Here is a 57,671-nt window from a genome sequence, read left to right as displayed (position 1 = left end):
CTCATCCGGAGCATCCTCACCCCGACCCAGCCGACCGCGCCCGCCGTCGCGGCCCAGAACGGCACCGTCACGGGCCCGTACTCGGTCACCATCGAGCCCGCGGAGGACAGTACGGCGACGAGCGGCACCGCCCAGTGCGCGAACCCGGCCCGCCAGACCCCGATCAGCAGGACCGGCAGGCCGAAGATCGCGAAGAACAGCCACGGCATCTGGAAGCCGAAGACGACGCCGGGCAGGTCCAGCATCTCGCCGAGGATCCTCTCGCTCTCCGCGGGGGTGTGGTGCCGCCCGAGCCACCACTCCACCGGGTCGGTCATCAGCAGGGCCGACCCGTTGACGTAGCCGAGGATGGTCAGGGTGCCCGCGAGGTGCCCGAAGACCACGGCGCGGCGGCGCATCACGTGCAGCAGGCCGAAGACCGACAGGCCCGCCAGCAGGTAGGACCAGTGGTAGAGCACCGACTGCACCTGGGACAGCACGGGGTCGGCGCCGTAGCTGACCGCCTCGCGCTCGTCGCCCCAGGTTCCGGGGTCGACGAGGAGGGCGGCGAGCTGGAGCAGCGGGGCGGCGATCAGCAACACGCCGGAGGCGACGCGCCGGAAGTCGGCCGAGTCCTTTGAGTTTTTGAACATGATTCTCCCTGCCTGTGCGGGACTGTGACGGTCTGTCAGCCAGGAAGGTAGGGGTGGGGCCCCCGCGGGGTCGTCAACCGCGGGGTTGATCTGGGATCCCCCTGCTGGGGTAAGAAGGTCTCAACATGGGCCGATCAAGGATGTGAGTCGCTCGCCTCGAAGGCCCGGATCGCAGTTCGTGAACCCACGACCGGAAAGACGCGTGATGTTGCACGAGAAACTGAATTCGATCTACGACAGCGTCCTGCGCCGCAACCCGGGGGAGGCCGAGTTCCACCAGGCCGTCCGCGAGGTTCTGGAGAGCATCGGGCCGGTCCTCGGCAAGCACCCCGAGTACGCCGAATCCAAGATCATCGAGCGAATCTGCGAGCCGGAGCGGCAGATCATCTTCCGGGTGCCGTGGGAGGACGACCAGGGTGAGGTGCACATCAACCGCGGCTTCCGGGTCGAGTTCAACAGCGCCCTCGGGCCCTACAAGGGCGGACTGCGTTTTCATCCCTCGGTCTACCTGGGCATCGTCAAGTTCCTCGGCTTCGAGCAGATCTTCAAGAACGGCCTGACCGGCCTGCCGATCGGCGGGGGCAAGGGCGGTTCGGACTTCGACCCCAAGGGCCGCTCCCAGCGCGAGGTCATGCGCTTCTGCCAGAGCTTCATGACCGAGCTCTACCGGCACATCGGCGAGTACACCGACGTCCCCGCCGGGGACATCGGCGTCGGCCAGCGCGAGGTCGGCTACCTGTTCGGCCAGTACAAGCGCATCACCAACCGGTACGAGTCCGGGGTGATCACCGGCAAGGGGATCGGCTACGGCGGCGCCCAGGTCCGCACCGAGGCGACCGGGTACGGCTGCGCGTTCTTCGTCGACGAGATGCTGAAGGCGCGCGGCACCTCCTTCGAGGGCAAGCGCGTCGTCGTCTCCGGCTCGGGCAACGTCGCCGTCCACGCGATCGAGAAGATGCAGCAGCTCGGCGGCACCGTGGTCGCCTGTTCCGACTCCTCGGGGTACGTCGTCGACGAGAAGGGCATCGACCTTGACCTGCTCAAGCAGGTCAAGCAGATCGAGCGCCTGCGGATGGACGTCTACGCCGAGCGCCGCGGCGGCGTCGTGTCCTTCGTGCCGGGGCGGAGCATCTGGGAGGTGCCGTGCGAGGTGGCGATACCGTCGGCCACCCAGAACGAGATCACCGGCAGGGACGCCGAATCCCTGGTGCGCGGCGGGTGTGTCGCGGTCGGCGAGGGCGCCAACATGCCCACCACGCCGGAGGGCATCCGGATCTTCCAGGAGGCGGGTGTCGCCTTCGGCCCGGGCAAGGCCGCCAACGCGGGCGGCGTGGCCACCAGCGCGCTGGAGATGCAGCAGAACGCCAGCCGCGACTCCTGGACCTTCGAGTTCTCCGAGCACCGCCTTCAGGAGATCATGAAGGACATCCACGGCCGCTGCCTGCAGAGCGCCGCCGAGTACGGCATGCCGGGCAACTACGTGGCCGGGGCCAACATCGACGGCTTCAAGCGCGTCGCCGACGCGATGCTCGCCCTCGGCCTGATCTGAGGTTGAGGCGCCCGTACCCGGTCACCGTCGAGCCGGCGGAGGAGAGGACGGCGACGAGCGGTGCCGCCCGGAGCGCGAACCCGGCCCGCCGGACCCGATCAGCGGGACCGGCGGGCCGGAGATCGCGCAGAACAGCCACGGCGCCGGGAGAGCGAATCGACGCCGTGGCCCTTGTCAGGGGGTGGGCAGGCCGCTGTCCAGCCGGCACCCGTCGGTGGTCCGCGTGTTGTCACAACGGTTGAGCTGGAGACTGTCCGCCACGTAGGCGAAGGACTGGCCGTTCGGGCTCACCACCGACAGTTGCACGGTTGCCGCGCCGGCCGGTGCGATCGCCGAGACGTTGTGCTCCGCCCAATCGGAGGTCAGGGCGTGGAGCGAGCCGTCACCGTTCGAGATGAGCGCGTTCGACGCGTTGTACCAGGAGAGCCGCAGCTTGACGTCGCCGGAGGTGGCGGTCGTCAGCCGGACGAAGAACTTGTACCGTTGCCCCGGCGTCACCTGGGGCCTGCGAGTGACCGACAGGATCCCCTCGGCCCACGACTGGACGTTCACGGTCAGGGACCGCCGGCCGTCGTAGTAGCGGGCCGACACCTGGTTGTCCGTTCCGGGGGAAGTGACCTGCGGCCATCCGCCGCCGGAGAAGGTGAAGCCCGTGGGGTACCCATACGGCGCGTCCGCCTCGATCGTGCGTTCCTGCGCGGTCAGCAGGTCGTTGCTGTACCCCACGTCGCAGCAGACCGGCGGGGTGAGCATCGACCAGGTGGCGAGGTTGGCCTTGCGAGGATGCGGATAGGCGCTCGTGTAGAACACGGCCGTGGTCTCGCTCGGGTCGTAGTAGTTGTTGAACTCCTGGTCCACCTGCCAGGTGTGCCACTGGGTGGACATGACGTCGGCGTCCTCATGGAGGACCGTCTCGGTGACCTTGGCGTGGTCGACGTCGAACAGGTGGATGAACTCGTGCAGCATGGTCGCGCTGTCCCAGTCGTCGGTCGCCGCGACGCAGAGGAGTTCGCAGAAGGCCTGAGCCGTCCCGTCGAAGTCCTCGAACACCATGTAGGTACGGTTGGTGGGGTCGTAGCCCGCAGCCACCAGATCGTCCTCGACGACGTCCGCGGCGGTCTCGCCGCCGATCACCCCGTTCTCGATCTTCTCCGGCACCACGAGGGCGCGTGCGTAACCCGCGTAGCCGCCGGTGTCGTAGCCGGTCCGGCAGCTCAGATTGACGTGCTGGTCGTAGTTCGTGGACGTGTCCAGCGACCAGTCCACCCGGTCGACGATCTTGGCGATCTTCTCGACGAAGTCCTCGTAGTGGTTCCCGGACTCCTCGTGCCAGGCATAGATCACCTGGACCGCAGGGACACTCCCCGCGGCGTTCGCGGGGTCGGACAGTGTGGTGGCACAGCCTCGCTTGGGAATGCTTGCGTCCGCCGGTTGGACGTAGGGGACATCGGGTTCGGTGCCGATGGGATTGAAATCGGCGTGTGCCGTATCCGCCATCAGGACGACGAACACCACCGCGACCAGCGCGGACATGAATTGCTTGAATCGTGCTGACAAAGGATTTTCCTCCGATGGTTTACCGTGCCGCGACGCCGTGAACACCCATGGCGGGTTCCCGGGAATTCCGGTGCCACTTCGGGTGTGATCTCCGGCGGTACGCCGGTAAGAATGACTTGAGTGGCGACATCGGCTCTAAATGTGATTCTTCTCACTGGGCCGAGAAACTTCGCCTGGAATAAAGTTCGCGTGGGTTTGTGTTCCCCCGTGCTCGACCAGCCCCGTGAGCAGCGGTGATGACATGGTGAGCGAGGCTGAGAACCGCTGGTCCAGCCACCGAAATCCCGGCCCAGGTCAACGGGATTCGGGCAGGTCGGATCAGAAGTCGCTCGTACGACCGGTGGCTGGGCACCGCCGGTCCTTGCGAGCCTCGAATCTCATCCCGAAGAGACGTGTCCTGAATGTATGCGGGCGATGACCGCCTCACGTCTTTGCCTAGGAATCATCGGTCCAGGCAAACGTAAACAACATCTGTTTCGGTCCGGTGTCGTAACGAGTCCCCCTTTTGTTACTGATCACCGGCAAAGTGTAGGCATTTGAAGTTGAAGGGCGGATGTCGCGAAGGGGGGTTACCGCTGACGGCTGAGTGCCGTTTGCCGGACCGGAGGTATGAAATAGCCGAAAAATAGCCGTTTGATACGGCGAATGCAGAACAGGATCTCCGGAGGCCGTGACTCGCGAAGTCCTCCCTCAGCACTCACCCATCGCGGCACGCGTCTGCGACGGCGACATGGGCGGGACGGGCAGCGGATGGGCCGCGCCGGCGCGCAGGCCGTCGAGGGTGAGGGCCAGGTGCCGCCGCCAGACGCCGGGAGCGACGCGGAACGTCGCGCGCACGGTCGCCGCGACCCCCCAGATCACGAACGCCATGTCGTCGAGCGTGACGTCGTCCCGCAGGTCGCCGGACTCCTGGGCGCGCTCGACGATCCGCCGCATCAGCGCGTACCCCGCGCCGGTGTCGGCCGTGGCGCCGCGTACGGCGAGATCGTTGTAGCCGAGGTCGGCGGCCTGCAGCTCGCACACGCCGGTGACGAACGCGACGAACCCCTCCCAGGCGTCGTCCATCGCGAGTGAGCTCGTGGCCAGGCCGGCGACCGTCGCCACCCGGTCCTCGAACACCGCCGCCACCAGCTCGGCGCGCGTGGGGAAGCGGTTGTACAGCGTCCCGATGCTCACCCCCGCCGCCCGCGCGATCTCCTCGAGCGGCACGTCGAGCCCCCGGTCGGCGAAGAGCCGCCTGGCCGCCAGGAGGAGACGCTCGCGGTTGTGGAGGGCGTCCTTGCGCATACCGGGAATCCTCGCTTAAGTTGAGGCCAATCTCAACTTGAGGAAGGTCTCAACTTATGCGACGGACCATCGTGATCACCGGCGGCACGAGCGGCATCGGGAAGGAACTCGCCCGGCACCACGCGGAGCGGGGCGACCTGGTCGTCGCCGTGAGCAGTGGCGAGGCGGGCGGCCGGCGTCTGCGCGAGGACGTGCCCGCGGCGCGCTTCGTCCAGGCCGACCTCAGCTCCATCCGGCAGACCCGCGACCTGGTCGAGCGGCTCCGCGACGAGCACCCGGTGATCGACGCGCTGGTGCTCGGCGCCTTCAGGTACAACCTGGCGAGGGTCGAGACCGAGGAGGGGTTCGAGCACACCTTCGCCCTGTCCGTGCTCAGCCGCTGGCTGATGGCCGAGGGCCTGCGCGAATCCCTGGAGAGGGCGCCGGCGCCCGTGATCGTCAACCTGTGCGGCGTCGGGGGCATCCGCGCGGGACGGATCCACTGGGACGACCTGCAGTTCACCAGGGACTACCGGCCCTTCAAGGTGACGATGCAGGGCGCCAGGGCCGGGGAGCTGCTGGCCTCGGTCTACGCCGCCGAGCGGACGAGCTACGTGCTCTACAACCCGCTGTTCGTGGCGACCGGGCTGTTCGAACCCTTCCGGCAGCCGGTACGCGGTCTCATACGGGTGATGTCGGCCCTGTTCGCCCAGCCGGTGGCCAAGGCCGTGCCGCCGATCGCCGCGCTCATCGACCGGCCCCCGGCCGGGCCGCTCGCCGCCTACCGCAGGGGCAGGCCCATCGCGTTCACCGCCGACCGCGACCAGGCGCTGAGGTTCGAGAAGGCCGTACGCGCGATGGTGGCACCGTTCTCCGGATGATCGTCTCCGGACGCTCGGCGCTGTGCCGGGCGGCCGGGCGGGCGATCATGACGGGGCTCCCGATCGGCGGCGTCTCGGGCGGCCGGCCGGTCGCGGCAGGCCCCGCGCTCCGAGGCCTGCCGGTCGGACCTGCGCTCAGCCCGCGCCGGGGACGACGGCGGTCTTCTCCTTGAAGTCGTAGCCGTTCTTCACGGCGTTCTGCCGCAGGCCGTCGAAGGAGTTCTTGCCGGCCTCGAGGTCGGCCTCGGTGGCGGTGCCGTTCTTCAGCTTGTCGGTCAGGTTGCTGAAGCTGTCGGTGACCGTTTTGACGCTCTTGCACATTGTCGGGTTGGCCAGGGCGAAACGCCTGGCGACCTTCAGTTCGTGAACGGTGAAAAGCCCGGCCAGGGCGGCCTTCGCGAAGGTCCGCTTCCGCTTCTCCGCTCCGGCCTTGAACCCACCGCTCCGCAACGGTTTGTAGATGTAGCGATAGAAGGCTCCCAGCGCGAGACCCGCGTGCAGCGCGAAGCGGGTCTTGGCGAACCTCTTGGTGTTGGCGCCGACCGGGCACTCGTCCGCGGTGTACTCCTGGGCGGTGTCCGTCGCGGGGAGGTCCGCGGCGGGCGGAAGGGCCGCGGGCGGCGAGGTCGCGACCACGACGGCCTCGGGTCTCACCGCGGCCGGCCTGTCGCCGCCGCAGCCACCGATCAGTGTCACGGCCAGCAGTGCCGCTGCCGGGACGGCAACGGATCGGGCACTCCGTACAGGCATCTTCCCCCCTGGATGACGGTTACGGTGTCGCCTTTCGACCTCTTTGTACCCTTTGTGGTTACTCCAACACGTTCGGTGAAGGGGGCTTCCGTGGTCGGTCGACCGCCGCTCGTGCGGGGCGGTCAGGAGCAGGAAGGTAGGCGGCCGACCCCCGCCGGGTCGTCCGTCGCCGGGCTGATCCGAGGTCTCTTGCGAGGTAAGAGGTCCTGGCCACGGACCGGTTGGAGGTACGGGACACGCGCCTCGTGAGGTCTGGGCCGCGGCGAGAGCGGATTCGCGAGCCGGAGCGGGACGAGACGCGCCCGACGTGAGCGAGGAAACCCGGCGGAACAGAATCGGATGCCGTGGAAAGCGGTGGTCAACGGTGCGGACCTCGCGAAAGAAGTTTCCCTGGTACGTGTTCGCCGTGTTCTCGCGCGCACCGATTCACGCCGCTGTTCCGACGGGTTTCCCCTTCGAAGAACACGAATGCGGAATCGGTGAATCCCGGTTCCCTTGTCTGGCCGCGGACCGGGTCAGCCGCCCTCCTGGGAAAGGGTACGGCCGGATGCGCGGCGGAGCCGGCCGCCTTCTCGGGAAAGGGCACGGCTGGACGCGCTGCCGATCCGGCCGCCGGATGTTCGCCCGCTATCCGTTTCCAGGTCGAACCAGCCTTTCCTGGCCCGGTGGAGGAACGCGTCCCAGGCGTCGAAGCCGAGCAGGACGCCCGCCTGCCCGGGGGTGCTGATCCTGACCCCTTCGCGGGTGACGGCCACGATCACCCGCACGGAGGCGCCGCCTGGTCGATCGCGCACCACACGGTACGGCCGAGATCCCCCTGGTCCCGGACTCCCCAGCGCTTCCGGGAGATCTCACCGACGATGCCGAGGCCGCGCCCGTACTCCTCGTCGGCAGGCACGGCTCCGGGCGCCGGGGGCCTCCAGGAGTCGCCACCCGGGTCCAGAACCTCCAGGAAGAGAGAGTCCGCCCGCCGGGTGAGGGTGAGCGTTATCAGATTGTCGGGGTGTCTCCGCCTGGCGTGCACGACGGCGTTCGTCACCAACTCGGACGTCGCCAGCCGCGCATTCTCGTAGGCCGGATGATCGGCACCGATCCATTCCCGTACATACGCGCGCGCCTTCGCGGCGGACGCGGGATCGATTTCGAGGTACGCCTTCCCGAGAACCTCGGATTCGTCGTCCGGGTATTTCTGCCAGAAGCCACACACGGGATTCATCTTCACCTGCTCAGACAGCCGGGTTCCGAATACGTCTGTGCAGCATCGCATTAATGGGCTACAGTCGGTAGTCGAACGAATGCGGTTCGTATTCAACGGTTCGGCTGAAACCGTCGATGAAACCGAGGTGATGTCCCATGCCGCAGGCCAAGGTGCTCGATCCCAGCACCTCACCGGTCGCCTTCTTCGGCTTCGAGCTCCGCCGATACCGCCAGGAGGCCGGTCTGTCCCAGGAGAGGCTCGCCAAACTGATCGGATACTCACTGGGCACGGTCTCCATGGTCGAGACCGGCCGCCGGCCGCCGACGGAGGACTTCGTCAGGCGAGGCGACGAGGCCCTCGGCGCTGAGGGGGCGCTCATCCGGATCAAGGAGATGATCGACAACGTCGCGGCCCGGCTACCGGCCTGGTTCCGCCCCTGGGCCGAGATAGAACAGGCCGCGGAGACCCTGCGGACCTGGGAGCCGCTCATCGTCCCGGGTCTGCTCCAGACGGCAGACTACGCGCGAGTGCTCTTCGTCGGAGAGCCCAGGGCCACGGCGGAGAAGGCCGAGCTCGACGTGGCAGCCCGGCTGAAGCGGCAGCGCATCCTGGAGCGGGAGGACGCGCCCATGTTCTGGGTCGTCCTCGACGAGGGCGTGCTCACCCGCCGCATCGGCGACAAGGCGATCATGGCGGCGCAACTGGACCGTCTTCTTGAGGTCGCGTGCCTGCCGCACGTCATCATCCAGATCGTGCCCTTCGAAGCGGGCGGCACCGTCGGCCTGCTGGGGGGTTTCGTCATTGCACAGGTCCGAGGGCTCGCCAATACTGTCTACATGGAGTCGGCCGGCCAGGGCCAGGTCACCGATCGCCCCGTTGACGTGGCGGGCATCATCATGAAGTACGAGGCGATTCGCGCCGAGGCACTTCCACAGCGGGCGTCGCTGGCGCTGATCAGGGAGATGAGGGCTCGATGGACCACGAACTGAGTGAGGCCGTGTGGGTGAAGTCGTCGCTCTCCGGTGGCAACGGCGGTAACTGTGTGGAGGTCGCGAGGCTGTCCGGTGGTCGGGTCGGTGTGCGCGACAGCAAGGACCGGTCGGGTCCGGCGCTGGTGTTCACCCCGGGGGAGTGGGTGGCGTTCACCCGCTGGGTCCGCGCCGACGACACCGTCTAGTTCCACGACGATCCGCAGCATGAGCAGGCTCCGGCACCCAGGTGCGGGAGCCTGCTCGCTGTCCGCGACGCTCTCAGCACTTGTCCATCACGGCGCGCGCCTGGATCAGTGACATGGGCGAGGTCGCGTACGCGAGGGTGATGGTTCGCATGTCGCCGCCGGGCGGCAGGGGTCATTCGGTGAATTGGTCGAGCAGGCCGATGACGGTGTCGACGGCCTCGGTGTCCAGGTGTTCGGCGAGGAGGCGTCGGAACTCCGGTTCGCCGAGGTCCTCACGCTGCTGTCCGAGCCAGTGCAGGTCGATCCTGATTTCGGGTGTCTGGAGTTCGGCGTGGATGAGCAGGCTGCGCACGGTGAAGGCCACGGCCTCGGCGGCTCCGCCTGTCTTGGTGTACAGCCCACCGATCTGGCCATAGCTACGAGCCATGCCCGCCCGGTTGCCGAGTTCTTCGTTGATGGTCAAGGCTTGGCGGTAGTGCTCCAGCGCCCGCTCAAACTCCCCCCGTTCCTGAGCGATCATGCCGATTTGGTGGTAGCCAATGGCCATGCCCGCCCGGTTGCCGAGTTCCTCGTTGATGGTCAGAGCTTGGCGGTAGTACTCCAGCGCCCGCTCAAACTCCCCCCGCTCCTGAGCAATCCTGCCGAGCTGGTGGTAGCTGCCGGCCATGCCCGCCCGGTCGCCGAGCTCCTCTTCGATGGTCAGGGACTGGCAGTAATGCTCCAGCGCCCGCTCAAACTCCCCCCGCTCCTGAGCGATCCTGCCGAGCTGGTGATAGTTGCTGGCCATGTCCGCCCGGTTGCCGAGTTCCTCGTTGATGGTCAGAGCTTGGCGGTAGTACTCCAGCGCCCGCTCAAACTCCCCCCGCTCCTGAGCGATCATGCCGATTTGGTGGTAACCAGTGGCCATGTTCGCCCGGTTGCCGAGTTCCTCATTGATGGCCAAGGACTGGCGGTAGTAGTCCAGTGCCCGTTCAAGCTCTCCCCGCTCCTGGGCGATAATGCCGAGCTGGTGCAGGTAGGCGGCCTGGTCCCGGCTGCCGGTCGCGACCCACGACAACGACTCGCGGCACAGCTGCTCCTCCCAGCTCCACGCCCCCCAGGTGTGCAACCGCACGCACACCCAGGCCGTCGTGGCCACGGCGCCGTCCAGATCACCTGCGGCATGATGGTGGAAACGCGCCTCCAGCATGTCCTCCACGTCCTGTTGCGCACTCTGCGGCCGGCTCTGCACCCGCCACCGCCAGAACCGGGCCGCCGCCGCGTGCGCCTGCCGCACACCGTCCGCCGCCCCCACCCCCAGCCTCGCCAGCGTGCCCGCCGTCCACCGATGCACCACAAACAACCGCTCCCCGTCAAAGCCGCCGGAGCCGGCAAGATCCTCACCCGGTGCCAGCAGCCCCAACCCCGCCAGCACCCCCAGCGCCTTCTCCACGCCCTCAGGCTCGACCACCGGCACCGTCTGCGACCACGCCACGTCCTGCCGCGCCCGCTCCAGCTCCCCCTGCGACAACCCCAACTCCTCCAACTCCGCCTGCGGATTTTTGCCCCGCACCCGCCGCACCAGCTCCCCCAGCCGAAGCAGCCGCTCCCGCCGCTGCGGGTCCTCCGCAACCGGGGCCGAGACCGGCCAGGCCACCCCCACCCGGTCCACCGCCACCCGAAACACCGACGCCCCCACCAACACCTCACGCGAGAAATCGTCCAGCAACCCCACCAGCTCACCTAGCAACGTGTCATCCACCGCCAACGTCACCGCCTCCGCCAGCGCCGCGTCCAGACCACCCGCCCCGGCCACACGCAACCACGCCCCGGGATCGGGAACGTCCCCGCGATCCCGCAGGAGCCGTTCCAGACGGCGGGTGATGTCGGGGAAGCGGGCCTCGCCACCCCGGAGCAGGGCGTCCAGATACTCCAGGGTCCGAGGATGACCGCCCACGTCGGTCCAGGCCCGCTCTCGATCCGCTGCCGTCAGCGTGTCCAGGCCGGGCAGGCGCCACATCAGCTTGCGGGCCTCGGCCAGGGAGAGCGGGCCGAGGTGGTGGACATGGAGAAGGTCGTGGGCGTCGTCGGGCAGCGGGAAGGGATAGCGGCTGGTGACGAGGAGCTTCCCCGCCCGGAGCCAGGCGGCGAGGAAGCCGGGCAGGTCGGCGTCGACGAAGGAGAAGCCCGCCGTACGGTCGAGGTTGTCCTCGAAGTTGTCCAGCAGCAGGGTGATCGGGGGAAGATCGATCTTCCTGGTCACGGAGGCGGTCACCTCCGCGAGAGTCTGGGCCAGCGCGTCGAGCCGCACCTGCCAGGGGTATCTCAGCTCGCGCAAGGCCAGCGCCACATTACGTAGGTCCTCGCCCTCGGCGTCGATCCTGGCGGTGGCGGCCAGCAGCTTGTCGGCGACGGCCGTCAGGATCTGGTCGGGGCCGCCCCGTCCGACGTGGGAGACCACCAGACCGGCGTCGGTGCCGAGAGTGCCGATCAGCTCGGCGGCCAGGCTGCTCTTGCCGACCCCGCCGATGCCGTGCAGCAGCACTCCGGGACGGTCGCGTAGCGCGGCCCGCAGGGTTCGGAGTTCCGCGCGGCGGCCGACGAAGTCTCCGACGGCCCTGACGACCACGCCGGGGTCGAGGGAGACGGCCTTCGGCGGTCTCAGGTGCGTGTCCACGCCGTCGTTCACGTCGTAGAGCGGCAGGGACGGGCCGCGCAGGAACAGCGCAGGAGTGGCCCACTCGACCAGGCCCGCGTCCCGGTCGTCGCCCTTCCCGCGTCTCTCCTCCAGGTCCCGGCGGGCCTCCGACAGCGCGGTCAGCACGTCGGGCTGGGGCCGTACGGCCAGCTCGCGGTAGAGAGCGTCGCTGAGCAGGGTCGCGTACCGGTCGGTCACCGGCGCGGTCATCGCCAGCACGGCCGGGACCCCGGCCTCCGACAGCCCGCGCGCCAGCCCGGTGAGCACCGCCTCGTCACCTTCCCCGCGAGGGATCTCACCGGCGAGGGAGGTCTCAGCGTCGTCCGTACGGGAAACCGGGCGGCGGGTGTCGAGGGCGGTGGAGCAGCCGGAGAGCACGACCAGCGGGACCCCGCGGTCGCGGGGGAGGGCTCCGGCCAGCCGGGCGGCCGTCACCGGGTCGACCCCGCCGCGCTCGTCCTCCAGCAGCAGCACCCCGGGCTCGGCATGGCAGGAGACGTGCAGGACGTGGAAGCGCTCCTCCTTGAGTGCCCGCTCGATCGCGGTGAGGGTGCCCTCGTTGAGGATCCGCACGTGCGCCGCCGCGTGCCGCCGCGCCTCCTCGACCGAGTCGAGGATGACCCGCAATTCCCCCTCCAGGTCGAGCAGCGGCCCGCTGCCGGGTCCCTCCGGGGAGGCGACCACCGCGAGGATCCGCAGCGGGGCGGGGATGCCGGTCGCCGTGGGGCGGTCGGCCGCCGGGAGGTGGCGGAACAGCTCCACGCACGGGTGCAGCGCCAGCGGCCGGGTCTGTCCCGGCAGGACGACGGTCTCCCAGGGAAGCCCGGCGAGCTCGTCGTCCACCTGGAGCCCGAGGCGGAGCGTCCGGTTCTCCGCCGGCGCCCGCGCGACCGCGACGGCCAGCGCCTCCCCCGCCGCCCCGGCGAGGAAGGTCTCGCCCAGCCCGGTCCCGGCCTCGCGCAGCCGGACCTCCAGCATCGCCCCCGGCCGCCCGGCCGCGAGAGCGTCCTTGGTGAGCAGCGCACCCCTGCCCTGCCGCGCTCGATCGAGCTGCCAGATTCGTTCCTCCATCGCGGGGGTGAACGGCTCGGGCCGGTGGGTCACCTCTCCCTCGGCCCCCGTCCCGTCCGGCCAGAGGACGACCGCGTCCTTGCCGATCCGAAGCAGTGCCTCCCGCGCGCCTTCGAGCCCGTGCCTCCTGTATGGGGCGAGCGGCGTCGCGGCGGGACGGTCGGCGCCCAGGAGCCGGAGCAGCTCCCGGTACGGCTTGTCCTGGTCCTCTCCCCGGAAGTCCAGCACCTGCCTGGACGCGGCGAACGGGCCCAGCGGGACGTCGTCGAGCAGCGCCGGGACGAACCTCCGGGCCTCCGCCTCCGAGACCAGCGCCGCGTACTTGGCGTCCGCCATCGGGTCGCCCTCGATCGCCCGGCTGTAGACGAAGACGCAGTTCTTCGAGGCCCGGATCAGGTCCTCGATCCTGCGCACGATGATGTCGCCGGGCAGGTAGTCCTCCAGCGCCGCCCGGAACCCGTCCTCCGACAGCCGCGCCAGAACCTGCCTCGCCCATTCCAGATCGGCCTGGGCGTGCACGATGAAGACGTCGTACTTCTCCGCCGCCGGTTCGCTCACGTGACCCCCACGGACTCCAGCGTGTTCTTCCGTTTACGGATAGTTGACCATTTACCGCCACTCGCGACCATGGAAACGTTTCACGTCATAGCCTGATCGCATGGATATCGCGGACCTGACGGTCGCCGTGATCGGTGCCGTGGCGGGCGTCGCGGGCGCCTACTTCGCCTGGCTTTCCGTACGAAAGAAATCCCCCGGAAAGCGCGCGTCTCGCCCCTCGATTTCCCCGGCGTCCTCTTCCGGAAGCGGTGGCAAAATGACGACTTATGACGTTTTTGTCTCTTATTCGCACAATGACGCCGACATTGTCACCGACCTGGCCGAGCGGCTGAAGGGACACGGCATTGAGGTGGCCTACGACAAGGTCGTCGTCCGGCCCGGTTCGATCATCTTCCACGAGGTGGAGGAGGCGATCAGGAGCTCGGCGCACGGGCTGCTCGTCATCAGTCCCGCGTCGATGGCGAGCGGCCCGGTGATGAACGAGTACTACGTGCTGCTCCAGCGGTCCATGTACGACGGGCAGCTGCTCATCCCGGTCCTCGTTGGGGACGTGAAGACCCAGGACCTGCCGGAGTTCGTCAAGATCCGCTTCTACAGTGACCTGCGCGGCGCCTCCGACGCGGTCTTCGACCAGAAAGTGGCCGAGATCGCGGAGGCCATCCGGAGAGCGTCGTGAGCGACGCCTACATCTCGCACGCCCCGCGGGACGCCGAGTGGGTCCGCTGGCTCGCCGACCGGCTGCGCGCTGAGGGGCTGGAGGTCACCTACGGGGAGGTGCTCAGATCACCCGGCGCGATCGTCGTCGAGGTGATCGAGAAGGCGATCCGGGACGCGTCCCACGGGATCCTGGTCCTCAGCCGGGCCTCCCTGACCGACCCCTGGGTGCGCCAGGCGTACGCCACCCTGACCCGGCGCTCCGTCGAGGGCGGGCAGCGGCTCATCCCGGTGCTGATCGAGGACGTCGAGCTGCCGGAGTTCGCGGCCGACCGGTTTCATGTGGACTTCTCCCCGGTGGACGGGCACGACCACGACCGGCGGCTGGACGAGCTGGTCCGGGCGCTGCGCGGGCAGGTGCCGGAGGTGGTGCCCGGTCCGGTGACACGGCCGGGCAGCGGGGTCCGCCCGGAGAAGCCCCGGCTCTGCGTCCTCCGGATCTCACCGGACGAGGTCACCCTCCAGACCTCGTCGTACGAGGGCGTGCCCCGGCCACGGACGCCCGAGCCCGGGGGGCAGGACCCGGATGAGACGTCGCGCCAGGCGCGGGCGGCCCATTCCCCGACCCGGACCTCCGTGTTGAACGAGCTGGTCTGGCGGCTGGGGTCCGCTCGCGAACGCGGTGACCACATCACGCGCGGCCCCGACGGCTCCGGCGGGGTCGGGGCGCTACTCGCCGAGTGCGGCAGGGAGCTCGGGCGGGCCTATCTCACCGGGGCCGCCGGGGAGGCGCTCGCCGCAGAGCTGGCCGGGGCGCACGCGCTGGGGGCGACGCTCCGGCTCGGCCTGGAGGTCGCCGAGGAACTGGCGGACCTGCCGTGGGAGACGCTGACCGTACCGGGGACGACCGAGCCGCTCGCACTGCGTCCCCGGGTGCAGCTCTACCGGCGCGTTCCGGCCGGCACGGCTCCGGCCATCGCGATCTCCGGCCCGCTGCGGATCCTGGTCGTGATGGCCGCCCCCGAGGGGCCCGGGAGCGGGGCGGTGCTGGATCTGGAGGCGGAGCTCGCCAAGATCCTCGACTCGGTGGAACGTGCCCGCAGGGGTGGACGGGGCCGTCCCGGGGCGTACGTGCGGATCCTCAACCAGGGGACGCTCGCGGGCATCAGGGAGGCGCTGCTGCAGGAGCGCTTCCACGTGCTGCACATCTCCTGCCACGCCGAGCCCGGGGCGCTGCTGCTGGAGGACGCGGCCGGACGCGTCGACCGGGTGACCACCGAACGCTTCGTCCGGGACGGGCTGCCCGCGGATCGCGGGGTGCCGCTGCTGGTGCTCTCCGGCTGCTCCACCGCCCTGGACGCTCCGGCGGGCCGCACGCCCGACGATCTCGCGCTGGGCGGGCTGGCGCGTGGGCTGACGGCGGCCGGGGTGCCCGGCGTGCTGGCGATGACCGCCTCGGTCACCGACCCGTACGCCACGGCCCTGGCGGGGTCGCTCTACTACGAGCTGGCGGTCCGCGACGTTCCCGAGGTGCTGCCCGCGTTCTGCGACGCGCGGCGACGGCTGGAGGAGGAACGACGACGGCTGCCCGCGGGCAGCCTGGGCGCCTCGCTCGTGGAGTGGGCCACCCCCGCGCTGTTCCTGCGCGGCCCCTCGGTGTCGCTGTACGACCCGGCCGGGGGATTCGAGAAGATCTCCACTCCGGCCGAGCCGCACTTGGCCGACGGGGTGCCGCTGCGCAAGGTCGGCGAGTTCGTCGGCCGCCGCTCGGAGATCCGCACGGCCCTGACCGCCCTGCGCGGCGAAGGGCCGGGCGTGCTGCTGCACGGCATCGGCGGGGTGGGCAAGAGCAGCCTGGCCGCCGAGCTGCTGCGCGACCTGGGATCCGACGCGGGCCTGGTGGTCTCGGCGGTCAGCCAGACCAGCCCCGACCAGCTCCTTGAGGAGATCGGCCGCACCCTGCTGGCAGCCTTTACGGACGAGCGGATCCGTCACCTGGCACTCAGCGTGCGGGAGCCTCAGTACGAATGGGTCGACCGGCTCCAGGCACTCGGGCAGCTCCTCGTCCAGGTGCCGGTGACCCTGCTGCTGGACAACTTCGAGGACAACCTGGCACACGACGGCACTGGATGGACGGTCGTCAACGAGGAGCTGGCCAAATTCCTCACCGCCTGGATCCGCCTGCGCGGCAGACACAAGCTGCTGATCACCAGCCGCTATCCCTTCCCCCTCCCCAAACGCGCTGAACGCCGCCTGCACGCCCACCACCTCGGTCCGCTCTCCCTGGCCGAGGCCCGCAAGCTGATGTGGCGCCTGCCCGGCCTGGACGCCCTGTCGGTCACCGACCGGCAGCGGGCCTGGGCCGACGTGGGTGGTCATCCCCGGACGCTGGAGTATCTGGACGCCCTGCTCCGAGGCGGCCAGGCCCGCTTCGACGACGTCCGCGAACGCCTGGAGGACCTCCTTGACTGGCGCGGCATTCCCGATCCTGGGGTGTGGTTGCGTTCCGCCGGTTCGGGTGATCTGGACGCGGCGTTGGCGGAGGCGGTGACGTTGGCGGTGGATGACACGTTGCTGGGTGAGCTGGTGGGGTTGCTGGACGATTTCTCGCGTGCGGTGTTGGTGGGGGCGTCGGTGTTCCGGGTGGCGGTGGATCGGGTGGGGGTGGCCTGGCCGGTCTCGACCCCGGCACCGGAGGACCCGCAGCGGCTGCAGCGGCTGCAGCGGCTGGATGAGCTGTTGCGAAGGGTGCGAGGGAGAAATCCGCGAGCGTGGTTGGAGGATCTGGGGTTATCGCAGGAGGAACTGGAGCAGGCGCGGCAGGACATGGCGTGGTCGCAGCTGGCGCCGGTGGTCGAGCCTGAGGGGGTGGAGAAGGCACTGGGGGTGCTGGCGGGGTTGGGGCTGCTGGCACCGGGTGAGGATCTTGTCGGCGCCGGCGGCTTTGATGGGGAGCGGTTGTTCGTGGTGCATCGGTGGACGGCGGGCACGCTGGCCGGGCTGGGGGCGGTGGACGGGGTGCGGCAGGCGCATGCGGCGGCGGCCCGGTTCTGGCAGTGGCGGGTGCAGAGTCGGTCGCAGAGTGCGCAACAAGACGTGGCGGACATGCTGGAGGCGCGTTTCCACCATCATGCCGCGGGTGATCTGGACGACGCCGTGGCCGTGACGGACTGGGTGTGCGTGCGGTTGCACACCTGGGGGGCGTGGAGCTGGCAGGAGCAGCTGTGCCGCGAGGCGTTGTCGTGGGTCGCGGCCGGCAGCCGGGAACAGGCTGCCTACCTGCACCAGCTCGGCATGATCGCCCAGGAGCGGGGCGAGTTTGAGCGGGCGTTGGAGTACTACCGCCAGTCCTTGACCATCAGCGAGGAGCTCGGCAACCGGGCGGGCATGGCCAGCGGCTACCACCACCTCGGCATCATCGCCCAGAAGCGGGGGAAGTTTGAGCGGGCGCTGGAGTACTACCACCAAGCCCTCACCATCGACGAGGAGCTCGGCGACCGGGTGGGCATGGCCGCTGGCTACCACCAGCTCGGCAGGATCGCCGAAGTGCGGGGGGAGTTTGAGCGGGCGCTGGAGTACTACCACCAATCCCTGACCATCAACGAGGAGCTCGGCAACCGGGCGGGCATGGCCGCTGGCTACCACCACCTCGGCAGGATCGCCGAAGTGCGGAGGGAGTTTGAGCGGGCGCTGGAGTACTACCACCAATCCCTGACCATCAACGAGGAACTCGGCAACCGGGCGGACATGGCCGCTGGCTACCACCACCTCGGCATCATCGCTCAGAAGCGGGGCGAGTTTGAGCGGGCGTTGGAGTACTACCGCCAGTCCTTGACCATCAAAGAGGAGCTCGGCGACCGGGCGGGCATGGTCAGCGGCTACCACCAGTTCGGCGTGATCGCCGAGGAGCGGGGGGAGTTTGAGCGGGCGTTGGAGTACTACCGCCAGTCCTTGACCATCAGCGAGGAGCTCGGCGACTGGGCGGGCATGGCCAGCACTTATGGCCAGATCGGGGCGCTGTACACCAAGACGGGCAGGGCCGCCGAGGCCGTGGCCTTCACCGTACGCAGCCTGCTCATCTGCGCCGAACTCCAGACACCCGAGATCAGGATCGACCTGCACTGGCTCGGGCGGCAGCGCGAGGCCCTCGGCGAGGCCGAGTTCCGGCGCCTCCTCGCCGAGCACCTGAGCCCCGAGGGCGTCGACACCGTCATCGGCTGGCTCGACCAGCCTGACGCCTGAGGCCCCATCCCTCTGGGAGACCCCAATCCTTTACCCTCCGCACCCCATAAGGGATGCGTCAAAACGGGCATAAGTTGTGTATATTTTCCGTTACCAACTCTCATCTGAAGGAGGATTTATCGTGACGGCGTTCCCCCGCGTACTGTTCGACGAGGCACACAGCGAGTCGTGGACCATCCGGCGGGATGTGGCCGAGGCGATGAATCCCGGCCATCCCGACGACAGCAGCTACGCCCGCGCGGCCGGGCTGCTGCGCGGGCTGGGGCACTCCGTGGACGCGCACGTCGAGGGCCCGCTCACCCCGGGCCTGCTGAGCGCGCGGGACGTGCTGGTGATCGCGCACCCCTCCGGTGACCGGTGGGAGCACACCACCGGGCTGGGCAGCCCGGTCCTCCCCGTCGAGGAGCTCGACGCGATCGAGGAGTACGTCCGCGACGGCGGCGGGCTGGTCGTGCTGGCCGAGTACGAGCAGGAGAAGTACGGAAGCAACCTCACAGAGCTGCTCGCGCGCTTCGGCGTGGACGTCGAGCACACCCTCGTCCGGGACCCCGGGAGCGCCCACAACGGCGTGGCCTCCTGGGTCCTGGGCACCCCCCAGAGCGTCCCGGGCAGCCCTCAGAACGCTCCGGGCACCACCCAGAACGCCCCGGAGAACGGGCAGGACCTGCTCGCCGGGGCCCGTCGCGCGTGCTTCTACCGGTCGGGCGTGCTCACCGCCCCCGACCACGCGACCGTCCTGTTCACCACCTCGCCCACCGCGACCCCCGCGAACCGCCCGCTGGCGGTGGCCGTACGGCACGGCGAGGGCCGCGTCGTGGTGGTCGCCGACTCCGACCTGTTCGGTGACGACTCGATCGGCGACTACGACCACGCCGCGCTCTGGGGCAACCTCGTCACCTGGGCCGCCCGCGTTCCCGCCGCCAAGAGCCCGGCGGCTGCCAGGAGCACCGACGACTCCGAGGCCCGCGCCGAGTTCCAGGCGCTCAAGGACGCCGTCGAGGCACTCAAGCCGCTGCAGGTCAAGGACGGCTCGGTCCCCGAGGAGGCCGACAAGCCTCGGGCCGCCGAGCTGGTCTCCGCGATCGCCGGGCACGTCGAGCGGCTCGCGCCGCGCTTCCCGCACGACGCCGCCTACCTGGCCGCCGTCGTCGCCGACCTCCGCAAGTGGGCCGACCAGGGGCTGGGCGTCCCCGACTTCCTCGACGCGCTCGACGCCTTCCACCCCGACACCCAGCGGGTGGACGGGCTGGAGCACCTGGTCGTCTTCCCGATGTACACCCAGAACGGCACCACCTTCCGCCACCTCGAGGCCGTGTGGATCCGCACGATCTGGCCCGAGTGGCTGGCCGAGCTGGAGCGGGGCGGCTACGACAACCCGATGTTCGTGCCGATCGCCTTCGAGGACTTCACCTCCGGCTACGACACCAACTCCGCGGTGCTCTTCCCCGAGACCGTCGCGGTCCGCGAGACCCCGGCCCGCTTCACCTGGGGCGGGATCTTCGCCGACCGGGAGGCCGCGAGGTTCCGCGCGGTGAGCGGGGCCGCCGCGGCCACGCTGAAGCTCGCGCTGCCGCCGGACGCGGCCAGGCTGATCGCGTCGCAGGAGCTGGCCCAGGACACCTTCGTGCTCTGGGACCTGATCCACGACCGCACCCACAGCCACGGCGACCTGCCGTTCGACCCGTTCATGATCAAGCAGCGGATGCCGTACTGGCTCTACTCCCTGGAGGAGCTGCGCTGCGACCTGACCGCGTTCGGCGAGGCCGTGAAGCTGGAGAAGGAGGGCGTGCCGCACGCCCGCTACGTGCAGCTGGCGATCCTGTTCGACCGGCTGTTCCGCTTCCCGATCACCGGTGACCGGGTCCGCAACTACGACGGCCTGGGCGGGCAGCTGCTCTTCTCGTACCTGCACCGCAACGACGTCGTCCGGTGGACCGACAACCGGCTGAGCGTCGACTGGGACCGGCTCGCCGGGGGCGTCGCGGACCTGCGGGGCGAGGTCGAGAAGCTCTACCGGGACGGCATCGACCGCTCCAAGCTCGCCCACTGGCTCGCCGCCCACCAGCTGGTCGCCGCCTACGTCGAGCCGAATCCCGCCTCGGTCTGGGCCCGCGGGGTCGGCGCCCTGCCCGTCGAGGGGTTCCCCAAGGCCGTGGTGGACGCGGTGCTGCCCGACGAGTTCCCCCTGAGCATGTTCTACGAGGCCCTGCGCCGTAAGCTCGGCGATGTCGTCGACTCCACGAAGGGCATCCGAGCATGATCATCCTTGTCACCGGTGCGGGCGGCCCCGCGGGCCGGGCCGTCGTCCGCAGGTTCACCGGCGAGGGCCACACGGTGATCGGCGTCGACAAGAGCGGCGCCGAGGGGTCCCTCGCGGTCGACCTGCTTGACGCCGACGCCGTCGCGAGGCTCGCGGCGGACGTGCGGGTCGAGCACGGCAGGGTGGACGGGATCGTGCACCTGGTCGGCGGCTGGCGCGGGTCCAAGACCTTCGCCGAGACGTCGCTGGAGGACTGGGCGCTCCTGCACGACCTGCTGGTCCGTACCCTCCAGCACGTCACCCTCGCCTTCGAGCCGCTGCTCAAGGCGAGCGAGCGCGGCCGGTTCGCCATCGTCTCCGCGAAGGCGGCCGAGCGTCCCACCCAGGGCAACGCGGCGTACGGCACGGCCAAGGCCGCCTCCGAGGCGTGGACCCTGGCCTTCGCCGACGCCCTGGAGGGCACCTCCTCCACCGCGAACATCCTGGTCGTCAAGGCGCTCGTGCACGAGGACATGCGCGCGGCGAACCCCGAGCGGACGTTCCCGGGCTTCACCGACGTCGACGACCTCGCCGAGGCGATCGACGGCCTGTGGAGCACCGACGCCAACGGCACCCGGATCGACCTCACCGCCGCACAGGAGGGGAAGACCGCGTGACGGACGCCATCCGCAGGCACGACCCGCTGGTGAAGGGCTTCGCCAGCGACAACTACGCCGGGGTCCACCCGGAGATCCTCCAGGCGATCGCGCTCGCCAACGGGGGCCACCAGACCGCGTACGGCGACGACGTCTACACCGCCGCGCTGCAGGAGGTCTTCAGGAAGCACTTCGGCCCCGCCGCGCAGGCGTGGCCGATGTTCAACGGCACCGGCGCCAACGTGGTCGCGCTCCGCTCGATGACCGCCCACTGGGAGGCGGTGGTCTGCGCGGAGTCGGCGCACATCCACACCGACGAGGGCGGCGCCCCCGAGCGGTCGGCCGGGCTCAAGCTGCTGCCGGTCGCCACCCCGGACGGCAAGCTCACGCCCGAGCTGATCGACAGGCAGGCGTGGGGCTTCGGCGACGAGCACCGGGCACAGCCCAAGGTCGTGTCGATCACCCAGACCACCGAGCTGGGCACGCTCTACACGCCCGAGGAGATCGGGGCGATCTGCGACCACGCCCACGACCTCGGCATGGTCGTCCACCTCGACGGCGCCCGCGCGACCAACGCCGCCGCCGCGCTGGACGTGCCGCTGCGCGCGTTCACCACCGACGTGGGCGTGGACGTGCTGTCCTTCGGCGGCACCAAGGCCGGCCTGATGTTCGGCGAGGCCGTCGTGGTGCTCAACCCCGACGCCGTGCGGGGCCTGCGCTACCTGCGCAAGAGCACCATGCAGCTCGCCTCCAAGATGCGGTTCGTCTCGGTGCAGTTCGAGGCGCTGCTCGCGGGCGACCTGTGGCTGCGCAACGCCCGCAACGCCAACGCGATGGCCCGGCGGCTCGCCGACGCCGTGCGGGACGTGCCCGGGGTGGAGATCCCGCGCCCGGTGCAGGCCAACGCGGTCTTCGCGATCCTGCCCGGGGACGTGACCGAGCGCCTGCAGAAGCGCTTCCGCTTCTACACCTGGAACGAGGCCACCGGCGAGGTCCGCTGGATGACCGCGTTCGACACCACCGAGGCCGACGTGGACGCCTTTGCCGCCGCGGTGGCGCAGGAGTTAGACTCGCCGGCATGAGCAAGCACGGTCCGGGTCTGTGGCGGGCCGCCGAGAGGCGGATCCGCTAGCCAGTCCCGACTGCGCACCAAACGGCCGCCGTTCACCGGCGGTCGTTTTCGCTTCTCCGGGCGCGTTGCGGTACAACCGGTGTGCGGCGGTCCTCTTCTCACCGGGAGTGACCATGACAAAGCGCGTCTTCTCTGCCTTCAAACCCACCGGCCGCCTCACGCTGGGCAACCTCCTCGGCGCGATCATGCCCGCCGTGCGGCTCCAGGACGAGGCCGACTGCGTCTACGCCGTCGCGGACCTGCACGCCCTGACGATCAAGCACGACCCGGAGCGGCTGCGCGCCCGCACCCGCGAGGCCGCGACCCTGCTGCTCGCCTGCGGCCTGGACCGCTCCCTCGTCTACGTGCAGTCGCGGGTGCCCGCGCACACCGAGCTGGCCTACCTGCTGGAGAGCACGGCCTACTTCGGCGAGATGCGGCGCATGATCCAGTTCAGGGAGAAATCGGCCCGGCAGGAGGAGGTACGGCTCTCGCTGCTCACCTACCCCGCGCTGATGGCCGCCGACATCCTGCTGCACCGGGCGGACGCCGTGCCCGTGGGGGAGGACCAGCGCCAGCACGTGGAGCTGACCCGGGACCTGGCCCTGCGGTTCAACCGGCTGTACGGCGAGGTCTTCACCGTGCCCGAGGCCGTGCGCCCGCAGGTCGCCGCCAGGGTGATGGACCTGAGCGCGCCCACCTCGAAGATGGGCAAGTCGGACGGTTCGCCCGCCGGGACGATCTACCTGCTCGACCCGCCCGACGACCTGCGGCGCAAGGTCATGCGCGCGGTGACCGACTCCGGCACCGAGGTCGCGTACGACCCCGCGGGAAAGCCCGGCGTCTCCAACCTGCTCACCGTCCTCGCGGCCTGCTCGGACCGGCCGGTCGAGTCGCTCTCGTACGGGTCGTACGGCGCGCTCAAACGGGACACGGCCGAGGCGGTGGCGGAGACGCTGCGGCCCGTCCAGGAGCGCTACGCCGAGCTGTCGGCCGACCAGGCAGAGCTGTCGCGGCTCCTGGAGGGCGGGGCGGCGCTGGCCGCCGAGCGCACCGGCGGGCTGCTGGCCGAGGCGCGTGAGGCCATCGGCCTGGCGTGAGGCCTGGCGTGAGGCCTGGCGTGGAGGCCCGGAATGAGGTCCCGGCGCGGGGGACGCCCGCACCGGGCCTCAGTTCTTGTGACCCGTCTCGTGCTCGTACGCGGTCAGCTGCTGTTCGAGGGCCTTCATCAGCTCGAACACCTGGCTCGGGGGAATGCGGATCCGGCTGACGATCCGGGTCGGCACGCTCACGAAGTGCTGACCGGAGGAGGGGTCGTTGGCCAGCTGGGGCGGCCTGGTGATCACCGCAAAATCCAGGACAAACCCATCTTGGGTATGCCATACAGAGGCAAAGTTGGCGTACTGCCCCATTTCCACCTCGGCGGAGATGCTCACCTCCAGGCGGTTCTCCGGCTCGTCGTTCACCATTCTCTTTCCTCCGGCCAGGTTGGCTCCATGCTGCCCTGGCCGGAAACCGGCCGCACAGGGACGCGCCGACGCCATTAAAGGATGGAAGGCAGCCGCTGGGCACCGCGCTGCCGCAACATGTCGGTCATCAACTCGATCTCGCCCGTCTGACCGTCGACGATGTGCTGTGCCATGGTGGCCACCTCTTCGCGGTCGGACAGTTTCAGCAGACCTCTACCCATCTGCACGCCGCCCTCGTGATGACGGATCATGAGTTGCAGGAAGAGGATCTCCTGGTCCTTGCCTGTGGCCTCGCGGAGCTTTTTGAGCTCGTCCTCACTCGCCATACCGGGCATCGCGGCGGGAGCGTCCGGTGTTACAGCGTGACCGCCGCCGTGGCCGGCCATCCACGCCATGGAGGGGCGCTCGCTCGACTGGTTGAGGCCCCACTGCTGCAACCAGCCGATGAACATGCCGCGCTGGGCGGTCTGCGTGACGATGATGTCGTAGGCCAGCCGCCGGAGCGCGTCGTCCGCGCTCCCGTCCCTGGCGATGAAGGCCATCTCGACGGCCTGGGCATGATGGACGGACATGTCGCGCGCGAAGCCCGCCTCCGGCGAGGCGTCGGTCGGGGTGGCCGTCCTCCCCACCACCAGCAGCAACGCGACCGCCGCGACCAGGCAGCCGAGCAGCACGCCGACCGCCACGCCACGCCTGGACTTCGTGCCGTCTTTACCGGGGGTTTCCATTACCTGCCCAGAGTACCCACTGTCGAGAATCGTCGCTGTATCGGACGTTGTCATCCCTTATTCTGCACATACGCCGGTAGGGCATAGGGTGACCCGAAGTTGTTTGCGGCTGGAGGGTTGATGACCAAGGAAAAGGCGCAGGCGAGGCGTGAGCACCTCACCCGTATGCGTGACGAGCAGAAGCGCAAGGAACGCAGGGCCGCGTTCCTGATGTGGGGTGCCGGAGGTGCCGTCGTCGTCCTGCTCGTAGCGGTCGTCGCCTTCTACATGGTCAACGAGCGGGCCACGAACTCACTGGACAGCGTCGTCACCGCGAAGTACGCGGGTAGCCAGCACACCCAGACCAAGGTGACGTACAAGGAGACCCCGCCGATGGGCGGTGAGCATCACCCGGCCTGGCAGAACTGCGGCATCTACGACCAGCCGATCAACAACGAGAACGCCGTCCACGCCATGGAGCACGGCGCCGTGTGGATCACCTACCGGCCGGACCTCCCCAAGGCGGAGCTGGACACGCTGAAGGAACTGGCCTCCAAGGAGTACATGCTCCTGAGCCCGTACCCGGGCCTGCCCTCCAAGATCGTGGCCAGCTCCTGGAACCACCAGCTCAAGCTGGACAGCGCGAACGACGGGCGCCTGCCCAAGTACATCCAGAAGTACAAGAACGGCCCGGACACCCCCGAGCTCGGCGCGTCCTGCAGCGGCGGCGTGGGCACCACCACCGCCGAGGCGCCCATCCCGGCGACCGCGCCCAGCCAGAACCCGTCGGCCGCCCCCGACGCGTCCGCGGCCCCCAGCGACGCCCCGGCCACCGACGCTCCCGCCACCGACGCGCCGGCCACGGACGCCCCGGCTCCCAGCGGCACCCCGGCACCCTGATCCGGCTGATCCGGCTGATCCGCCGGCACGCCGTTACGGACGGACGCCGGTGACGCCGTCCTGACGAGGCGTCCCGGCCGCTAGGCCCGCAGGATCCGTTCCAGGGGCACCGCCTCCAGCCCGTGAGCCTCGGCCACGGGCCGGTTGGTCAGGTGCCCCTCGTGCGTGTTCAGGCCCAGCGCCAGCGCCGGGTCGCTCCGCAGGGCCTCCCGCCAGCCCAGGTGGGCGATCGCGAGCGCGTAGGGGACGGTCACGTTGGTCAGCGCGTACGTCGAGGTGTGCGGCACCGCGCCCGGCATGTTGGCCACGCAGTAGAACACCGAGTCGTGCACCCGGTACGTCGGTTCGGCGTGGGTGGTGGGCCGGGAGTCCTCGAAGCAGCCGCCCTGGTCGATGGAGATGTCCACCAGGACCGATCCCGGCCGCATCCGCGAGACCAGCCGGTTGTCGATCAGCTTGGGCGCCCTCGCGCCCGGTATCAGCACCGCGCCGATGACCAGGTCCGCGTTCAGCACCGCCCGCTCGATCTCGTACGTGGTGGAGGCGATGGTCTTGCAGTGGCCCTTGTAGATCACGTCGGCCTGGCGGAGCCTGTCGATGTCGCGGTCCAGCAGCAGCACCTCCGCCTGCATGCCCAGCGCGATGACCGCGGCGTTCATGCCGGAGACCCCGGCGCCGATCACGACCACGCTGGCCGCGTGCACGCCCGACACCCCGCCCATCAGCACGCCGCGCCCGCCGCCCTGGCGCATCAGGTGGTACGCCCCCACCTGGGGGGCGAGCCGCCCGGCCACCTCCGACATGGGGGCCAGCAGGGGCAGGAAGCCGTTCGCGTTCTGCACGGTCTCGTAGGCGATGCCGGTGACCCCGGCGTCGAGCAGGGCGCGGGTGCACGCGGGCGAGGCGGCCAGATGCAGGTAGGTGAAGAGCACCTGGCCCTTGCGCATCCGGTGGTACTCCTCGGCGACCGGCTCCTTGACCTTCAGGACCAGATCTCCCGCGGCCCACACGTCGTCGGCCGAGTCGAGGATGGTCGCGCCGGCGCTCTGGAAGTCGGCGTCGGGAATGGAAGATCCCGTCCCGGCGTCTTTCTCGACGAAGACCTGATGGCCGTGCCGGACGAACTCGTGGGCCCCGGCGGGGGTCAGCGCCACGCGGTATTCGTGGTTCTTGACCTCACGGGGAACGGAGATCTTCACGGCTCCTCCAAGGGTGGGCGCGTGTCCTCTTCTTCACTGTGCGTTCCCCGAAAGGGGGCGGTCACGCACGGGGCGGCAGGAATGGGGCCGGAGCCGGCGACATTCCGCCGGCGGTCGTCGGCCTTCGGCCTCCCGGGAGTCCTCGTGACGTGCGGGGTTACCGGCTCCCCGCGCCGATCGGTAGGCTCGCCGCGAACAGGTGCGAGGAATACGGGGATATGACGATGGGGATGCACGCGGGGCAGGGTGGGCCGCCCGTACCGCAGGGACCTCCAGCCGGGCCTGACGACCCCTCTGACGAGCCGTGGTCCTCGTCCGGCTCCTATGACGCCTTCACCCCGCCCGGCCGCCCTGGCGCCTCACCCGGGCGTCACGCCCGCGGTGAGGGGAAATCGGGCGACGACCTTCCCGCCGGCGCCGGCGGTCCGGCCGGCTTCGACGAACCGGGTCACGGTGACCGGGGTTTCGGCGGCCCCGTTCCCGGCTCCGGCGGCTCCTCCTTCGACGCCTTCGCCGGCACCGGCCCCGGCCCCGGCCCCGGTGGCTCCTCCTTCGACGCTTTCGGCGGCGCCGGCTCCGGCCCCGGCGGCTCCGACCTCCACGCCTTCGGCGGTCCCGGTCCCGGTGGGTCTGATTTCGACGCTTTCGGCGGTCCCGGTCTCGGTGCCGGTCCCGGTGGGTCTGACTTCGATGCCTTCGGCGGTCCCGGTGCCGGGTCCGGCAGGTCCGATCTCGATGCCTTCGGCGGTACCGGGTCCGGCAGGTCTGACTTCGACGCCTTCGGCGCCAGAAGTTCTGGCTCCGACGCCTTCGGCGCCGGCGGTGCGGGGCTCGGCGACCCCGGCTCCGACCCCCTGGGCCCCGGAGGTGCGAGGGCCGGCGATCCGGCCTTCGGGGGGACCGCCCTCGGCGGGCAGGGAGCCGGCGGTCCGGTGGGCCCGGTGGGCCCGGTGCCCGGGGGCCCGGGCGGCCCCGATGCCGACACCCTGGCCCTCGCCGAGGGGCAGGCGCCCACCGGCCAGGGACCGGGCGGGCCGGTGGCGGACGGGCCCGGGGCGGGGGTTCCCGGGGGCGGCGAGCGGCGGGCCGGAGAGTCGCCGGACGGGGCGCCCGGGGGGCCCAGGGCGAGCCGGGTCACCACCGCGATCCTGGTGACCGTACTGGTCTTCGTCGTGCTGATCACCGGTGTGCTCGGCACCGTCGCGGTGCTCATGACCCGCAATCCCGACATGCCGCTCGGTGGCACGCCGCCCAGGCGGCTCGCGACCCCCCTCCACTTCGCCCCGGTGACCGAGGCCAAGATCGGCCCCTGCACGATCCCGGAGACCTATCCCGACGACCTCGGGCAGACCTGCTACTCGGTCGCCGCCGGGGTCAACGTGAACGCCGTACGGAAGATCGAGGCGATCCAGGAGAAGAGCGGCGCCTACTCGGTCAGGATCGCGTTCGCGCCCGCCTTCCGCGAGCAGATCAACGACCTGACCACGGAGGCGGTCAACGAGGACGACCCGGTCAGGCAGCAGATCGCGATCGTCGTGGGACAGAAGGTGGTGGCGGCCCCCCGGGTCGCCCAGGCGATCACCGACGACAGCCTGAGCATCGCCGGTTCCTTCACCAAGGAGCAGGCGGACGCGATGGTCGTCAGGCTGCTCGGCTCCGGGGCCGTCGTCCCGCAGCCGACGGACGGCACGCAGCCGAGCGCGTCGGTCTTCACCCCGTCGGACGGCCCGGCCGCGAGTCCTCCGGCCGACCAGCAGCCCGTGAGCCCCCCGGCGAGCCAGCCCGCGAATCCTCCGGCGAACCAGCCCGTGACCCCGCCGGCGAGCCAGCCCGTGACCCCGCCGGCCACCGGCCCCGCCACCACGAACACCGCCGGGGCCGACGCGAACCGCCCGGCGGACACCACCGGGGACACCTCGCAGAACGCGTCCGGCGAGGGCGTCGACCGCAAGTTCTCCAGCTGCAAGGCCGCGACGGAGAACGGATACGGCCCCTACACCCGGGGCGTCCACGAGGAGTACCAGTGGTACATCGACGGGGACAACGACGGCGTCGTCTGCGAGCAGGAGGGCGCCGGCTGATACCGGCCGGCGCGATGCCTCCGGGTCCCCTCCTCCACCGAGGGGGTCACCCCTCCAGGGCGATGTCATGGGGGCGGATGGGCACCCGGGGCAGCCGCAGGCCGGTGGCGGCCCGTACGGCGGCGGCCACCGCGGGGGTGGAGGAGAGCGTGGGCGGCTCGCCCGCGCCGCGCAGGCCGTAGGGGGCGTTCGGGTCGGGATTCTCCATGATCGACAGCCGCATGGGCGGCATGTCGAGGATGGTGGGGATCAGGTAGTCGGTGAACGACGGGTTGAGCACCAGCCCGTCGCGGACCTGGATCTCCTCCATCAGCGCCAGCCCCAGCCCCTGGGCCGAGCCGCCGTGGATCTGCCCCTCCAGCGCCAGCGGATTCATGATCTTGCCCACGTCCTGGACGGCCGCCAGCTCCACCACCTTGACCAGTCCCAGCTCCACGTCCACGTCCACCACGGCCCGGTGGACGCACAGGGCGAGCTGGGTGTGCGAGTCGCCCTGCCCGGTGACCGGGTCCAGCGGGAAGGTGGGCCGGTGCCGGTACTCCCTCGTCTCCTCCACCGCCCCGGCCCGCTCCAGCGCCTCCACCAGCGACGACCCGTCGCCCGTCAGCTTCGCCAGCCGCTCCCGCACGGCCTCGCAGGCCGCCCTCACCGCGCCGCCGGTGACGTAGGACTGGCGCGACGCCGACGACGACCCGGCCGATCCGACCGACGTGTCCGCCGTCGCGACCGTCACCGCGTCGATCCCCAGCTCGGTCCTGGCGATCTGCTCCTGGATCATCAGCAGGCCCTGCCCCACCTCGGCCGCCGCGGTGTGCACCAGGACGTGCGGCTCGCCGCCGATCAGCTCCACCCGCACCCTGGCGGTCGAGTGGTCGTCGAAGCCCTCGGAGAAGCAGATGTTCTTGATGCCCACGCCGTACCCGACACCGCGCCGCACCCCCTCGCCGTGGGTGGTCTGCGAGACGCCGCCCGGCATGTCCAGCAGATCCGAGGCGCCCGAGGCGTCCGGCAGGGAGGGCAGCGGCATCGCGGCGAGTTCCCTGAGCATCTCGGCCAGCGGCGCGGGCGAGTCGATCACCTGCCCGGTGGCCAGCGTCGACCCCTGGGAGACGGCGTTGCGGACCCTGACCTCGACCGGGGAGATCCCGCACGCCTCGGCCAGCCTGTCCATCTGCGACTCGTACGCGTAGCAGGCCTGGACCGCGCCGAAGCCGCGCATCGCGCCGCAGGGCGGGTTGTTGGTGTAGACGCCGTAGGCGTCGATCCACACGTTGTCCACCTCGTACGGGCCCACCCCCAGGGAGGCCGCGTTGCCGACCACGGCGGGAGAGGTGGAGCAGTAGGCGCCGCCGTCCAGCAGGATCTCCGCCCTGACGTAGAGCAGCCTGCCGTCGCGGGTGGCGCCGTGCTCGTAGCGCATCCGGGCCGGGTGGCGGTGGACATGGCCGTAGAAGGACTCCTCGCGGTTGTAGACGATCTTCACGGGACGGCCGGTACGCAGGGCCAGCATGCACGCGTGGACCTGCATGGACAGATCCTCGCGGGCGCCGAACGCCCCGCCCACCCCGGCCAGCGAGAGCCGTACCTTCTCCTCGGGCAGCCCCAGGCACGGCGCGATCTGCTCCCGGTCGGCGTGCAGCCACTGGGTGGCGATGTACAGGTCCACCCCGCCGTCCTCGGCCGGTACGGCCAGCCCGGACTCGGGGCCGAGGAAGGCCTGGTCCTGCATGCCGACCTCGTACTCGCCGGTGACGACCACGGGGGCCTCGAACGCGGAGCCGACCCGGACCGGCTGGTGGCGCAGCACGTTGCCGCTCTCGTGGACCGAGGGGCAGGAGGCGTCGAAGGCGGCCCGGCGCGGATCGGTGACGGCCTCGCGGACCTCGTACTCCACCACGATGGCCTCGGCCGCCCGCCTGGCGCGCTCGGGATGGTCGGCCGCGACCAGCGCGACCGGCTCGCCCTGGTAGCGGACCTGGTCGACGGCGAGCACCGGCTGGTCCCTGTGGTCCAGGCCGTAGAACTTCGCGCCCGGCACGTCCTCGTGGGTGAGGACCGCGTACACGCCGGGCATGGCCAGCGCGGGGCCGACGTCGATCGAGCGGATCCACGCCGACGGGTGCGGGCTGCGGAGGGTGACCCCCCAGATCATGTCCGCCAGGTACAGGTCGGAGGAGTAGGCGAACTCGCCCGTCACCTTCAGCGTCCCGTCGGGACGCAGGACGCTCTCGCCGACGCCGCGCTGCCGCCGTGTTTCGATGCCGCTCATCCCAGCAGTACATCAGCCGGGTCCCGGGGGAGGACATGGCAGGCACGACGCAACGCGGGGGGTGACCGTTGGCGACTCTTGCGGTTGTGCCGTCCGCCGTGCCGGGACGCTCGTGTCCGGCGGGCGTGTCGAGCCGCGCACGCGTGCCTCGGCCGCGCGGTACTCGGAGAAGCGCCGCACTCGGAGAGGCGCCGCACTCAGAGAATCGCCGCACTCAGAGGGGCGCCGCACTCGGAGAGGCGCCGCGCGCGGGTGCGCGGCTACGCGGTCAGAGAAGCATCGCCCGGCCCAGGAGCGTGATCGGCTTTTCCCGGGAGCCCAGGATGGCCGCCTCCTCCACCAGCGCCTGCTTCTCCACCTCCTCGTTTCCCACCTCCCTGGCCAGCGCGAGGGAACGCGCCAGGTAGGTCGAGGCGTGTTCCGTCTCACCGAGGAGCCGGAGGGAGCGGGCCATGCCGAGAAACAGGTACGGTTCGGCGACGTTCAGCCGCACGACGCGCGCGCAGTCGAGGGCGGCCTCGAAGGACGCTCTGGCGGACTCGGCGTCCCCCAGGTTGAGATAGAGGTCTCCGAACCTGTTGTGCACCGAGGACTCCTGGTAGACGTTGCCGCTCACACGGCACTTGAGCAGGGCCTCCTCCAGTGCCGCCCGCGCCTGCTCGAACCGGCGCAGGCCGTTGTACCCCGCGCCGATCATGGTGAGCGCGTAGGCCTCGCCCGACCCGTGCCCGATCGCGTTCGCGATCTCCCGTTGCTTCCTGGCGCAGTCGATGGCCTTCTGGTAGCGGTCGAGTTCGAGATAGTTCATGGCGAGGCTGCCCAGCGCCTTCTGCTCCCCGTGGGAGTCGGAGAGCCGGCGGCACAGGATCAGCTGCCGCTGGAAGTGGGGCACGGCCTCCTCCGGACGGTTGACCGTGTTCCTCAGGATGCCCTCCACGTGGTGCGCGTTCGCCTCGAGGCCGCGATCGTCCAGCCGCCGCCCGATCGCGAGGATCTGCGGGCTGATCGCGAGAAGCCAGGGGAGGAGCGCGGCGTGGTGGAGGTGCCAGAACAGCGCGAGGACCAGGGCGACCCCGAGACGGGCGGTCCGCTCCCGGGGAGCGGATATCGCCTGGGAGACGGCGGACAGGAGATTGGCCTGCTCCCGGTCCAGCCACTCGCGGGCCTCCTCGTCGGAGGCGAGCTGGAGGGGGGCGGCGCTGAGATCGACGTCGGTCGAGGCCGGGCGGGGGTAGCGGCCCAGTTTCATCGCCAGGCGGGTGGTCCCGACGTACGAGCTCAGCGCCCGGTCCAGCGCGACGTCGCGGTCGGCCTCCGATTCCTCCCGCGCGGCCCGCTCCTTGGCGAACAGCCGCACCAGGTCGTGCAGCCGGTATCTTCCCGGCTCGTCCATCTCCGAGAGGTGCGCGTCGACCAGCCGTTCCATGGCGTCCTCCGCCGTCTCCACCGGAACGTCCAGCAGGGCGCCGACGATGTGCGCCGTCACGTCGGCCGTCTGCAGCACGCCGAGCGCGCGCAGCGCGCGGGCGGCCGTCCGGTCGAGGAGGTGATCGCTGCCGGCGAGCATGTCGTAGCTGACCGCCAGGCTGGACCTCACCGCGAGATCGCCCGCCGCCAGTTCCCGCAGCCGCCCGTGCTCGTCGTCCAGCCGGACCACCAGATCGGTCACGGTCCAGCGCGGCCGGTTCGCCAGCCGGGCTCCCGCGATGCCGACGGCCAGCGGCAGGCCTCCGCAGAGATCGATCAGGCGCCTCGTGGCCCGGGCGTCCTCGGCGACCCGCTTTGCCCCGATCAGCTTCGCGAGCATCGCGGAGGACTCGGTCCGCCGCATCCCGGAGATCGGCACGCGGGCGCAGTCGTCGAGCAGGGTGAAGCTCTCCCGGCTGGTCGTCAGGATCGCGTTGCCCATCGGCACGGACAGCAGGGGGCGGATCTGGGCCAGGTCGGCGGCGTCGTCCAGCACGATGAGCATCTCGCGGCCGTCGAGCTCGCCGCGCCACAGCGCCGCGGCCTCGTCGACGTCCGCGGGGATGGCGTGCGGGGGCATGCCGAGGTCGCGCAGGAACCTGTTGATCACCTCGACCGGTTCGAGCCGCTTCATGCCCGGTGTCGCCCCGCGCAGGTTCACGTACAGCTGCCCGTCGGGAAAACGGTCGCGTACCAGGTGCGCGGTCCGGATGGCCAGGGTCGACTTGCCGGACCCGGGCGCTCCGGTGATCGCGACGACGTGGTGCGGCGGGCCACCGTCCCAGGGGGAGAGCAGCCCTCTCAGCCGTACGAGTTCCTCCGCCCGCCCGACGAAGTCGACGGGGTCGCGTGGCAACTGGCGAGCCGGCTTCGTCCCCGGGGCGGTGCGGCGCCGCGAACCCGAGGATTCCCGCTCACCGGCATCCGGCTCCGCGGAGCCCGCGGAGTCCGCGGCGCCTGCGGAGCTCTCGGGGCCTTTGGGGTCCCCGGAGCCCTCGGGAGAGGGGACGGGCGGCGGGGCGGGGGCGGTGGGAGGCGCCGAGGGCAGGTCGAGCAGCGGGTCGGCGCGCAGGATCAGCTCGTGACACCTGCGGAGGCTCTCGTGCGGCTGGATGCCGAACTCCTCCGCGAGCAGGCGCCGGGTCTCCTGATAGACCCTCAGGGCCTCCACCTGCCGGCCGCAGCGGTAGAGCGCGATCATGTACAGCTCGCGGAGCCGCTCACGCAGCGGGTGTTCGGAGATCAGGAGCACCAGCCGGGCGGCGGCCTCCTCGGGACGCCCGAGCAGGAGCAACAGGTCCGTGTGCAGCTCCAGCGCGGTCAGGCGCAGCTCGCCCAGCCTGTGCCGCTCGAACTCGGCGGACGGGCCGGGAACGCCGCTCAGGCAGGTGCCCCGCCACAGCCCCACGGCCCTGTTCAGAGACTGCAGGGCGGTCTCGTACGCGTTGTCCGCGTACGCCTTCCGCGCAAGGTCGAGACACTGTTCGAACACCAGGGCGTCCACCTGCCCGGGGGTGAGCCGCAACGAGTATCCGCCCGCGACGGAGACCAGCACCCTCGAAGGCCTGCGCGGATCCCGGTCCGGGTCCAGGGTCCTGCGCAGTCCGGACACGTAGGTGTAGACGCTCTGTTCCGCGGTCTTCGGCGGGCTCTCCCCCCACACCCCGTCGATCAGCTTCTCCTTGGTGACGACCTGCCCGGCATTGATCGCCAGAACGCAGAGGACGGCCTGTCGCCTGGGCTCTCCCAGCTGGAGCCGCTGTGAGCCCCTCCGGCCGGTCACGGGGCCGAGAATGTCAATGCCGAGTCTTTCCACCGGGAGGCTCTCCCCGACGGGAGCGGTGGTGCGCGTCTCGTCCATCAGACCTCCACGCGGTCGGGCATGGCGCAGCGAAGTCGTGAGGAAGACACTATCCGACGAGTTTGCGACGCAGGATTTCCCGCGAACCACCTAGACGATCCCCGCTTTGGCGATACGGACCCCCGCCTGGAGCCTGCTCTGCGCCCCGATCCGCTCCATCGCGTTGGCCATGTGACGGCGCACGGTGCGGGAGGTGAGCCCGAGCTGGCGGCCGATCACCTCGTCCGTCAAGCCCTCCGCGGCCATTCTCAGAACGGTCTTCTCCTGCTCCGTCAGCGAGAACGGCGGCTTCCACCCCCGGGGCCGCCGCTCGGCGCGTGACCAGACGTGCTCGAACAGGTCTCCCAGCAACGAGACCAGCACGGGCGCGCGCACCACGGCCATCCGGGACGCGTGGCCCGTCAGGGCGATGTGATCGTCGATCACCAGGAATCTCTCGGAGATCAGCGGGTCGACCCTCAGCTCCACGGACGCGGGGAGACCGGCCGTCTCGTACGGCGCGTCGACCACGATCCTCGTCCGCACCCCGGGCGGGATGACGGCGGAATCGAAAATCTGGAGAAACGCGGTGTTCCTCGCCGGCTCAGGAAGGAACATGACGATCGTCCGCCGCGCGGACGAGCAGAGGGTCTCGGCGTCGTGCCGGACCTGGGACCGCTCTCCCGCGGAGGGGGAGGCGGGCAAGGAGTGGGTCATGTGCGGCTCGCGAACCGTGCCGGACCGGACACGTCCGTGTTCCTCCCCGCGGGCGTCGCCGCCGGACCGCGCCGCGACGGGTCTCCGAGGCGTCCCGCACCGGGGAGGCGGCGTTCCACGCGGGGGAAACCGGTGAGGCGGCGTTCGCGGGGGAAGCGGGGGAGAAGCGCTCGCGCGGGGGAGCGGTCGTCGCCGTCGTACGCGCGTGAGGGGGAGTCGCCCATCTATGGTCCCTCCATCCTGTCGTCCGGGCCGGTGGTGGCAGGGGAGGCGCCAGGAAAAGGCCCTCTCGGGGCGGGCCCGGAGAAACGGGCCCCCGTCGCCGCTCTCCGCCGGATCTTTCCGGAGTTCTCGCCGTTTTACTGTCGCAGGTGATCCTAGAGATCACCTAGAGACGCCCGCGGGCGTCGGGCGCGTGCGCGGGAGGCCGGAACTCGGGGAGGGCGGGGCGGCCGCGGGGATACGGGCGGGCCGGGTTCGCGGGTTTCCCCGGAGGGTGGATCATGTTTCCTGTCCTGGAGGACAGGCCGTTTTCCCGGTTTTTCTCGAGCCCGAATGGCCGAATGCTTTCTTTGTGCCCATGGCGAACCGGCCGCCCGCCTTCTGGAAATCCGGCTGACCGCTTTAGGACATTGACTTGATGATGGATTATTTCAATATATTTTCAGGGTAATAGCTGGTTCGAAAAGTGAAGGCGCCCGGGGAGGCGGCCGGTGACACGGGACCCGCCGCGCCGACCGGCCTGCGGACCGGTCGGCGACGGGGTGGATGGGAACGGTATGACGCTGACGAGAAGGGCCGGGGGGCCGTCATCGGCACCCTCGACCCGGGCCGGGTGGCCCGTGAGCCGTGACCTGCGATGAAGCCGTACGTATGTAATGCGAACCATACGCGGGTGTTCCGCCGGCCGGGATCCCCCGCGAAAAACAACGATCTTCGCGGAAGGGTTCGGATCCCGGCTCGGCCGCGATCGGTGGCATCGAATTCCGGGGCGCGGACGCCCCGATTCCCAAATGGGTCCCGTTCTCGCTCGAGCGTGCATGGCGAACGCCTGCACGCTCACTCCGGTGCGAGGACACCGGTTCCGCCGTATGGAGCGGCTCGCTGGCTGAAAGCTCTCCACGAGGGCGGGGGGTCGTTTCGTTCCTTGTCTTTCGGGTGGACTGAGCCTTCGCTCAGCCCGCGTGTCCCCAGCCCAGGCTGCCATAGGCGCTGATCGTCTGCGAAGAATACTGACCGTGGTCCTTCGAGGGGGCAGACGAATCAGCACTCTCGGTCGTAACATTGCCAGTGACGGCAAAAGCGGCCGCAAACAGCATGGCGAGGGCAGACAAGGCAAGACGTCGGCGCACGGGGAGACTCCTGTCGTAGGTTCTGCTGCTCAAATGATATCTTTCAAGGGGTAACGTGACTGGTCAAGACTTGGTGGGGCAGCGCATCAAAACCGTCCGTCGGCAACGTGGTCTTTCCCAGGCGCAGCTCGCTCATCCAGAACTGTCGGACAGTTACGTCTCTCTCATCGAGAGTGGCAAGCGTACTCCGACACCCGCGGTGCTGGAGCTTCTCGCCGAAAAACTCGACTGTTCCCTGACCTATCTGATCAACGGTGTCACGGCCGAGCAGATGCAGGAGATCGAGCTCGCGCTGGGCTACGCGCAGATGGCCCTCGACAACGGCGAGGTCGTCGAGGCCCGCACCCGCTACGCCGAGCTCCTCGCCGACAGCGGCCTGGCGGGCCTGCCCCAGCTGCGGCAGGACGCCGAATACGGCCTCGCCCTCGCGACCGAGGCCTGCGGCGATCTGGACCAGGCGATCGTCCTGCTCAACGGGCTGCGCGAGAACGACGCGGCGGCCGCGAACCCCGAGCGTCACATCGCGGTCGCCGTCGCGCTCTCGCGCTGCTACCGCGAGGCGGGAGACCTGACCCGGGCGATGCAGGTTCCCGAGCAGATCCTCACCGGCGCGGTCCAGCCCGTCTGGAACGACAGCCTCATGAGGCTGGGCATGCAGCTTCTCGCCGCCTACATCGACCGCGGCGACCTGCTCAGGGCCCGCCAGTTCGCCGCCGAGCTGATCGCCGCCGCCGAGCTCCTCGCCAGCCCGCTGGCGCTCACCCTGGCACACTGGGAAGCCGCGATCATCGCCATCGAGACCGGTCACCCCGACGAGGCGGTCACGCACGCCGAGCGCGCCCTGGCCATCCAGTCCGAGTACGGCGACCCGTGGCGGCTGGCCCGGCTGCGCAACGACTACGCCCAGGTCATGCTGATCGCCCGGCCCCTGGAGGCCAAGACCTGGCGCGACGTGCTGCTGAAGGTGGAGAAGGAGCTGGCGGAGAGCTCCGCCAGCTCGATCGACAAGATGCGCTGCGCGATGAACCTCGTCCGGGTGGAGCTGCTGCTCGCCGAGCCCGAGCGGGCCGAGGAGCGCATGCGCTTCGTCTGCGACCTGCTCGACGGCATGCCCAAGGCCCTGCAGGCGGAGGCCCGCCTGCTGCACGGCGAGGCCCTCGCGGCGCTGGGCCTGCAGGCGGAGGCCTCGCGGGAGCTGTTCGCCGGGGCCGAATGCCTGGAGCAGGCGCCGGAGACCCACTTCACCGCCCAGGCCTGGCTGACCGCGGCCCGGGTCCTGGAGCGGATCGACAAGCCGGACCGGAGCGTCGACGCCTACAAGCGGGCGATGGCCTGCGTGGGGCTGTAGATCGGGACGGCGAGGGCGACCCGCGCGAGGCCGTGGATCGGGCAGGGGGGTCGAGACCGCGTGGTCGCGTCGGTAGCCTTGGGGTTGCCATGAAGACTTCCCCTGTCGCGGTCGCCCTCGCGCTTCTCGCCGCCCTCGTCCTCGGCACGGCTTTCGCCTCGCCCGCCCTCGCCCATGACCGGCTCAAGAGCAGCGACCCGGCCAAGGGCGCGAAGGTCGAGAACCTGGAGGAGGTGAAGCTGACGTTCAGCGCCACGGTGCGCTTCCCGAACGTCGTCGTCCGCTCCGGCGACGAGACCCACCAGGACGGCAAGGCCGCCGTCGACGGCGCCGTGGTGACCCAGAAGGTCAAGGGAGATCTCCCTTCCGGCGAGTACGTCATCGCCTACCGCGTCGTCTCCTCCGACGGCCACCCGATCGAGGGGGAGATCCCCTTCACCCTGCTCGGCTCCGCCGACTCCTCCCCGTCGCCGTCCTCGGCGCCTTCGGAGACCTCGCCGTCCCCGGGAGCCGCCGAGAGCACGGCCGTCGAGAGCACGGCCACCGGGAGCGACCCCGCCGCGAGCACGCCGGTGGGCACGCTCAGCCCGGCCGCCGCGGCCGGGGAGTCCGAGGAGCCCGGCTCCTCGGGAGGCGTGCCCGGCTGGATGTGGATCGTCGTCGGCGGCCTGACCGGCATCGGCATCGGCCTGTTCTTCAGCATGCGCGGCAGGAAGCAGCCATGAGCAAGACCGCGCGGGCCGCGCAGGCGGCACAGGTCGAGGCGCCGCAGAACGGCCGGGTCGTGAAGCTCGCCCTGGTCGGCGCGGGGGCGGCCGTCGTCGCCCTGGTGATCGCCATGATCGCCGGAGGTGCCGCGAGCCCGCGCATCATCCCCGGTCTGCCCGACCAGGGTGCGTTCACCCGCTGGGGACTGCCGCTGGCGAAGCTGGCGATGGACGCGGCGGGCGTGCTCACCGTCGGCGCGCTCCTGGCCGCCGCGATCCTGCTCCCCAACGACAAGGGCCTGCTGGGCAAATCCGCTCTCGGCTACGTCAAGGCCGCCTCCTGGATCGCCCTCGTCTGGGCCGGGGCCGCCGCCGCCACGATGGTGTTCAGCCTCTCGGAGGCGCTCGGGATGCCGGTGGCCGACGTGCTCGGCGGCGACGAGCTCACCAGCTTCGCCAGCCAGGTCTCCCAGGGCATCTCGCTGACCCTGGTCGTGCTGTTCTCGGTCGCGATCGCGCTCTTCGCCCGGGGGGCGATCACCGCCGGCACGGCGGGCGGCCTGCTGGTCCTCGCCCTGGCGACCATGCTCCCGCCCGCGCTGACCGGCCACTCCTCCTCCTCACCCAACCACGACCTGGCGACCACCGGCGTCGCCGTCCACCTGGTCGTCCTCGCGCTCTGGGTGGGCGGCCTCGGCGTGCTCTGCGCGCACGCGCTGCGCCGCCAGCCGCATCTGGAGATCGCCACCGCCCGCTTCTCGGCCCTGGCGCTGTGGTGCTTCATCGGGGTGGGGCTGTCCGGTCTCTTCAGCGTCCTGGCCAGGCTCAGCGCGGTCTCCGAGCTGTTCACCTCCGCCTACGGCCTGCTGCTGGTGGCCAAGACCGTCGCGTTCGCGCTGCTCGGCGCCGTCGGCTGGTGGCACCGCAAGCGGACCCTGCCGCTGCTCGCGGCGGGCGGATCCGGCACGTTCCTCCGCTTCGCCGCCGGCGAGATCGTCGTCATGTTCGCGGCCGTCGGGCTGGCCGTCGCGCTGTCCCGCACCGCGCCGCCCCCGGCGGTCCTGCCCGTCGACAGGGCCTTCGAGGTGCTCGGCTACACCATGCCGCCGGAGATCTCACCGGCCAACCTGGCCTCGCTGTGGTGGTTCGACCTGTTCTCCGGCACACTCGTCGCCCTGCTGGCCGGTCTCTACCTCGCCGGTGTCGTACGGCTCGCCCGGCGCGGCGACTCCTGGTCCAAGGGCCGCACGGCCGCCTGGTTCACCGGTGTGCTGATCCTGCTGATCGCCACCCAGAGCGGTGTCGCCCGCTACGCCAAGGTGCTGTTCAGCGCGCACATGGCCGAGCACATGACGCTGTCGATGATGGTGCCGATCTTCCTCGTGCTCGGCGCGCCCGTCACCCTGGCGCTGCGCGCCCTGCGCCCCGCCGCCCGCAGGGGCGACCGGGGTCCCAGGGAGTGGCTGACGACGATCCTGCACAGCAGGTTCGTCCGCGTCATCGCCCATCCGGCGATCGCCACCGCGATCTTCATCGTCTCCACCTACGCGCTGTACTTCACGCCACTGTTCGCCGCCGCGATGGAGGAGCACCTCGGCCACATCGTGATGACGATGCACTTCCTGCTCAGCGGCTGCCTGTTCTTCTGGGTGATCATCGGTGTCGATCCCGCCCCCTACCGGCTGCCGCACGTGGCCCGGCTCATCCTGCTGTTCGTGACCATGCCGTTCCACGCGTTCTTCGGCATCGCGCTGATGAGCATGACCACCGTGCTGGCCTCCGAGTGGTACGACCAGCTCGGCCGTACCTGGGGCGCGTCCGCGATCGAGGACCAGCAGACCGGCGGCGCCATCGCCTGGGGGTTCGGTGAGATCCCGACCCTCATCGTGCTCCTCGCGCTGGCCTTCCAGTGGTGGCGCCACGACGACCGCGGGGCCCGCCGCGCCGACCGTCGCGCCGACGCCGCCGCGGCCCGCGACGGCGGCAGCGGCGACGCCCAGCTCGACGCCTACAATGAATACCTGGCCAAACTCAACAGGCGCGACGGCGCGGAGTAGCCGGACGGCTACGCCCTTCTATCTTCGAGCTCTCTCCTGGACACCTCCCGGTAGCCTGTATTCCAGGGGGCTCGTGCTCACCGCAGCGGGTGCAGCGCTTTTTCACCGCGCGCCACGCCCAGTCACACATCCGGTCGGGGGGCCGGTGGCTGCAATGTGCATCAGGAAGGTTGAGCTGTGTCCGACGAAGTGCGCGTACGTGAGGGCCGCAGCCGGAGCCTGGCCCAGGCCCTCGAAGAGCATCTCACCGAATGGGCCGAGCGCACCGGGATCGCCGTCGAGATCTGGGCACTGCCCGCCCGGGACGTCCCGCCCGGGGTCGCCAGAGCCGTGCTGGCCGCGCTCGGGGAGGCGCTGTCCAACGTCGAGCGGCACAGCGGTGCCCGTGTCGTCTCCGTCGCCGTCACCTTCGGGCGCGGCGGCCTGCGCATGACGGTGAGTGACAACGGCATCGGCTTCTTCGGGGAGGCGAAGGGCCGGGGTGTCGCCGCCATGCGCACCCACTTCGAACAGCTCGGCGGTTCGTGCAGTGTCAACGGTGTTCCCGGCGAGGGAACCACCGTCACCGGCGTGGTGTCCTGCCAGGAGCAGCCGGGATCGGGGCCCCAAGGCCGATGACTCCGCCGTTCCCCGGCTCGGAGGCGGTGTCTTCGGCCGGTGGTGTGGCCGCGGGACGGACCGGGGACTCAGGGGAGTGTCAGGATCTCGTGGCCGGTCTCGGTCACCAGGATGGTGTGCTCGAACTGGGCGGTCCGCATGCGGTCCTTGGTGACGGCGGTCCAGCCGTCGGGCCAGATGTCGTAGTCGATGGTGCCGAGCGTCAGCATGGGCTCGATCGTGAACGTCATGCCCGGCTCCAGCGTGACCGCCAGTGACGGGTCGTCGTAGTGGGGCACGATCAGGCCCGAGTGGAACGTGGTGCCGATGCCGTGGCCGGTGAAGTCGCGGACCACTCCGTAGCCGAACCGCCTGGCGTAGGCCTCGATCACGCGGCCGGCCACGTTGAGCTGGCGGCCGGGGGCGATGGCCTTGATGGCCCGGTCGGTGGCCTCGCGGGTGCGCTCGACCAGCAGGCGCGACTCCTCGTCCACGTCGCCGACCAGGAAGGTGGCGTCGGTGTCGCCGTGCACGCCGCCGATGAAGGCGGTGATGTCGATGTTGACGATGTCGCCGTCGCGCAGCACGGTGTCGTCCGGGATGCCGTGACAGATCACCTCGTTGATCGAGGTGCACAGCGACTTGGGATACCCGCGGTAGCCGAGCGTGCTGGGATACGCGCCGCGGTCGCAGAGGAACTCGTGGCCGATCCGGTCGAGCTCGTCGGTGGTGACGCCGGGTGCCACGTGCCTGCCGACCTCTTCGAGCGCCTGGGCCGCCAGCTTGCCCGCGACCCGCATCCGTTCGATGATCTCGGGGGTCTTGACGTCGGACTCCCCGGTCTTCGGGGACTTCTTCCCGACGTACTCCGGCCGCTGGATGTGGGAGGGCACCTTGCGGATGGGAGAGATCCGCCCGGGCTGGAGCAGTGTCGTCATGGTCCCCCAGTCTAGTTGTGGTTCTCACTGGGCAGTATTGCCGCATGAGTGATCAATGGTGGTTCTGCCTGACGCACATGGCCGTCGAGCCCGACGACGGATGCCCGAACAAGGACCGGATGGGACCGTACCCGACACGCGATGCGGCGGCGGCCGCGCTGAAGACCGCGGCCGACAGGAACGAGGAGTGGAGGAAGAACGACCGCGCCTGGGACGGGGACGACTGAGTCGCCGGCCGGTCAGCCGTCCACGACGGCGTACGCGCGGACGGGGAAGGTCCCCAGACCGGCCAGCAGCGGTGGCGCGGCGTGGAGGCGGAACCCGCTGCCGGGCAGCGCGGCCAGCCCCGTCATGTGCTCCACGATCGGGATGCCCGCTCCGAGCAGCAGCGTGTGCGCGGGCCGTTCACCGCGGGGCGGGGTGTCGTCGATGTTGAGGCTGTCGATGCCGACGAGCGCGGGCCCCCGCTCCGCGAGCCAGCGGGCCGCCTCCGGCTCGAGGTAGGGGTGGCCGTGGAAGTACGTCTCGGTGCCGAAGTGCCGGTCCCAGCCGGTGTGCAGGAGTACGGCCCTGCCGCGCACGTCCAGCCCCGCGAACCGGTCGAGCCCCACGGAGGACGCCCCTTCGGCCCGTACGACCAGGCCCGGCAGGTCGGCGAGCGCCTCCAGCGGCATCTGTGACAGGTCGGGCCCCTGCGGGTAGCGGTGGTAGGGGGTGTCGAGGTAGGTGCCGGTGTTGGCGACCAGCTCGACGCTGCCGATGTGGAACTCCGTGCCCGGGGCGTAGACCTCCCGCGAGGCCTCCCTGCTCAGGTGCACGCCCAGGCGGGGGCCGGGGACGCCGGGGTAGGTGATCATCCCCTCGGTGATGCGGTGGCTCAGCTCGACCAGCCGGGTCACGGGGCGCTCACCTCCTTCCGCCTCGTGCGGGCCCCGGCCATCCTGCCGATCGCGACGAGGCCGATCACGCCCCAGACGACGTTGAGGATCGCCGAGGGCCAGGCCGCGAGGTAGGCCGTGTTGACCATCAGGGCGACCGCCCCGGCCAGGTTGATCACCTGATAGGGCAGGCCGTCGCCGGACATTCTGGACATCGACACCATGGCGTACCCGTACAGCATGAGGGCGGCGCCGGCCCAGCCGAGCAGGTTGACGAAGAGGGACACCGGGTCACGCGCCCGACGGGGAGAAGCTCATGTCCCTATGATTTCCAATGCAATCGCTGAAGGGCAAATAAAGTTTTCTTAATATCCACGTAAGCTGAGCTGTATGGATATCGATCCCCGGCGGCTGCGGGTGCTCCACGAGGTCGCCCGTCGCGGCGGCGTCATGCGCGCGGCGGAGGCGCTCCACCTGACGGCCTCGGCGGTCTCGCAGCAGCTCGCGCTCCTGGAGCGGGAGGTCGGGCTCTCCCTCATCGACAGGTCGCAGCGCCGGGTCGCCCTCACTCCGGCGGGCAGGGTCCTCGCCGGATACGCCGAGCGCGTCGAGGAGGAGCTGGGCGAGGCCAGGCGGGAGCTGATCCGTTTCACCGAGCGGCTGGCCGGGCCGGTGGCGATCGCCGCGTTCCCCACGGTCATCCGGCACCTGCTGGTGCCCGCGCTGGGCAGGCTGGCCGAGCGCCACCCCCAGATCGCGCCGCGCATCCGGGAACTGTACGGGCCGCCCGCGCTGCAGGAGCTCCGCCTCGGCGGGGTCGACCTCGCCCTCACCGAGGAGGACGCCGACAAGACCGACAAGACCGTCGCGGCGCGGCAGTCCGTCGTCTCCCACCCCCTCTACGTGGACGAGTACCGGATCGTGGCCCCGCCGGGCTGGGCGGAGGTCCCGCGAGAGGTCGCGGACCTGGCGGGGGTGCCGTGGATCGCCGGGCCGCCCGACCAGGCCTGCGGCCACGCCCTGGAGCGGCTCGCCGCCCTGCACGGATTCACCCCGCACCGGGTGCACCTGATCCAGGAGTTCCCGCCCACGCTCGCCCTGGTCGCGGCGGGGCACGGGGTGGCGATCGTGCCGTCGCTGGCCCTGCTCGACGTCCCGGACGGCGAGGTCGTCGTCACCGGCATCACCAACGTGGGCGCCAGGAAGCTGGACGCGGTGACCCGCCTCGGCCGTACCCGCTCGGGTGAGCCCGACCCGGTGCAGGCCGTGGTCATCGCGGCGCTCAGGGAGGCGGCCGAGGAGCTGTCGGGACGGCTCGGAGCGCGCTGGAGCCCGTCCTAGCCGCGTCCCGGCCGGCGGGGCCGGTCGCGCGCTCCGGGGGGCCTGATCGGCGACCCGCGAGCCGGGCGTTCCGAGGGGAGCTCGTCGGCGACCCGAGAGCCGGGCGCTCCGGAGGGGGCTAGTCGGCGACCCGCGGGCCGCTGATCCGCTCCAGCATCCTGGCCAGGCGGTCGCGCAGGCCGGGACGACGGTCGACCTCGCCCGCGGCCATGCTCACCAGATGCTGGGCTCCGTCGAAGGAGAACGGCGCCCGCTCGGGGACCGTCAGCGCGTCGTGGGCCAGACCCGTCAGATCCGGGTCGCCACCGTCCAGGGCCAGGATCGTCGTACCGGTCCTGCGGGCGTCGCTCACCCGTTCCAGCAGCGCCTCGGGGGCGCGTTCCTCGGCCACCACGAACAGCGTCTCGCCCCGCCCGGCCCGCTCGATCCGCTCCAGTCCCACCCGCAGGTGCGCGGGCGCTCCGGGGGCGGGCGCCCAGCGGACCAGCGTCGGGGCGAGCTGGGGCATCCCGGAGAACCTGGCCTCGTCGCTCAGGTGCGCGGTCAGGTGCCAGGGTTCCTCCTGAGGCGTGCCGACCACCAGCAGCCCTCCGGGGGAGCGCGTCGCGCGCAGGGCGAGGCCCAGCTCGCGGGTCCGCTCGACCCAGCCGGTCGAGGCCAGGATTTCACGCAGCAGCGTCACCGACCCAGCGTCCATCGCACCATCGTGCCCCAGACACCCCGCGCCGATCCCGGAAACGCGGCCCTGAGATGATCTGGACAGGCGATATGGTCGATGGAGTCCGGCCCTGAGCGACCGGGGACGATGAGGAGCGGCGAGTGAGCAGTGACATTCCGGACGTGAGCAAGATCTCGATCGGGATCCTGGGCGGGACCGGCGACCAGGGCAAGGGCCTGGCCCGGCGGTTCGCCCTCGCCGGGCACACCGTGCTGATCGGCTCACGAAGCGCGGAACGGGCTCAGGCGGCGGCGGAGAGCATCGGCGGATCGGTGCGCGGCGCGGACAACCCGGCCGTGGCGGCCGAGGCCGACGTGGTGATCGTGGCCATTCCCTGGGACGGGCACCGCTCGACGCTGGAGTCCCTCCGCTCCGAGCTGGCCGGGAAGATCGTCGTCGACTGCGTCAACCCGCTCGGGTTCGACAAGCAGGGCGCCTACGCGCTCGCGGTCGAGGAGGGCAGCGCCGCCCAGCAGGCGGCCGCCGTCCTGCCCGACAGCCGCGTGGTCGCCGCCTTCCACCACGTCTCGGCCGTCCTGCTGCTGGATCCCGAGGTCGAGGAGATCACCCTGGACGTGCTCGTGGCGGGTGACGACCGCGAGGCCACCGACACCGTCCAGGCGCTGGCGGGCCGGATCCCCGGCGCGCGCGGCGTGTACGCCGGCCGTCTGCGCAACGCCCACCAGATCGAGGCGCTGACCGCCAACCTCATCTCGATCAACCGCCGCTACAAGGCCCACGCGGGCCTGCGCGTCACCGACATCTAGCGGGGCGGCGTTCCGGCCCGCGACGAGCGGGTCTCCGTCCGCGGTCGTCGTCTCGCCGGCCGGCCGCGCGCTCCGGTGCCCCGTGGAAGTGTCCCGGGGCGCTTCGGCGGCTCGTGGAGCGGAGCCGGGGGCGCTTTGGCGGCCGGTCGGGTGGGTGCGGGGCGCGTGGGATCCATGGCTTCACCGGTGGCCGATTGGTCGGATCCGCGCCCCGAAGCGGGCCAATCTTGCCTGATTGGATCTGACAAACACCTAGTGAACCGGACATCCTTGACGCATGACTGATTTTCGTCCGGAAACTCGCACCGTCCACCTGCCCCAGCCGCCCCTGAACGGCAGCCGTTCCATCACGGTGCCGCTCTACCAGACCTCCGGGTTCGTCTTCGACGACCCGGCCGTTTTCGCCGACGGGATGGGCCGTCCGGACGGAGCCTTCGTCTACGGGCGGCTGTCGAACCCGACGGTCCGCTCCCTGGAGGAGGCCGTCGCCGGGCTGGAGGGCGGAGCCGGCGCCGTGGCCACCGGCTCCGGGATGGGGGCCATCAACTCCGTACTGCTCGGGCTGCTCGAGCCCGGCGACCACCTGATCGCGCAGAAGCCGCTCTACGGCGGCACCGCCGCGATGATCAACGACCTGGCGGGGCGGTTCCGGATCTCGGTCTCCTACGTTCCCGAGGACGACCCGGCGGCGCTGCGCGCGGCCGTGCGGCCGGAGACGAAGCTCGTCTACCTGGAGACCATCGCCAACCCGGTGACCCAGGTCGCCGACCTGCCGGGCATGTGCGCCGTGGCCCGCGAGGCCGGGCTGATCTCCGTGGTCGACAACACCTTCGCCTCCCCGATCCTGTGCCGGCCGATAGAGCACGGCGCCGACATCGTGGTGCACTCCACGACCAAGTACCTGAGCGGGCACACCGACGTGCTCGGCGGGATCGCCGTCTTCGCCTCCGACGAGCTGTACCGCAAGGTGTGGTCCTACACCACCAAGCTGGGCGCCACCGCGGACCCGTTCGCCGCCTGGCTCACCCTGCGCGGCATCCAGACGCTGCCGCTGCGGATGGAGCGCCACTGCTCCAACACCCGCGAGCTGGCCACCCGCCTGAACGCCCACCCCGCCGTCTCCGTCGTGCACTGGCCGGGGCTGCCCTCGCACCCCTCGTACGAGCTGGCGGCCAAGCTGCTGCCCGACTTCGGGGGGGTCTTCTCCTTCGACCTGGCGGGCGGGCGGGAGGCGGGGGAGCGGTTCATGAGCTCGGTGAAGCTGGCCCTGCTGGCTCCCTCCCTCGGTGGCGTCGAGACGCTCATCCTGCATCCCGCGACCACCTCCCACCGCTCCCTGACGGCCGAGGAGCTGGCCCGCCACGGGATCGGCGAGGGCACGGTGCGGGTGGCGGTCGGCATCGAGCACGTCGAGGACCTGTGGGCCGACTTCGAGCAGGCGCTCTCCTGACGCCGCCGGGAGCACGGCCCGCGGTATCTCCTACACTGCGGCGCGGGGCCGCCCGCAGGGCCGGGCGGCCGCCTACGGGTCGCTTTGCAGGGAGGGGGCGCGCGTGAGCGTGTCGATCGGGGACGTGGAGCAGGCCGCCGGGCGCATCGCCGGGCATGTCCTGCGTACACCGGTGGTCGAGGTGTCGCCGGGGTTGTTCCTGAAGCTGGAGGGGCTGCAGCATTCGGGGTCGTTCAAGGCGCGCGGAGGCTTCAACCGCGCCCTGGCCTCGGAGAGGATCCCCGAGGCCGGGCTGATCGCGGCGAGCGGGGGCAACCACGGCCTGGCGGTGGCGTACGTGGCCCGCAGCCTCGGCGTCCAGGCCGAGATCTTCGTGCCGACGGTCTCCAGCCCGGTGAAGGTCGCCGGGCTGCGCGCGCTGGGCGCGCGGGTGACCCAGATCGGCGCCGTATACGCCGACGCGTACGGGGCCTCGGTCAAGCGCGCGGCCGAGACCGGCGCCCTGGACGTGCACGCCTACGACCAGGCGGAGGTGGTCGCGGGGCAGGGCACGGTCGGCCTGGAGCTCCTGGAGCAGACCGGGGGCGTCGACACGGTCGTCGTCGCGGTCGGCGGCGGTGGGCTCGTCGCCGGGATCACCGTCGCCCTCGGCGGCAGGGCACGCGTGGTCGCCGTCGAGCCCGAACTCATCCCGACCCTGCACCGGGCCCTGGAGGCCGGCGGGCCGGTCGGCGTCGAGGTCTCGGGGGTGGGGGCCGACGCCCTGGGCGCCAGCCGGGCGGGCCGGACGGCCTTCGAGATCACGAGCGCGGCGGGGGTACGGAGCCTCCTGGTCTCCGACGAGGCCATCGTCGAGGCGCGGCGCGAGCTGTGGCGTAAGCACAGGATCGCCGCCGAGCACGCGGGCGCCGCGGCGTACGCGGCCCTGCTGTCCGGCGTCTACACCCCGGCCCCCGGTGAGCGGGTGGCCGTCGTCGTGTGCGGCGCCAACACCGACCCCGCCACGCTCGTCTGACTCCTCGTACTTCTGCACGAGGAGGCTTCTGCACGAGGAGGCTTCTGCACGGCGAAGGCCGCCCCGGCGCCGCCAGGTTCTCCTGGGGCGCCGGGGCGGCTCAGCGGTGGTCACCGGTTCCGCGGCGCCCGGGGGCGGCGCGGCCCGGGCTGGTCAGCGGTAGCTGTGCTCGGCGGCGGGGAAGGCGCCGGTCGACACCTCGTCGGCGAAGCTGCGCACGGCCCTGTCCATCTCGTGGGCCAGGTCGAAGTACTTCTTGACGAACCTGGCGGGGCTGGCGGTCAGGCCCATCAGGTCCTGCCAGACGAGGACCTGCGCGTCGGTGCCCGGCCCGGCGCCGATGCCGATCGTGGGGATCGACAGGGACGCGGTGACCCGCTCGGCCAGGTCGGTGGGAACGCACTCCAGGACCACCGAGAACGCTCCGGCGTACTCCAGGTCCTTGGCGTCGGCCATCAGCTCGTCGCCCGACTGGCCGCGGCCCTGTACGCGGTAGCCGCCGAGCGCGTTGACCGACTGGGGGGTCAGGCCCAGGTGGGCCATCACCGGGATGCCGGCCGAGACCAGGGCCTCGACCTGGGGAAGCACCCGCCGCCCGCCCTCGAGCTTGACCGCGTGGGCCCCGGCCTCCTTCATGAACCGGGCGGCCGTCTCCAGGGCCTGCTGGGGAGACGACTGGTAGGAACCGAACGGCAGGTCGGCCACGACCATCGCGCGGGAGGAACCGCGGACCACGGCCGCCGTCAGGGGCATGAGATCGTCCACCGACACGGGCAGTGTCGAGTCGTACCCGTACACGACCATGGCGGCCGAATCGCCGACGAGCAGCACGGGGATGCCGGCCTCGTCGAAGACCCTGGCGGTCATCGCGTCGTACGCGGTGACCATCGGCCACCGCTCGCCGCGCTCCTTGGCGGCGGCGACGTCGCGCACGGTGATCCTTCGTCCAGCCTGGCCGCCGTACAGAGAGGTCGGCCGGTTGGTGACGGAAGAGGACATGGGACCTCCAGTGAAGTCTCGAGGCGCCCCTGTGGCGTCCCCGGACGTTTTCGATGATTGCACGCGTACGACAGGTTCAACAGACCTGATCGACGTGGTAATCCAATGGGCAGGTGTGGGTGGTATGTGACACGTTCGTCCTTTTGGTGCCGTAACGGAGTGTGAGGACGCGCGCGTCCGGACGATACTCCGTGGCGAAGGTGCCGGTGCCGCGCGGGTGGGTGCCGGCGGGTGCGTGCGTCCGGGGCGATGCGGGGCGGGCGGTGCGCGGTGCGCGTCAGGGGTGTTCGGCGGGCGGTGCGCGGCACCTCGGCGCGGTAATCCAGTGGCGGGAGTGTCAGGGGCGTACGGCACAATGCTCGCGGAGGTAAGTAATCACAATGGCTTTCGAACCTTACCGCCGCCTGCTGGCGATCCCGGGCGTGCGGTCGTTGCTGCTGGTGGGACTGGTCGCCCGCATTCCCTCGACCGCGGTCGCCATCACGCTGACGATGCACGTCGTCGATCCCAGCGGGCTCGGGCTCGGCTTCGCCGCGGCCGGTCTGGTGACCATGGCGAGCACGGTGGGGATGGCGGTCGGCTCGCCGCTGGCCGGCAGGTTCGTCGACAGCCACGGCCTGCGCCCGGTGCTGGTGGTGACCACGCTCGCCCAGCTCGCCTTCTGGTCCACCGCGTGGGCGATGCCGTTCCCCCTGCTGCTCGCGGCCTCGGTGCCCGCGGGCCTGCTCAGCCTCCCGGTGTTCAGCGTGATCAGGCAGTGCCTCACGGCGCTGGTCCCGGTCGACCAGCGCAGGATGGGCTTCTCCCTCGACTCCATGATCGTGGAACTCTCCTACATGGCCGGTCCCGCCCTGGCGGTCGCGGGGGTGACCCTCCTCGGCAGCGTGCCCACCATGGGCCTCGTCGCGGCCGGTCTGGTCGCCTCGGGTGTGGCGCTGATCGTGCTGAACCCGCCCGTCCGCTCGGAGAAGGAGCTCCAGGAGGTGGCGGGGAAGGTCTCGCGGCGCCAGTGGCTCACCCCGGGCATGCTCGGGCTGCTCGGCACGGTCGTCGCGGCGACCTTCGTGCTGGCCGCCACCGAGCTGTCCCTGGTGGCGACTATGAAGCAGGGCGGCGACACCGCCTGGATCGGGCTGGCGATCGGCCTGTGGTGCGCCTACTCGCTGATGGGCGGTTTCGTGTACGGCATGCTGCCCCGCGGGGTGTCGCCGCTGATCCTGATCGGCGCCATGGGTGTGCTCACCGTCCCCGTCGGGCTGGTCGGCGGTGACTGGCACTGGCTGGTCCTGGCCCTGCTGCCGGCCGGGGTGCTGTGCGCCCCCGCGCTGTCCTCCACGATCGAGACCGTGACCCGCTGGGTGCCCGCCGGGGCCCGTGGCGAGGCGATGGGCCTGCACGGCACGGCGTTGCTGATCGGCGCCGGCTCCGCGGCGCCCATCGCGGGCGTGATCATCGACGGCCCCGGTCCCGGCTGGGCCTTCGCCGCCGCCGGGCTGGTCGGTGTGGTGATGGTGCTGGTCGCCCTGCCGTTCTGGCGGCGCACCGCGGTCGTGGCCGACGAGCCCGTTCCGGTGGCCGCCTGACCTGGCCGTATTTGAGCGGGGGCGGTGCCGCTCTCGGCCGTACCCGATCAGAGGTGGCGTCGCTCTCGGCCGTACTTGAGCCGGGGGCGGCGGCGCTCTCGGTCGTACCTGAGCGGGGGTGGCGCCGCTGCCGCACCTGAGCGGGGGTGGCGCCGCTCTCGGCCGCCACCGGTCTCGGTGCGTCACCTCGGAGGCGTGCGCCGAGTTCAGGACGTTTCACGATAAATACGAAACGATACGGTTGCGTATCATAATGATCAACGCTACGGTTGTGTTTCGAAACTCAAGCGTATCGAATACGGGGCCTTTCGTGGAACAACAGCTCGGCCACCCGCGACGGTGGCGGATCCTGGGAGTGCTGGTCTTCAGCCTCCTGGCGGTCGTGCTCGACAACACCATCCTCAACGTCGCACTCAAGACGATCGCCGACCCCGTGGACGGCCTGGGCGCCACCCAGAGCCAGCTGGAATGGGCGATCAACTCCTACACGCTCGTGTTCGCGGGCCTGCTGTTCACCTTCGGGGTGATCGGCGACCGCACCGGGCGCAAGCGCATGCTCATGGTGGGCATGGTGCTCTTCGGCCTGGCCTCGCTGGCCAGCGCCTACGCCCAGGACCCCATGCAGCTGATCGTCGCCCGCGCGTTCATGGGCATCGGCGGTGCCGCGATCATGCCGGCCACGCTGGCGATCATCTCCAACGTCTTCCCCCCGCAGGAGCGCGGCAAGGCGATCGGCGTCTGGGCCGGCGGGGTGGGCCTGGCCGTGGCGATCGGCCCGATCACCGGCGGCTTGCTCATCGAGCACTTCTGGTGGGGCTCGGTCTTCCTGGTCAACCTGCCGATCGTGCTGGTCAGCATGGTGCTCATCAGCCTGGTCGTGCCCGAGTCGCGTGATCCCAAGCCCTCCAGGCTCGACCCGGTCGGCGTGGTCCTCTCCATCATCGGCCTCGTCGCCATCACCTACGGCATCATCCGGGGCGGGGAACTGGCCACGATCGCCAGTGCCGAGGTGCTCGTACCGACCGTCCTCGGCGTCGTGGTGATCGCCGCCTTCGTCTGGTACGAGCGCCGTATCGCCCACCCGGCCTTCGACGTCAGCTACTTCCGCGACCCGCGCTTCGCCACCGCGGTCGGCATGATCGGCATCGTGTTCTTCGCGATGATGGGCGCGATGTTCTTCCTGGTCTTCTACCTGCAGATCGTGCTGGGATTCAGCGCGCTGCAGGCCGGCGCTCTGATGATCCCCTTCGCCGCCGCACAGCTGATCTTCGCGCCGCTGAGCCAGCAGATGGCCGCGCGCTTCGGGGGCAAGATGAGCGCCACCGTCAGCATGGTCGTCGTGGCCGCCGCGCTGGCCTCCTACGCGCTGATGGACCAGCACACCCCGGTCGTCCTTCTGGAGATCGTGTTCTTCGTCCAGGGCGCGGCGATGGCCAACATCATGCCCCCGGCGACCACCGCGATCATGGAGGCGCTTCCCAGGGAGAAGGCCGGCGTCGGCTCGGCCATGAGCAACACGATCCGCCAGGTGGCCGGAGCGCTCGGCGTCGCGCTTCTCGGCTCGCTGCTCTCGGCCACCTACCGCGACCAGATCGCCCCAGCCCTGACGGGCCTGCCCGAGCAGCTCAGGCACCTGGCGGGCGAGTCGCTGACCGGCACGCTGGGCGTGGCCCAGGGCCTCGGCGCCCGGGGTGCGGCGCTGATCGAACCGGCCAAGCTCGCCTTCGTCGAGGGCATGCACATCACCGCCCTCGTCTCCGCGGTCATCGCGCTGCTCGGAGCCCTGGTGGTGTTCAGGTGGCTGCCCGGCAAGTCCTCCACGGCCACCTCCGTCCCCGAAGAGATCAGCCCGGACAGGGAACCGGCGGTAGTGTAGGAGCGCTATGACGACTACCGACGAGACTCAGGCGGCCGGGGCCCAGACGCCCCGTCCCGCGGGCCGTCCCCGCAGCGCCAGGGCGGAGAGGGCCATCATCGACGCGACCCTCGACCTGATCGCGGAGAGCGTGGGTCTCTCCGAGCTGTCGATCGAGGCGATCGCGGCTCGCGCGGGGGTCGGCAAGACCACGATCTACCGGCGCTGGTCGAACAAGGAAGACCTGCTCGTCGACGCGCTGTCCACGCTCAAGACGCCGCTGCCCCCGGTCGCGGGCGTCTCGGTCCGCGAGGATCTCGTCGTCTACGCGCAGGTGTTCCTGCGTGACGCGTGCGACGCGCGCAACCGCTGCGTGATGAACATCGCGATGAACGAGGCCGAGCGGCACCCCCGCCTGGTGGAGCGCATCCGCCAGGCGACCATCGAGCCGCGCAGGGCGGCGATCACCGCCCTGCTGCGGCGCGGCGTCGCCACCGGCGAGCTGCGGGCCGGCCTCGACGTCCCCCTCGCGATGGCGAACCTGGTCGGCACCGTCATGTGGTACATCCGCACCGAGGGCGTCGACGATCACACCGTGTCCTCCGACCTGGCCGAACGGATCGTCGACCACCTCCTGGCGGGCCTCGGCCCCTGAGGCTTCCCCGTACGGCCGTCCGGGGGCGGGAGCCCCTCGGACGCCGTCGTGGATGTCGTGATGAAACCCCGGCGTTCACCGCCGGGGTTTCGGCGTCCGACATGGCGCAACCCCGTCGGCTGCGCCGGCCGTTTCCCGCCGGGAGGGCCCGGCGTCCGGAAACGGTCCGGGGGTCAGGTGGTGGTCTCGCGCCAGCGGTTGGTGATGGGGAGGCGGCGGTCGCGGCCGAAGTTCTTCGGGGTGATCTTCGGGCCCGGGGGATACTGGCGGCGCTTGTACTCGGCCAGGTCGACCAGGCGGATCACCCGGGCGACCAGGGCCGGGTCGTGTCCGGCGGCGACGAGCTCGGCGGAGCCCATGTCCTTCTCGACGTAGTCGTCCAGCAGCCTGTCCAGGATGTCGTACTCGGGCAGGGAGTCGGTGTCGCGCTGGTCGGGGCGGAGCTCCGCGCTGGGCTCCTTCTCGATCGAGCTCTCCGGGATCGGCGGCACCGCGAACCCGTGCAGGAACTCGCCCGACCGGCCCGCCTGGGCGTTGCGCCAGCGCGCCAGCTCCCAGACCAGGGTCTTGAGCACGTCCTTGATGGGGGCGAAACCACCCGCCGAGTCGCCGTAGAGGGTGGAGTAGCCGGTGGCCAGCTCGCTCTTGTTGCCGGTGGTGAGGACGAGGTGGCCGTGCTCGTTGGACAGGCCCATCAGGATCATGCCGCGCACCCGGGCCTGAAGGTTCTCCGCGGCCAGGCCGGAGAGCTCGATCTCCTTCTCGAAGCCGTTGACGATGTCGGCGATCGGCACGGTCCTGGCGTTGATCCCCTGCCGGTCGACCAGCTCCTGGGCGTCGCTCACCGAGTGGTCCGAGGAGTAGCGGGAGGGCATCAGCACCACATGCACCCGGTCGGGGCCGATGGCGTCGGAGGCGATCGTGGCGGTCAGCGCCGAGTCGATGCCGCCGGACAGGCCGAGGACGACCGACCGGAAGCCGTTCTTGGCGACGTAGTCGCGGACCGCGAGGACCAGTGCCGAGTAGACCTCGGCGGTGTCGTCGAGGTGCTCGGCGACCGTGGGGGCCTGCGGCTCGTACGGCTCGACGGGGCGGGCGGACAGCTCCAGCCGCTCCACCGTGATCACGGTGCCGTCGCCGGCGTCCACTTGGAAGGTGCCGAGCCCTCCGTACCTGGCCTCGGGCAGCTCCAGGTCCGTGATCAGCAGCTCCTCGGAGAAGCGCGCCGCGCGCGCGACCAGCTCGCCTGAGGCGGAGACGACCAGCGAGTCCCCGTCGAAGACCAGCTCGTCCTGGCCGCCGACCTGGTTGACGTAGGCGAGGGCGCATCCGGCCTCGCGGGCGCGCCTGGCCACCAGCGCCAGGCGTACGTCGTCCTTCTCCTTCTCGTACGGGGAGGCGTTCGGCACCACGAGCAGCCCGGCTCCGGCCTCGCCCACCACCGCGACGGGGCCGCCCTCCTGCCAGAGGTCCTCGCAGACCGCGATCGCCACGTCGACGCCGTGCAACCGGAAGATCGGCAGGCGGTCGCCGCGGACGAAGTAGCGGTACTCGTCGAAGACGCCGTAGTTCGGCAGGTGGTGCTTGGCGGTCTTGACGACCACCCGGCCCCGGTGCAGCAGCGCGGCCGCGTCGAGCGGGGCGCCCTTGGGCTGGCCGACGCGCGGGGCGAGCTTCGCGCGGTCCACGTAGCCGACGACCACGGGGATCTCGCCGAGTCCCGCCTCGTCCAGCCGTCGCGCGGCCTCCTCGATCGCGGCGATCGACGCCTCCACGAACGAGGTGCGCAGCACGAGGTCCTCGACGGGGTACCCGGTCAGGAACATCTCGGTGAAGACCACCAGGTGCGCGCCGCGGCCGGCGGCGCGGCGGGTCCACTCGACGAGCCTGTCCGTGTTGGCGGCCAGGTCGCCGACGGCGGGATTGCTCTGGGCCAGGGCGATGCGGAGTTGAGCCACGCGGCCATCCTATTGGGGCGCGCCCGGAGCCCGCCGTGCAGGCGATTTCCCCCGGCCGCCTCCCGGCCGCCTCCCGGTCGCCCCCGGCCGCCGCCGGAGGAGCGCGGACGTCCCGAGGTGACCGCCCGCCGTCGCCGGGCGGGCGTGAAGCCCCCCGTGGCACGGAGGCCGCGAGCGACCGTTCCGATCGGGAGGCCTCACCTCCGACGTCACACGACGTCACACGACGTCACACGACGTCAAATGATGTCGGAGAACGTCGATGACGTGTTCTCGGTTCGCCGTTCAGCAGAAACGGGCGTATCCGGCGTCGTAGCCGTCCAGCCAGCCCCTGTCGTAGTCGCTGGGCGGCCCGATGTAGCTGCGCGACCTGCTCCTGCGGCAATCCTGGGCGGCGGCCCGGTAGCCGTCCCTGTATCCCCGCCAGTAGTCCCTCGGGTTTTCCGCCGATGGGGCCGGGTCCGTCACGGCCTCTTTCTGTGAAATGTCCGCCGTCACGCCCGGCTCGGGATCCGGCGTGGCCGATGCCTGTGAGGACGAGGCCGGTCCGAGGGTGAGCGCGGTGAGGAGCGCCGCCCCGAGCACCATCGGCTGTCGCTTGCCGTACATGCTTTTCTCCTTTGATCGAGCCGCGAGCAGAGCTCGCTCGACGGCCGTGATTAGGGGGAAAGATATAAGGCAAGCGGTTCGGGCTAAAGGACCGAAGTGCTCATTTGCTTATTTTCGGAGTAAGTTAAGAAGGGCCTGATTTTGCCTATTTTTTGTTTATTTCGGTAATTTTCGAGAAGCTGTGGTTTCTTGCTGGACATGAGCATTCGTCGACGGGCGAACCCTAAAGGCGCGGTGAGATCCGGGTGTGATCGGAGACGGGCGAAGGAGTGCCCGGCGCAGGGCGGCCGTACGGTCGGCGGTGAGGGCGAGAAGGTTCACGGGCGGCCCGCCGCGATCGGTGCGGCCGGGATCGGCAGCACGGCCTCCACGACCGTCCCGCCGCCCGGGGCCGTCCCGATCACGCAGGTACCGCCCAGTTCGGCGGCCCGCTCACGCATGGAGAGCAGCCCGACCCCCGAGCGCGGTCCCGAGGGCAGGCCGCGCCCGTCGTCCTGGACGCGTACCACCAGCGACTCCCCGCGCCGCAACGAGATCACCGCGGAGCCGGCCCCCGCGTGCTTGCGGACGTTGGTCAGCCCCTCCTGTGCGATGCGGTACGCGGCCACCTCGGCCGCCGCGGGCAGATCCGACAGGTCGCCCTCGGTCTCCACCGCGACCCGCGGCGTGCCCTCCTGCGCCAGGGCCCGTACGGCTCCCACCAGGCCGAGTTCGTCGAGGGTGGGCGGGCGCAGGCCGTACACCAGTTCCCTGATCTCCTCGCTGACCGCGTCCATGCCGCCGCGCAGGTCGAGCAGGAGCCTGTCCGCCGAGGCGGGGGCGGTGCGCAGGCTGATCCTGGCCATGTTGATCGACATGGCCATGTCGGTCAGCGCGTGGCCGAGCCCGTCGTGCAGGTCCCTGCGCAGGCGGCGGCGCTCCTCCTCGCGGGCGGTGAGGATGCGCTCCCGGGAGCGCTGCAGGTCGGCGGTCATCCGCACGGCGTGCGCCACGTCGGCGACGTACGGGACGGCCGCGGCGATCAGGCGGCCGTTGTGCGCGGCGGCGAACCTGCGGGGGCCGGGGGAGCCGAGGAGCAGCCGCCCGACCGGCTCGCCGTGCCAGACCAGCGGTACCTGGCGCGGCGCCGGGCCCAGCAGGCCGACCTGGACCTGCCTGGCGCCGGGCTCGTAGACCTCGACGGCGACGCCGGTGACGCTCAGCCCGTCTTTGACCACGGCGGCGACGGCGGCGAGCGCGTTGGCCGGCTCGGTCTCGCGGACCTCCCTGGCCAGGCGTGTGGCGAGCGCCTGCGGGTCGCCGTGCGTGCCGTACATGAGCCGGTCGACCAGGCTCCTGAGCCGGTGCCGGAGCGGCTGGAAGACGACCCCGGCGAGCAGGGCCGCCACCAGGCCGCCGATCCGGTCGTACCCCGACAGCGCCAGCCCGGCGACCGCGCCGACCGCGTACATGGCGCTGACCGCGGCGATCAGCCCGGCGGCGACGAAGGCGCGGCTCACCACCGTGTCGATGCCGTAGAGCCGGTAGCGCAGCACCGAGAAGACGATGGCCGCCGGGATCAGCCCGGTCCAGATCGTCCCGGCCAGCCACCAGGCCGGACCGGCGAGCAGGAAGGCGACGTAGACGGCGAACGCGAAGACCGGCCAGGCGATCTGGCGGCGCAGCTCGGGGCCCGCCCGCCGGAAGCGCAGCACCAGGGAGACCAGCGCCAGGACCGCGAGGGCCGAGATCAGGACGGCGACGACCTCGCGCGCCGCCATGTTGCGGGAGGCGAGGACGTCCACCGCGAGCGGGTTGGGGATGACCCGCGGCCAGGGGTAGAGCGCGGGGTCGGGGTCCGGACGGGTGAGGTTCAGCAGCAGGCTCGTCGCGAACACGACCACGCCGGCCGCCGCCAGCGGCCACCACCGCCGCGAGGGCAGCCGGCCGTCGGGGGAGTACAGCGGGAACAGGATCGCCAGCAAGAACCCGCCGACC

45 protein-coding genes (2 of these 45 running past the window's edge) are annotated in these 57,671 nt (G+C 70.7%); 24 read left to right on the top strand and 21 right to left on the bottom strand.

Going from position 1 to position 57,671, the window contains the following annotated elements:
• On the bottom strand, positions 1-632 hold the 5' portion of the coding sequence (locus tag AB0F88_RS03360; protein ID WP_362676856.1) for a hypothetical protein. It extends 82 nt beyond the left edge of the window; the window shows 632 of its 714 coding nt (coding positions 1-632); its start codon is at positions 630-632; its stop codon lies off the left edge, out of view.
• Positions 633-837: 205 nt separating this feature from the next.
• On the opposite strand from AB0F88_RS03360, the gene gdhA reads away from it, so the two are divergent.
• Positions 838-2,181, top strand: a complete 1,344-nt coding sequence (gene gdhA / locus AB0F88_RS03355) for an NADP-specific glutamate dehydrogenase (protein ID WP_362676854.1) — start codon at positions 838-840, stop codon at positions 2,179-2,181.
• A 174-nt stretch (positions 2,182-2,355) separates the two neighbouring features.
• On the opposite strand, the gene AB0F88_RS03350 is transcribed toward gdhA, so the two are convergent.
• Complete coding sequence (locus AB0F88_RS03350; protein WP_362676851.1) at positions 2,356-3,738, bottom strand: hypothetical protein; 1,383 nt, start codon at positions 3,736-3,738, stop codon at positions 2,356-2,358.
• A gap of 690 nt (positions 3,739-4,428) precedes the next feature.
• On the bottom strand, positions 4,429-5,025 hold the full coding sequence (locus AB0F88_RS03345) for a helix-turn-helix domain-containing protein (protein ID WP_362676849.1): 597 nt from the start codon (positions 5,023-5,025) through the stop codon (positions 4,429-4,431).
• 56 nt (positions 5,026-5,081) lie between these two features.
• Between AB0F88_RS03345 and AB0F88_RS03340 the strand changes: the two genes are divergently transcribed.
• Entirely contained in the window at positions 5,082-5,885 is an 804-nt protein-coding gene (locus tag AB0F88_RS03340) for an SDR family NAD(P)-dependent oxidoreductase (RefSeq protein WP_362676847.1), read from the top strand.
• A gap of 135 nt (positions 5,886-6,020) precedes the next feature.
• On the opposite strand, the gene AB0F88_RS03335 is transcribed toward AB0F88_RS03340, so the two are convergent.
• The 3 genes from AB0F88_RS03335 to AB0F88_RS03325 all read right to left on the bottom strand — a co-directional run bounded on the left by AB0F88_RS03335 (position 6,021) and on the right by AB0F88_RS03325 (position 7,902).
• Positions 6,021-6,581 carry a hypothetical protein gene (locus tag AB0F88_RS03335; protein ID WP_362676845.1) on the bottom strand — a complete coding sequence of 187 codons (561 nt, stop codon included), beginning with the start codon at positions 6,579-6,581 and terminating at the stop codon, positions 6,021-6,023.
• 569 nt (positions 6,582-7,150) lie between these two features.
• Entirely contained in the window at positions 7,151-7,402 is a 252-nt protein-coding gene (locus AB0F88_RS03330) for a hypothetical protein (RefSeq protein ID WP_362676843.1), read from the bottom strand.
• On the bottom strand, positions 7,393-7,902 hold the full coding sequence (locus AB0F88_RS03325; protein WP_362676841.1) for an ATP-binding protein: 510 nt from the start codon (positions 7,900-7,902) through the stop codon (positions 7,393-7,395). The genes AB0F88_RS03330 and AB0F88_RS03325 overlap by 10 nt, the downstream gene beginning before the upstream one ends.
• Positions 7,903-7,988: 86 nt before the next feature.
• Here AB0F88_RS03325 and AB0F88_RS03320 point away from each other — a divergent pair, with 86 nt between their 5' ends.
• Together AB0F88_RS03320 and AB0F88_RS03315 are read left to right on the top strand one after the other, a co-directional pair.
• Positions 7,989-8,822 (top strand): helix-turn-helix transcriptional regulator, encoded by an 834-nt coding sequence (locus tag AB0F88_RS03320; protein WP_362676839.1) that lies wholly within the window; start codon positions 7,989-7,991, stop codon positions 8,820-8,822.
• Positions 8,807-9,010 carry a DUF397 domain-containing protein gene (locus AB0F88_RS03315; protein ID WP_362676837.1) on the top strand — a complete coding sequence of 68 codons (204 nt, stop codon included), beginning with the start codon at positions 8,807-8,809 and terminating at the stop codon, positions 9,008-9,010. Before AB0F88_RS03320 ends, AB0F88_RS03315 begins: the two co-directional genes overlap by 16 nt.
• A 172-nt stretch (positions 9,011-9,182) precedes the next feature.
• On the opposite strand, the gene AB0F88_RS03310 is transcribed toward AB0F88_RS03315, so the two are convergent.
• The gene (locus AB0F88_RS03310) at positions 9,183-13,316 is read right to left on the bottom strand and encodes a tetratricopeptide repeat protein (protein ID WP_362676835.1); all 4,134 of its coding nucleotides are present in this window, start codon (positions 13,314-13,316) and stop codon (positions 9,183-9,185) included.
• A 256-nt stretch (positions 13,317-13,572) separates the two neighbouring features.
• Between AB0F88_RS03310 and AB0F88_RS03305 the strand changes: the two genes are divergently transcribed.
• From AB0F88_RS03305 to trpS, 6 genes are all read left to right on the top strand, one after another.
• Positions 13,573-13,992 carry a toll/interleukin-1 receptor domain-containing protein gene (locus AB0F88_RS03305; protein ID WP_362676833.1) on the top strand — a complete coding sequence of 140 codons (420 nt, stop codon included), beginning with the start codon at positions 13,573-13,575 and terminating at the stop codon, positions 13,990-13,992.
• The gene (locus tag AB0F88_RS03300) at positions 13,989-18,212 is read left to right on the top strand and encodes a tetratricopeptide repeat protein (RefSeq protein ID WP_362676831.1); all 4,224 of its coding nucleotides are present in this window, start codon (positions 13,989-13,991) and stop codon (positions 18,210-18,212) included. The genes AB0F88_RS03305 and AB0F88_RS03300 overlap by 4 nt, the downstream gene beginning before the upstream one ends.
• Positions 18,213-18,333: 121 nt before the next feature.
• Positions 18,334-20,472: a DUF6421 family protein gene (locus AB0F88_RS03295; protein ID WP_362676829.1), complete on the top strand. Its 2,139-nt coding sequence runs from the start codon at positions 18,334-18,336 to the stop codon at positions 20,470-20,472.
• Complete coding sequence (locus tag AB0F88_RS03290) at positions 20,469-21,128, top strand: SDR family oxidoreductase (protein ID WP_362676826.1); 660 nt, start codon at positions 20,469-20,471, stop codon at positions 21,126-21,128. The genes AB0F88_RS03295 and AB0F88_RS03290 overlap by 4 nt, the downstream gene beginning before the upstream one ends.
• Positions 21,125-22,189 carry a low specificity L-threonine aldolase gene (locus AB0F88_RS03285; protein ID WP_362676824.1) on the top strand — a complete coding sequence of 355 codons (1,065 nt, stop codon included), beginning with the start codon at positions 21,125-21,127 and terminating at the stop codon, positions 22,187-22,189. Before AB0F88_RS03290 ends, AB0F88_RS03285 begins: the two co-directional genes overlap by 4 nt.
• 163 nt (positions 22,190-22,352) lie before the next feature.
• Positions 22,353-23,318, top strand: coding sequence for a tryptophan--tRNA ligase (gene trpS, locus AB0F88_RS03280; protein ID WP_362676822.1), 966 nt, complete (start codon positions 22,353-22,355; stop codon positions 23,316-23,318).
• A gap of 69 nt (positions 23,319-23,387) precedes the next feature.
• On the opposite strand, the gene AB0F88_RS03275 is transcribed toward trpS, so the two are convergent.
• Positions 23,388-23,687: a DUF3467 domain-containing protein gene (locus AB0F88_RS03275; protein WP_329092600.1), complete on the bottom strand. Its 300-nt coding sequence runs from the start codon at positions 23,685-23,687 to the stop codon at positions 23,388-23,390.
• Positions 23,688-23,761: 74 nt separating this feature from the next.
• A complete protein-coding gene (locus AB0F88_RS03270) occupies positions 23,762-24,415 on the bottom strand; it encodes a DUF305 domain-containing protein (RefSeq protein ID WP_362676820.1) in 654 nt (217 codons plus the stop codon).
• A gap of 120 nt (positions 24,416-24,535) precedes the next feature.
• On the opposite strand from AB0F88_RS03270, the gene AB0F88_RS03265 reads away from it, so the two are divergent.
• On the top strand, positions 24,536-25,294 hold the full coding sequence (locus AB0F88_RS03265) for a DUF3105 domain-containing protein (protein WP_362676818.1): 759 nt from the start codon (positions 24,536-24,538) through the stop codon (positions 25,292-25,294).
• Between the two features lie 80 nt (positions 25,295-25,374).
• On the opposite strand, the gene ald is transcribed toward AB0F88_RS03265, so the two are convergent.
• Positions 25,375-26,493: an alanine dehydrogenase gene (ald, locus tag AB0F88_RS03260; RefSeq protein ID WP_362676816.1), complete on the bottom strand. Its 1,119-nt coding sequence runs from the start codon at positions 26,491-26,493 to the stop codon at positions 25,375-25,377.
• A 218-nt stretch (positions 26,494-26,711) separates the two neighbouring features.
• On the opposite strand from ald, the gene AB0F88_RS03255 reads away from it, so the two are divergent.
• Complete coding sequence (locus AB0F88_RS03255) at positions 26,712-28,574, top strand: excalibur calcium-binding domain-containing protein (RefSeq protein ID WP_362676814.1); 1,863 nt, start codon at positions 26,712-26,714, stop codon at positions 28,572-28,574.
• Between the two features lie 46 nt (positions 28,575-28,620).
• Here the strand turns inward: AB0F88_RS03255 and AB0F88_RS03250 are convergent, their stop codons facing one another.
• From AB0F88_RS03250 to AB0F88_RS03240, 3 genes are all read right to left on the bottom strand, one after another.
• Positions 28,621-30,843, bottom strand: coding sequence for a molybdopterin cofactor-binding domain-containing protein (locus AB0F88_RS03250; RefSeq protein WP_362676812.1), 2,223 nt, complete (start codon positions 30,841-30,843; stop codon positions 28,621-28,623).
• Between the two features lie 268 nt (positions 30,844-31,111).
• Positions 31,112-34,171 carry a BTAD domain-containing putative transcriptional regulator gene (locus AB0F88_RS03245; protein ID WP_362676810.1) on the bottom strand — a complete coding sequence of 1,020 codons (3,060 nt, stop codon included), beginning with the start codon at positions 34,169-34,171 and terminating at the stop codon, positions 31,112-31,114.
• Positions 34,172-34,261: 90 nt separating this feature from the next.
• Positions 34,262-34,867, bottom strand: coding sequence for a helix-turn-helix transcriptional regulator (locus tag AB0F88_RS03240; protein ID WP_362676808.1), 606 nt, complete (start codon positions 34,865-34,867; stop codon positions 34,262-34,264).
• 1,407 nt (positions 34,868-36,274) lie between these two features.
• Here AB0F88_RS03240 and AB0F88_RS03235 point away from each other — a divergent pair.
• From AB0F88_RS03235 to AB0F88_RS03220, 4 genes are all read left to right on the top strand, one after another.
• Complete coding sequence (locus AB0F88_RS03235; protein WP_362676806.1) at positions 36,275-37,567, top strand: helix-turn-helix transcriptional regulator; 1,293 nt, start codon at positions 36,275-36,277, stop codon at positions 37,565-37,567.
• An 89-nt stretch (positions 37,568-37,656) separates the two neighbouring features.
• Positions 37,657-38,292, top strand: a complete 636-nt coding sequence (locus AB0F88_RS03230; protein WP_362676804.1) for a copper resistance CopC family protein — start codon at positions 37,657-37,659, stop codon at positions 38,290-38,292.
• Positions 38,289-40,331: a cytochrome c oxidase assembly protein gene (locus AB0F88_RS03225; protein ID WP_362676802.1), complete on the top strand. Its 2,043-nt coding sequence runs from the start codon at positions 38,289-38,291 to the stop codon at positions 40,329-40,331. Before AB0F88_RS03230 ends, AB0F88_RS03225 begins: the two co-directional genes overlap by 4 nt.
• Before the next feature lie 177 nt (positions 40,332-40,508).
• Positions 40,509-40,949: an ATP-binding protein gene (locus tag AB0F88_RS03220; RefSeq protein ID WP_362676800.1), complete on the top strand. Its 441-nt coding sequence runs from the start codon at positions 40,509-40,511 to the stop codon at positions 40,947-40,949.
• A gap of 68 nt (positions 40,950-41,017) precedes the next feature.
• On the opposite strand, the gene map is transcribed toward AB0F88_RS03220, so the two are convergent.
• Positions 41,018-41,866: a type I methionyl aminopeptidase gene (gene map, locus AB0F88_RS03215; protein WP_362676798.1), complete on the bottom strand. Its 849-nt coding sequence runs from the start codon at positions 41,864-41,866 to the stop codon at positions 41,018-41,020.
• 44 nt (positions 41,867-41,910) lie between these two features.
• On the opposite strand from map, the gene AB0F88_RS03210 reads away from it, so the two are divergent.
• Positions 41,911-42,093, top strand: a complete 183-nt coding sequence (locus tag AB0F88_RS03210) for a hypothetical protein (protein ID WP_362676796.1) — start codon at positions 41,911-41,913, stop codon at positions 42,091-42,093.
• A gap of 12 nt (positions 42,094-42,105) precedes the next feature.
• Here AB0F88_RS03210 and AB0F88_RS03205 read toward each other — a convergent pair whose 3' ends face one another.
• Entirely contained in the window at positions 42,106-42,765 is a 660-nt protein-coding gene (locus AB0F88_RS03205) for a cyclase family protein (protein WP_362676794.1), read from the bottom strand.
• Positions 42,762-43,031: a hypothetical protein gene (locus tag AB0F88_RS03200; RefSeq protein WP_362676792.1), complete on the bottom strand. Its 270-nt coding sequence runs from the start codon at positions 43,029-43,031 to the stop codon at positions 42,762-42,764. Before AB0F88_RS03200 ends, AB0F88_RS03205 begins: the two co-directional genes overlap by 4 nt.
• A 103-nt stretch (positions 43,032-43,134) precedes the next feature.
• Here AB0F88_RS03200 and AB0F88_RS03195 point away from each other — a divergent pair, with 103 nt between their 5' ends.
• Positions 43,135-44,085, top strand: coding sequence for a LysR family transcriptional regulator (locus AB0F88_RS03195; RefSeq protein ID WP_362676790.1), 951 nt, complete (start codon positions 43,135-43,137; stop codon positions 44,083-44,085).
• Positions 44,086-44,203: 118 nt separating this feature from the next.
• Here AB0F88_RS03195 and AB0F88_RS03190 read toward each other — a convergent pair whose 3' ends face one another.
• Positions 44,204-44,782, bottom strand: coding sequence for a hypothetical protein (locus tag AB0F88_RS03190; RefSeq protein ID WP_362676788.1), 579 nt, complete (start codon positions 44,780-44,782; stop codon positions 44,204-44,206).
• Between the two features lie 122 nt (positions 44,783-44,904).
• Between AB0F88_RS03190 and npdG the strand changes: the two genes are divergently transcribed.
• The 3 genes from npdG (at position 44,905) to AB0F88_RS03175 (ending at position 48,035) form a co-directional block, all read left to right on the top strand.
• Positions 44,905-45,570 carry an NADPH-dependent F420 reductase gene (gene npdG / locus AB0F88_RS03185; protein ID WP_362676786.1) on the top strand — a complete coding sequence of 222 codons (666 nt, stop codon included), beginning with the start codon at positions 44,905-44,907 and terminating at the stop codon, positions 45,568-45,570.
• A 277-nt stretch (positions 45,571-45,847) separates the two neighbouring features.
• On the top strand, positions 45,848-47,020 hold the full coding sequence (locus AB0F88_RS03180) for an aminotransferase class I/II-fold pyridoxal phosphate-dependent enzyme (protein WP_362676784.1): 1,173 nt from the start codon (positions 45,848-45,850) through the stop codon (positions 47,018-47,020).
• Between the two features lie 103 nt (positions 47,021-47,123).
• Positions 47,124-48,035: a threonine/serine dehydratase gene (locus AB0F88_RS03175; protein WP_362676782.1), complete on the top strand. Its 912-nt coding sequence runs from the start codon at positions 47,124-47,126 to the stop codon at positions 48,033-48,035.
• Positions 48,036-48,188: 153 nt separating this feature from the next.
• Here AB0F88_RS03175 and panB read toward each other — a convergent pair whose 3' ends face one another.
• A complete protein-coding gene (gene panB / locus AB0F88_RS03170) occupies positions 48,189-49,034 on the bottom strand; it encodes a 3-methyl-2-oxobutanoate hydroxymethyltransferase (protein WP_362676780.1) in 846 nt (281 codons plus the stop codon).
• A 380-nt stretch (positions 49,035-49,414) separates the two neighbouring features.
• Here panB and AB0F88_RS03165 point away from each other — a divergent pair, with 380 nt between their 5' ends.
• The 3 genes from AB0F88_RS03165 (at position 49,415) to AB0F88_RS03155 (ending at position 53,127) form a co-directional block, all read left to right on the top strand.
• Positions 49,415-50,617, top strand: coding sequence for an MFS transporter (locus AB0F88_RS03165; protein WP_362676778.1), 1,203 nt, complete (start codon positions 49,415-49,417; stop codon positions 50,615-50,617).
• A gap of 310 nt (positions 50,618-50,927) precedes the next feature.
• Entirely contained in the window at positions 50,928-52,493 is a 1,566-nt protein-coding gene (locus AB0F88_RS03160) for an MFS transporter (RefSeq protein WP_362676776.1), read from the top strand.
• Positions 52,494-52,500: 7 nt separating this feature from the next.
• Complete coding sequence (locus tag AB0F88_RS03155) at positions 52,501-53,127, top strand: TetR/AcrR family transcriptional regulator (protein ID WP_362676774.1); 627 nt, start codon at positions 52,501-52,503, stop codon at positions 53,125-53,127.
• Positions 53,128-53,300: 173 nt separating this feature from the next.
• Here AB0F88_RS03155 and AB0F88_RS03150 read toward each other — a convergent pair whose 3' ends face one another.
• The 3 genes from AB0F88_RS03150 to AB0F88_RS03140 form a co-directional block, all read right to left on the bottom strand.
• Entirely contained in the window at positions 53,301-55,085 is a 1,785-nt protein-coding gene (locus tag AB0F88_RS03150) for an NAD+ synthase (protein ID WP_362676772.1), read from the bottom strand.
• Positions 55,086-55,370: 285 nt separating this feature from the next.
• Complete coding sequence (locus AB0F88_RS03145) at positions 55,371-55,694, bottom strand: hypothetical protein (protein ID WP_362676770.1); 324 nt, start codon at positions 55,692-55,694, stop codon at positions 55,371-55,373.
• A gap of 317 nt (positions 55,695-56,011) precedes the next feature.
• A protein-coding gene (locus tag AB0F88_RS03140) for a sensor histidine kinase (protein WP_362676768.1) crosses the window boundary here: on the bottom strand, positions 56,012-57,671 show its 3' portion. Its footprint extends 488 nt past the window's final position; only the last 1,660 of its 2,148 coding nucleotides appear in the window; the start codon falls outside the window, past its right edge; it ends in the stop codon at positions 56,012-56,014.

It is taken from the genome of Streptosporangium sp. NPDC023963, from assembly GCF_040639135.1.
Classification (GTDB): domain Bacteria; phylum Actinomycetota; class Actinomycetes; order Streptosporangiales; family Streptosporangiaceae; genus Streptosporangium.
This window is presented reverse-complemented; position numbering and strand designations above follow the sequence as displayed.

Coding starts and splice junctions, on each gene's coding strand:
- AB0F88_RS03155 (WP_362676774.1), top strand. CDS start 52,501: ATGACGACTACCGACGAGACTCAGGCGGCCGGGGCCCAGACGCCCCGT.
- map (WP_362676798.1), bottom strand. CDS start 41,866: ATGACGACACTGCTCCAGCCCGGGCGGATCTCTCCCATCCGCAAGGTG.
- AB0F88_RS03345 (WP_362676849.1), bottom strand. CDS start 5,025: ATGCGCAAGGACGCCCTCCACAACCGCGAGCGTCTCCTCCTGGCGGCC.
- AB0F88_RS03255 (WP_362676814.1), top strand. CDS start 26,712: ATGACGATGGGGATGCACGCGGGGCAGGGTGGGCCGCCCGTACCGCAG.
- AB0F88_RS03230 (WP_362676804.1), top strand. CDS start 37,657: ATGAAGACTTCCCCTGTCGCGGTCGCCCTCGCGCTTCTCGCCGCCCTC.
- AB0F88_RS03210 (WP_362676796.1), top strand. CDS start 41,911: ATGAGTGATCAATGGTGGTTCTGCCTGACGCACATGGCCGTCGAGCCC.
- AB0F88_RS03165 (WP_362676778.1), top strand. CDS start 49,415: ATGGCTTTCGAACCTTACCGCCGCCTGCTGGCGATCCCGGGCGTGCGG.
- AB0F88_RS03320 (WP_362676839.1), top strand. CDS start 7,989: ATGCCGCAGGCCAAGGTGCTCGATCCCAGCACCTCACCGGTCGCCTTC.
- panB (WP_362676780.1), bottom strand. CDS start 49,034: ATGTCCTCTTCCGTCACCAACCGGCCGACCTCTCTGTACGGCGGCCAG.
- AB0F88_RS03270 (WP_362676820.1), bottom strand. CDS start 24,415: ATGGAAACCCCCGGTAAAGACGGCACGAAGTCCAGGCGTGGCGTGGCG.
- AB0F88_RS03145 (WP_362676770.1), bottom strand. CDS start 55,694: ATGTACGGCAAGCGACAGCCGATGGTGCTCGGGGCGGCGCTCCTCACC.
- AB0F88_RS03190 (WP_362676788.1), bottom strand. CDS start 44,782: ATGGACGCTGGGTCGGTGACGCTGCTGCGTGAAATCCTGGCCTCGACC.
- AB0F88_RS03245 (WP_362676810.1), bottom strand. CDS start 34,171: ATGGACGAGACGCGCACCACCGCTCCCGTCGGGGAGAGCCTCCCGGTG.
- AB0F88_RS03275 (WP_329092600.1), bottom strand. CDS start 23,687: ATGGTGAACGACGAGCCGGAGAACCGCCTGGAGGTGAGCATCTCCGCC.
- AB0F88_RS03195 (WP_362676790.1), top strand. CDS start 43,135: ATGGATATCGATCCCCGGCGGCTGCGGGTGCTCCACGAGGTCGCCCGT.
- AB0F88_RS03225 (WP_362676802.1), top strand. CDS start 38,289: ATGAGCAAGACCGCGCGGGCCGCGCAGGCGGCACAGGTCGAGGCGCCG.
- AB0F88_RS03250 (WP_362676812.1), bottom strand. CDS start 30,843: ATGAGCGGCATCGAAACACGGCGGCAGCGCGGCGTCGGCGAGAGCGTC.
- trpS (WP_362676822.1), top strand. CDS start 22,353: ATGACAAAGCGCGTCTTCTCTGCCTTCAAACCCACCGGCCGCCTCACG.
- AB0F88_RS03340 (WP_362676847.1), top strand. CDS start 5,082: ATGCGACGGACCATCGTGATCACCGGCGGCACGAGCGGCATCGGGAAG.
- AB0F88_RS03325 (WP_362676841.1), bottom strand. CDS start 7,902: ATGCGATGCTGCACAGACGTATTCGGAACCCGGCTGTCTGAGCAGGTG.
- AB0F88_RS03265 (WP_362676818.1), top strand. CDS start 24,536: ATGACCAAGGAAAAGGCGCAGGCGAGGCGTGAGCACCTCACCCGTATG.
- AB0F88_RS03305 (WP_362676833.1), top strand. CDS start 13,573: ATGACGACTTATGACGTTTTTGTCTCTTATTCGCACAATGACGCCGAC.
- AB0F88_RS03290 (WP_362676826.1), top strand. CDS start 20,469: ATGATCATCCTTGTCACCGGTGCGGGCGGCCCCGCGGGCCGGGCCGTC.
- AB0F88_RS03240 (WP_362676808.1), bottom strand. CDS start 34,867: ATGACCCACTCCTTGCCCGCCTCCCCCTCCGCGGGAGAGCGGTCCCAG.
- AB0F88_RS03315 (WP_362676837.1), top strand. CDS start 8,807: ATGGACCACGAACTGAGTGAGGCCGTGTGGGTGAAGTCGTCGCTCTCC.
- gdhA (WP_362676854.1), top strand. CDS start 838: ATGTTGCACGAGAAACTGAATTCGATCTACGACAGCGTCCTGCGCCGC.
- AB0F88_RS03180 (WP_362676784.1), top strand. CDS start 45,848: ATGACTGATTTTCGTCCGGAAACTCGCACCGTCCACCTGCCCCAGCCG.